Annotated in this window: 46 protein-coding genes, 1 tRNA gene and 1 rRNA gene (1 of these 48 running past the window's edge); 11 read left to right on the top strand and 37 right to left on the bottom strand. The window is 73.8% G+C overall.

Going from position 1 to position 57,671, the window contains the following annotated elements; all coding sequences use genetic code 11:
* From IF01_RS0126865 to IF01_RS0126845, 5 genes are all read right to left on the bottom strand, one after another.
* Positions 1-347, bottom strand: partial view of a DUF2399 domain-containing protein gene (locus IF01_RS0126865; protein WP_030396123.1) — the beginning only. Its footprint begins 1,012 nt before the window's first position; only the first 347 of its 1,359 coding nucleotides appear in the window; it begins with the start codon at positions 345-347; its stop codon lies off the left edge, out of view.
* Positions 341-3,454 (bottom strand): coiled-coil domain-containing protein, encoded by a 3,114-nt coding sequence (locus tag IF01_RS0126860; RefSeq protein WP_030396122.1) that lies wholly within the window; start codon positions 3,452-3,454, stop codon positions 341-343. The genes IF01_RS0126865 and IF01_RS0126860 overlap by 7 nt, the downstream gene beginning before the upstream one ends.
* Positions 3,451-4,107 (bottom strand): hypothetical protein, encoded by a 657-nt coding sequence (locus tag IF01_RS0126855; protein WP_051756247.1) that lies wholly within the window; start codon positions 4,105-4,107, stop codon positions 3,451-3,453. Before IF01_RS0126855 ends, IF01_RS0126860 begins: the two co-directional genes overlap by 4 nt.
* Positions 4,104-4,472 (bottom strand): hypothetical protein, encoded by a 369-nt coding sequence (locus tag IF01_RS0126850; protein ID WP_157855353.1) that lies wholly within the window; start codon positions 4,470-4,472, stop codon positions 4,104-4,106. Before IF01_RS0126850 ends, IF01_RS0126855 begins: the two co-directional genes overlap by 4 nt.
* A gap of 211 nt (positions 4,473-4,683) precedes the next feature.
* The gene (locus IF01_RS0126845) at positions 4,684-6,000 is read right to left on the bottom strand and encodes a hypothetical protein (protein WP_157855352.1); all 1,317 of its coding nucleotides are present in this window, start codon (positions 5,998-6,000) and stop codon (positions 4,684-4,686) included.
* Positions 6,001-6,248: 248 nt separating this feature from the next.
* Between IF01_RS0126845 and IF01_RS0126840 the strand changes: the two genes are divergently transcribed.
* Together IF01_RS0126840 and IF01_RS0126835 are read left to right on the top strand one after the other, a co-directional pair.
* On the top strand, positions 6,249-8,081 hold the full coding sequence (locus IF01_RS0126840; protein ID WP_030396118.1) for an ATP-binding protein: 1,833 nt from the start codon (positions 6,249-6,251) through the stop codon (positions 8,079-8,081).
* Positions 8,082-8,151: 70 nt separating this feature from the next.
* Positions 8,152-8,895, top strand: coding sequence for a hypothetical protein (locus IF01_RS0126835; RefSeq protein ID WP_030396117.1), 744 nt, complete (start codon positions 8,152-8,154; stop codon positions 8,893-8,895).
* A 475-nt stretch (positions 8,896-9,370) separates the two neighbouring features.
* Here the strand turns inward: IF01_RS0126835 and IF01_RS0126830 are convergent.
* The 7 genes from IF01_RS0126830 to IF01_RS0126800 all read right to left on the bottom strand — a co-directional run bounded on the left by IF01_RS0126830 (position 9,371) and on the right by IF01_RS0126800 (position 15,671).
* Positions 9,371-9,444, bottom strand: a tRNA-Pro gene (locus tag IF01_RS0126830).
* A gap of 145 nt (positions 9,445-9,589) precedes the next feature.
* Positions 9,590-10,951, bottom strand: coding sequence for an MFS transporter (locus IF01_RS0126825; RefSeq protein ID WP_078880326.1), 1,362 nt, complete (start codon positions 10,949-10,951; stop codon positions 9,590-9,592).
* A 72-nt stretch (positions 10,952-11,023) separates the two neighbouring features.
* On the bottom strand, positions 11,024-11,503 hold the full coding sequence (locus IF01_RS0126820) for a MarR family winged helix-turn-helix transcriptional regulator (RefSeq protein WP_157855350.1): 480 nt from the start codon (positions 11,501-11,503) through the stop codon (positions 11,024-11,026).
* A gap of 290 nt (positions 11,504-11,793) precedes the next feature.
* Positions 11,794-12,612, bottom strand: a complete 819-nt coding sequence (locus IF01_RS0126815) for a DUF1684 domain-containing protein (protein ID WP_030396114.1) — start codon at positions 12,610-12,612, stop codon at positions 11,794-11,796.
* Positions 12,613-12,838: 226 nt separating this feature from the next.
* Complete coding sequence (locus IF01_RS0126810) at positions 12,839-13,699, bottom strand: acyl-CoA thioesterase (RefSeq protein ID WP_030396113.1); 861 nt, start codon at positions 13,697-13,699, stop codon at positions 12,839-12,841.
* 250 nt (positions 13,700-13,949) lie between these two features.
* Positions 13,950-14,657 (bottom strand): alpha-ketoglutarate-dependent dioxygenase AlkB family protein, encoded by a 708-nt coding sequence (locus IF01_RS0126805; protein WP_244215638.1) that lies wholly within the window; start codon positions 14,655-14,657, stop codon positions 13,950-13,952.
* Between the two features lie 198 nt (positions 14,658-14,855).
* A complete protein-coding gene (locus tag IF01_RS0126800) occupies positions 14,856-15,671 on the bottom strand; it encodes a LysM peptidoglycan-binding domain-containing protein (protein ID WP_051740736.1) in 816 nt (271 codons plus the stop codon).
* Between the two features lie 681 nt (positions 15,672-16,352).
* Here IF01_RS0126800 and IF01_RS0126795 point away from each other — a divergent pair.
* Together IF01_RS0126795 and IF01_RS44280 are read left to right on the top strand one after the other, a co-directional pair.
* Complete coding sequence (locus IF01_RS0126795) at positions 16,353-17,219, top strand: DUF8842 C-terminal domain-containing protein (protein ID WP_037781241.1); 867 nt, start codon at positions 16,353-16,355, stop codon at positions 17,217-17,219.
* A 286-nt stretch (positions 17,220-17,505) separates the two neighbouring features.
* Positions 17,506-18,288 (top strand): hypothetical protein, encoded by a 783-nt coding sequence (locus IF01_RS44280; RefSeq protein ID WP_157855349.1) that lies wholly within the window; start codon positions 17,506-17,508, stop codon positions 18,286-18,288.
* Positions 18,289-18,450: 162 nt separating this feature from the next.
* Here IF01_RS44280 and der read toward each other — a convergent pair whose 3' ends face one another.
* The 3 genes from der to IF01_RS0126775 form a co-directional block, all read right to left on the bottom strand.
* Positions 18,451-19,908, bottom strand: coding sequence for a ribosome biogenesis GTPase Der (der, locus tag IF01_RS0126785; RefSeq protein ID WP_030396108.1), 1,458 nt, complete (start codon positions 19,906-19,908; stop codon positions 18,451-18,453).
* A 211-nt stretch (positions 19,909-20,119) separates the two neighbouring features.
* On the bottom strand, positions 20,120-20,839 hold the full coding sequence (gene cmk, locus IF01_RS0126780; RefSeq protein WP_030396107.1) for a (d)CMP kinase: 720 nt from the start codon (positions 20,837-20,839) through the stop codon (positions 20,120-20,122).
* A gap of 291 nt (positions 20,840-21,130) precedes the next feature.
* The gene (locus IF01_RS0126775; protein ID WP_030396106.1) at positions 21,131-22,216 is read right to left on the bottom strand and encodes a prephenate dehydrogenase; all 1,086 of its coding nucleotides are present in this window, start codon (positions 22,214-22,216) and stop codon (positions 21,131-21,133) included.
* A 387-nt stretch (positions 22,217-22,603) separates the two neighbouring features.
* Here IF01_RS0126775 and IF01_RS0126770 point away from each other — a divergent pair, with 387 nt between their 5' ends.
* The 3 genes from IF01_RS0126770 to IF01_RS0126760 are packed head-to-tail and all read left to right on the top strand — an operon-like array spanning position 22,604 to position 26,978.
* On the top strand, positions 22,604-24,928 hold the full coding sequence (locus IF01_RS0126770; protein WP_244215637.1) for a DUF4139 domain-containing protein: 2,325 nt from the start codon (positions 22,604-22,606) through the stop codon (positions 24,926-24,928).
* A 3-nt stretch (positions 24,929-24,931) separates the two neighbouring features.
* Positions 24,932-26,560 carry a DUF4139 domain-containing protein gene (locus IF01_RS0126765; RefSeq protein ID WP_030396104.1) on the top strand — a complete coding sequence of 543 codons (1,629 nt, stop codon included), beginning with the start codon at positions 24,932-24,934 and terminating at the stop codon, positions 26,558-26,560.
* A 55-nt stretch (positions 26,561-26,615) separates the two neighbouring features.
* On the top strand, positions 26,616-26,978 hold the full coding sequence (locus IF01_RS0126760; protein WP_030396103.1) for a DUF952 domain-containing protein: 363 nt from the start codon (positions 26,616-26,618) through the stop codon (positions 26,976-26,978).
* 32 nt (positions 26,979-27,010) lie between these two features.
* Here IF01_RS0126760 and IF01_RS0126755 read toward each other — a convergent pair whose 3' ends face one another.
* The 10 genes from IF01_RS0126755 to pyrG form a co-directional block, all read right to left on the bottom strand.
* The gene (locus tag IF01_RS0126755; protein ID WP_051740734.1) at positions 27,011-27,994 is read right to left on the bottom strand and encodes a helix-turn-helix domain-containing protein; all 984 of its coding nucleotides are present in this window, start codon (positions 27,992-27,994) and stop codon (positions 27,011-27,013) included.
* Between the two features lie 218 nt (positions 27,995-28,212).
* Positions 28,213-29,538: a pseudouridine synthase gene (locus tag IF01_RS0126750; RefSeq protein ID WP_030396101.1), complete on the bottom strand. Its 1,326-nt coding sequence runs from the start codon at positions 29,536-29,538 to the stop codon at positions 28,213-28,215.
* A 64-nt stretch (positions 29,539-29,602) separates the two neighbouring features.
* Entirely contained in the window at positions 29,603-30,196 is a 594-nt protein-coding gene (scpB, locus tag IF01_RS44275; RefSeq protein ID WP_233290122.1) for an SMC-Scp complex subunit ScpB, read from the bottom strand.
* Between the two features lie 356 nt (positions 30,197-30,552).
* On the bottom strand, positions 30,553-31,506 hold the full coding sequence (locus IF01_RS0126740) for a segregation and condensation protein A (RefSeq protein WP_078880324.1): 954 nt from the start codon (positions 31,504-31,506) through the stop codon (positions 30,553-30,555).
* Positions 31,507-31,740: 234 nt separating this feature from the next.
* The gene (locus IF01_RS0126735; RefSeq protein ID WP_078880338.1) at positions 31,741-32,334 is read right to left on the bottom strand and encodes a hypothetical protein; all 594 of its coding nucleotides are present in this window, start codon (positions 32,332-32,334) and stop codon (positions 31,741-31,743) included.
* 41 nt (positions 32,335-32,375) lie between these two features.
* Complete coding sequence (locus IF01_RS0126730) at positions 32,376-33,443, bottom strand: ParA family protein (protein ID WP_030396097.1); 1,068 nt, start codon at positions 33,441-33,443, stop codon at positions 32,376-32,378.
* Positions 33,444-33,914: 471 nt separating this feature from the next.
* Complete coding sequence (ald, locus tag IF01_RS0126725; protein ID WP_030396096.1) at positions 33,915-35,030, bottom strand: alanine dehydrogenase; 1,116 nt, start codon at positions 35,028-35,030, stop codon at positions 33,915-33,917.
* A gap of 261 nt (positions 35,031-35,291) precedes the next feature.
* On the bottom strand, positions 35,292-37,358 hold the full coding sequence (locus tag IF01_RS0126720; RefSeq protein ID WP_157855348.1) for a tetratricopeptide repeat protein: 2,067 nt from the start codon (positions 37,356-37,358) through the stop codon (positions 35,292-35,294).
* A gap of 432 nt (positions 37,359-37,790) precedes the next feature.
* Complete coding sequence (locus IF01_RS0126710) at positions 37,791-38,432, bottom strand: NUDIX domain-containing protein (protein WP_030396094.1); 642 nt, start codon at positions 38,430-38,432, stop codon at positions 37,791-37,793.
* Between the two features lie 94 nt (positions 38,433-38,526).
* Positions 38,527-40,170 carry a CTP synthase gene (pyrG, locus tag IF01_RS0126705; protein ID WP_030396093.1) on the bottom strand — a complete coding sequence of 548 codons (1,644 nt, stop codon included), beginning with the start codon at positions 40,168-40,170 and terminating at the stop codon, positions 38,527-38,529.
* An 817-nt stretch (positions 40,171-40,987) separates the two neighbouring features.
* On the opposite strand from pyrG, the gene IF01_RS0126700 reads away from it, so the two are divergent.
* The gene (locus IF01_RS0126700) at positions 40,988-43,003 is read left to right on the top strand and encodes a glycoside hydrolase family 15 protein (protein ID WP_051742905.1); all 2,016 of its coding nucleotides are present in this window, start codon (positions 40,988-40,990) and stop codon (positions 43,001-43,003) included.
* 19 nt (positions 43,004-43,022) lie between these two features.
* Here IF01_RS0126700 and IF01_RS0126695 read toward each other — a convergent pair whose 3' ends face one another.
* The 3 genes from IF01_RS0126695 to yczE form a co-directional block, all read right to left on the bottom strand.
* Positions 43,023-44,192, bottom strand: coding sequence for a glycosyltransferase family 4 protein (locus IF01_RS0126695; RefSeq protein WP_030396091.1), 1,170 nt, complete (start codon positions 44,190-44,192; stop codon positions 43,023-43,025).
* A gap of 178 nt (positions 44,193-44,370) precedes the next feature.
* Positions 44,371-46,104 carry a DNA repair protein RecN gene (recN, locus tag IF01_RS0126690; RefSeq protein ID WP_030396090.1) on the bottom strand — a complete coding sequence of 578 codons (1,734 nt, stop codon included), beginning with the start codon at positions 46,102-46,104 and terminating at the stop codon, positions 44,371-44,373.
* Positions 46,105-46,295: 191 nt separating this feature from the next.
* A complete protein-coding gene (gene yczE, locus IF01_RS0126685; protein WP_244215636.1) occupies positions 46,296-47,093 on the bottom strand; it encodes a membrane protein YczE in 798 nt (265 codons plus the stop codon).
* A 135-nt stretch (positions 47,094-47,228) separates the two neighbouring features.
* Between yczE and yczR the strand changes: the two genes are divergently transcribed.
* A complete protein-coding gene (yczR, locus tag IF01_RS0126680) occupies positions 47,229-48,752 on the top strand; it encodes a MocR-like transcription factor YczR (RefSeq protein WP_030396088.1) in 1,524 nt (507 codons plus the stop codon).
* Between the two features lie 105 nt (positions 48,753-48,857).
* Here the strand turns inward: yczR and IF01_RS0126675 are convergent, their stop codons facing one another.
* From IF01_RS0126675 to IF01_RS51140, 4 genes are all read right to left on the bottom strand, one after another.
* The gene (locus IF01_RS0126675) at positions 48,858-49,760 is read right to left on the bottom strand and encodes an NAD kinase (protein WP_030396087.1); all 903 of its coding nucleotides are present in this window, start codon (positions 49,758-49,760) and stop codon (positions 48,858-48,860) included.
* A 92-nt stretch (positions 49,761-49,852) separates the two neighbouring features.
* Complete coding sequence (locus IF01_RS0126670; RefSeq protein WP_030396086.1) at positions 49,853-50,659, bottom strand: TlyA family RNA methyltransferase; 807 nt, start codon at positions 50,657-50,659, stop codon at positions 49,853-49,855.
* A 45-nt stretch (positions 50,660-50,704) separates the two neighbouring features.
* A complete protein-coding gene (locus tag IF01_RS0126665; protein WP_030396085.1) occupies positions 50,705-50,920 on the bottom strand; it encodes a hypothetical protein in 216 nt (71 codons plus the stop codon).
* Positions 50,913-51,698, bottom strand: coding sequence for a hypothetical protein (locus IF01_RS51140; RefSeq protein WP_157855347.1), 786 nt, complete (start codon positions 51,696-51,698; stop codon positions 50,913-50,915). Before IF01_RS51140 ends, IF01_RS0126665 begins: the two co-directional genes overlap by 8 nt.
* A 185-nt stretch (positions 51,699-51,883) precedes the next feature.
* Here IF01_RS51140 and IF01_RS0126655 point away from each other — a divergent pair, with 185 nt between their 5' ends.
* Positions 51,884-52,231, top strand: a complete 348-nt coding sequence (locus IF01_RS0126655; protein WP_030396083.1) for an SCP2 sterol-binding domain-containing protein — start codon at positions 51,884-51,886, stop codon at positions 52,229-52,231.
* 26 nt (positions 52,232-52,257) lie between these two features.
* Here the strand turns inward: IF01_RS0126655 and IF01_RS0126650 are convergent, their stop codons facing one another.
* Positions 52,258-53,301 carry an HAD-IIA family hydrolase gene (locus IF01_RS0126650; protein WP_030396082.1) on the bottom strand — a complete coding sequence of 348 codons (1,044 nt, stop codon included), beginning with the start codon at positions 53,299-53,301 and terminating at the stop codon, positions 52,258-52,260.
* Positions 53,302-53,412: 111 nt separating this feature from the next.
* Entirely contained in the window at positions 53,413-54,033 is a 621-nt protein-coding gene (locus tag IF01_RS0126645; RefSeq protein ID WP_233290516.1) for a tetratricopeptide repeat protein, read from the bottom strand.
* Between the two features lie 93 nt (positions 54,034-54,126).
* On the opposite strand from IF01_RS0126645, the gene IF01_RS0126640 reads away from it, so the two are divergent.
* A complete protein-coding gene (locus IF01_RS0126640; RefSeq protein WP_030396080.1) occupies positions 54,127-55,497 on the top strand; it encodes a DUF1015 family protein in 1,371 nt (456 codons plus the stop codon).
* 120 nt (positions 55,498-55,617) lie between these two features.
* On the opposite strand, the gene IF01_RS49060 is transcribed toward IF01_RS0126640, so the two are convergent.
* The 3 genes from IF01_RS49060 to rrf form a co-directional block, all read right to left on the bottom strand.
* Positions 55,618-56,490, bottom strand: a complete 873-nt coding sequence (locus IF01_RS49060; RefSeq protein ID WP_208624358.1) for a tetratricopeptide repeat protein — start codon at positions 56,488-56,490, stop codon at positions 55,618-55,620.
* Complete coding sequence (locus tag IF01_RS0126630; RefSeq protein WP_167349775.1) at positions 56,382-57,452, bottom strand: hypothetical protein; 1,071 nt, start codon at positions 57,450-57,452, stop codon at positions 56,382-56,384. Before IF01_RS0126630 ends, IF01_RS49060 begins: the two co-directional genes overlap by 109 nt.
* A gap of 128 nt (positions 57,453-57,580) precedes the next feature.
* Positions 57,581-57,671: ribosomal RNA gene (gene rrf, locus IF01_RS44270) — 5S ribosomal RNA — on the bottom strand; the annotation flags it as partial.

The raw sequence follows: 57,671 nt of genomic DNA, 5'->3' as shown, positions 1-57,671 counted from the left end.
AGGGTGACAGTGCCGGCCAGGACGAGTTCGATCGCGAGCTCCCAGGCGTCTTCGCCAAAGCGGGCTTTGACCGTGGACCAGGAGCGGGGTGTCGCGCCGAGGATGAACCTGCGGTCCCCCTGCCGGCGTGTGGACAGGATGAGGTCCAGCGCGGCCGGGTCCGGCGCGGTGGCGGGTAGGAGGTCGGCGTGGGTATCCCGCAGCCGTTTGCCCTTGACCCGTACGGTGCGGTGGGTTCCGTCGTCCTGGCGGCGGGTGCGTTGGACGAAGCGTGCGTGCAGCCCGGCCGGTGTTCCGGACAGGTGGACGACGGGGCCGTGGTGGGGGTCGGGTGTGGCGGTCACCACCAGGTGCGTCCTTCCAGGAGGGCTTCGACGGTGATCTCGACGCGCTCGTTGTTGTCGTCGTAGCCGAACATCCGGGTGGCGGTGTTGAGCGCCTCAGTGTGGCTGGGGTAGTGGAAGTAGAGGATGCTGCCGCAGAAGTCCGCGGCGTCGTCCATCAGCGTTTCCTGGCAGGTCCCCAGGATGGTGAGGCCGTGCTGCTGGGCGGTGTCGGCTATGGCGGACAGGATCTCGCGGCGGTGGTGGTAGCCCAGCGCGTCGCCGAGTTCGTCGAGGATGAGCAGGCGCCCTCGGGGGTGGGGAGATGCGAGGAGCGCCGCGAGGACGAGGTGGATGGAGAACAGCTTCTCCTGCGCGGCGTTGGTGATGTTGTCGTAGGGGAGCATGGGGCCTGTGGGGGTGCGCCGCCAGCAGGGAGTGATCTCGCAGCGCCACAGGTCTGACAGGGAGGCGGGCGGTGTGAGCGTGCGGCGCAGTTCGGCACCGTAGAGGCCAGCTCCGCGGTTGAGGCGGTCGAGGGCGTTCTCGATGTCCTGCAGGGCCTGGTCGAGCCGCAGAGTGATGCTGTCCTGCATGGCGTGGACACTGTGCTGGAGGTCGGCCAGGGTCCGTTGGCCTGCGGTAAGGCCGAGTTCGCGTTCCTCGCGGTTGGTGACGACGCGGGTGCGGGTTCCGCGGTCGGTGTCGGCCCGGGTGTCGAGCCAGTCCTGAATCGCTTCGGCCGGCGCCTCGAATGCCTCGGCGCCTGGGAACTGCCGCGTGCCTTCATCACCGGCCTGGTTGGCGCGCAGGTGGACGGCGTTCGCGATGGCGGGGGTTGGAGCGTTGGCACCGGTGATGGAGTTGATGCCGAGGTCGGCCATGGCTTGCAGGAGGTAGCGCCCGGCCAGTTCTCGCAGGGAGATCTCGCTTCGGCGGTCGGGGGGCTGCGCGGCGGGGTCCGGCTCTTCGCCGTCCAGAGGCCAGCGAAGTGCGGTGAGGGCCTGTTCGCGGCTGCCTGCTCGGTCCTGCCAGTACGAGGTGTTCAGGGCGGCGAGCAGCCGGTCGGCTTCGTCGATGTCGGCCTGGATGGTCGCCAGATTTTGCTCTGCTTCGCGCAGCAGGTGTTCTGCATTGCGGCGTTGAAGGACGAGGGTCCGCTGTTTCACCAGAGCATCCTGCATGTGCCGCTCGGCCTTGTTCGCGGACTCCAGCAGTTCCTGCAGTCGTGGTTCGGCCTGGGCGAGCTCGCTTTCGAGGACCTGCCGCCTTGCGCGCAGTGCGGCAGCTCGCTCAGCGTGTTCGAGCCGGCTGACGAGCAGCTCGGCGTCGGCCTGTGTCACGTGGGCCCGCTCTGCGGTCCGTCCGGCTGTTAGAAGGGCTTCTGCGCTCTCGTCTGCCACGTGGCGCAGGCGTTCGAGGAGGGCGTCGCGGCCGGTGATGGGCTGCGGGAATCCGCCGAGGATCCGCAGGCCGAGCTCGTCGTCGAGGGCGGCGATCGGGTCCGTGGTTGTGTGGAGCCGTTCGGCCAGCGTGTGCAGGAAGGGCCGCAGGGCGGGTGGCGCGAATGCCGGGGAGCGTGATGAGTGGCCGTGCTGGCGTAGGACCAGGACTGCACCTGGCAGTTCGGCGAGTGCTTGAACGGCCTGGTCGGCCTGGTCGGCGTCGATGCAGACGGCGTCCCGGTAGAGCGCGAGGCGTGCCTCCCAGCGATCACGCTGGTTGGCCGGGATGTCGAGGCCGTCCAGGAGGCCGACCGCGTCGATGCGGGCGGCGGACAGGAGCTGTACGGCGCGGCCGGCCTGACCGTAGTGGCCTCGTTCGGCCTGTTCGACGTTGTGCTTGGCTTCGGCGTGGGCGGCGTCCGCAGCGGTACGGGCGACTTCGGCGGCCAGTGTGTCCTGGCGTGCCTCAGTGGCGAGGTGGCGGGCGTCGGTCAGGGTGCCGTGGGCGCCGGCTGCCAGGTGTTCCTCCTCCTGGATGCGCTCTTCGGTGCGGGTGATGTCGTTCTTCAGGCCCGCCGTCCGGTCGCGGCCCTTCTCCAGCAGGTTGGCGGCCAGCTGGCTCTTCTCCGAGGCTGCGCGGAACGCTTCGTCGGTCTGGCGGCTGTCGCGCACCGCGTCCAACTCGGTGGTCGTGTGGGCCACAGCCCGCTCCGCGTCATCGCGGGGTGTCTGGAGGCTGTTCTTGCCCTTGGTCAGCTGGTCCTTCCTGGCGAGGACGTCCAGCAGGCCGCGGGCGTAGTGCAGTTCCCAGAATGCGTTGGCCTGGGCCAGGTTGGAGCGTGCCTTGTCCCGTTGTTCGACCGCGGACAGGGCTCGGTCCTCTTCGATGGTGGCGTTCTCGTTCTCTGCTGCCAGGTCGGCGAGGCGGGTCATCTCGCGTGCGAGGTCTCGGCGGATGTTCTCGTCGGTTTCGAGCAGGTGGGCCCGGCCGGTCAGGTCGATCAGGGCTGCTCCGATGCCGGCGGGGGTGAACAGCCCAGTCTCCAGTTTCAGGAGTGAGGGGCCGCCTCGGCGCTTGCCGCGGGAGGTGAGGTAGGCGAGGCAGCGAGGGACGGGTCCGTAGAGCCGTTCGGCGTACTGGATAGCTCCCAGTGAGGGGCCTGGGAGTGACTTGAAGATCGCGGTGGCGGCTTGGTGGCGATCCTCGTCTTCGCGGGAGGTTGCGAGGTGGATCCCTGCGGCATGGCGGACTTGGACGTAGGGGGCGGTGGCGGAGATCCTCATCCACACGGTGTGGGCGCTCGCCAGGACGTCGTCCGGATCGACGAAGACGCCCACGATGAAGCCGAAGGTCGCTGCCGGGTACCGCTGGGCGGCGACGCCGGCGGTGTCGGGTTCGAAGAGAAGCTGGGCAACGGATGCCGGGCCTGCCCCGTACATGCGCCACTCCGGGTCGCCGAGCAGGAGTGCGACGGCCGCGAGCCAGCTGGTCTTGCCGGATTCGTTGGAGTCCTCCGGGCCTTTGCCGGTCACCGCGACGAAGCAGCCGGGCACGGTGACGATGGCGGCCGAGGGGTGTCGGGCGATGTCGAAGGTCTGGACGGCTACCAGTTGGCGGTCCCCGATGATGCCCAGGTCGATTTCCCGGGTGCTGGTGGGCTCTGCAGGACTCGTCTGGGTGGTCATGGTTCGAGCTCCTCGGCGGGGCGGGACGCTGGTGCCGGGTTCCGCCGCTCGCGTTGGCGCCGGATGACGTCGGCGAACGGGGAGTCGGGCAGGGTGACGAGGACCAGGTCCTCCCACAGGCGGGCCGACTGCGCGTCGGTGAGCCGTAGCAGGGCCGGGCCGGGCAGGATCTGCCCGAGGTACCCGGTGCGCAGCAGGCGCCGGGCCTTCAGCCGCCGCACGGCGGGGCGGATCAGCGTGTAGGTGAGGTCGTCGTCGGTGTTGCTGTGGATCTCTGTGATGGAGGTGCCGGGGCCGTCGCTGAGCCAGGAGGTGGACTGGTGCTTGCCGCCGGCGCGGGGTATCGCCACGGTGCGCAGCAGGACGATGGCCAGCACGACTCGGTCGGCCTCCGGGAGGAGGCCGATCCCGTCGGACGCGAGCGTGCGTGCCACGGTGTCGTCGTAGCCGCTGGTGTACCCGGCGACAGTGCGGTGCTCACGGGCGAGGAGAGTACGGCCGGCGGCTCTCAGGCGGCTGGCGACGACGGCGCGCAGTGCATCGTCGGCGAGCGCGGGAAACACCTCAGCCGGAACAAGGCCGTCGGCCGCCTCCAGGGCGGCGACGGCAGCGAGCACGAGGGTCTCTTCCCGGTCGGAGAGGATCTCGGTCATGGTGCACCCTCCTGCGGGGGGTGGTCGCCGCCCTCGGGCGGGCGGGGCAGGTGGTCGTGCATGCGGCGGACGGCCTCGGTGAAGGTGTCGGGCAGGGCCGCGACTGCGGGACCGAGATGGAGCTTGGCGCCCTCGCTGTAGACGAGCAGCAGGAGAGGCAGCTCGGTGTCGAGAGCGTCCTTGACCGTCTTGGAGTCGGCGCCGATTTCCACCAAGGCATCGATGATCAGCGCGCGGTCGAACGGCTTGCCGGGGTACACCGGCCGACGAACGTCCCGCCAGCCCGCCGCGAGACACATCGCGAAGGTGAGCGACTGCGTCGGGCTCAGCCGCCGCACCGGGTAGGCGGCCGTTTCCTCTGGCACCGGCGGAACGGACCACCCCAGGGTCCGCACCCGGCGGATCTCGCCCGGTCGGCCGGAAGTAAGAGCAGGCGGTGGGACAGGAGCGGAGCAGTCCACGAGCCGTCTACCGCAGGCGAGTGCCCGGTGCTGCGTGCTCTCGACAGCCTGTGCCGACAGGCCATGCATGTCGATCAGTCCCTGAGCACGGGCGGCGGCCAGGAGATAGGCGGGGTCAGAGGGTTCCATGGCGCTCCTCGTATCTGCGGCGATGCAGGTGTTCAGTTGCCTCGGCGTCCTGCCGGTGGAGGACGACGGGGTGAAGGTAGGTGACCCAGCCGATCCGGTCGATGATCAGGTTGATGCCGATCTCCAGGCGGTACGGCGCGTACGGGTCCGCGTCGAGCCCGATCAGGTCTGCGAGCAGGCGGGCGGCGGCCGGCCAGTGGGAGCGCTGGAGCTCACCGGTGAGATCTGCGCGGTCACCCTCCACGAGGACACGCTCGGCCAGGTGATCCTGTCGGCTGCGTTCGCGGACACGAGCCTCGCCCATCCGTTGCACCGGGTCGGGCTCCGGCGAGACCTGCGGCATGGCCGGGCGACGACGGACCCGAGTGTAGGGGGCGAACTCCTCGACCGCCCTCATCAGCATGCCCGCGTCGATCCACACGGTCGGCGGATCCACCACAAGATCGGCACCGAACTCGCCGAGTTGGGCCAGCGGGGCGTGCCGGGCAGCTTCGAGGTATTCCTCCGCGCTGAGCACAGCAAAGTCGAGAGTACGACCACCCTGCTCGACAATCCGCTGGAGAGCGGCAGTCAGCGCCCGCTGGTAGCGCTGCTCGACGTTCAGCAGCGCAACTGCCTGGAAGTCGAGGGCGTGGTCGTTCGGGAAGTGATCGGAGACCTCCTGGTTGAGGAACTTCACCTTCTCTGTCAGACCGGGATGGTTGTGCTCCCGCTGCTCCTCAGCCAGTTCCCGGATGCTGGCGTCGGCTACCAGGCGTTCGAGGTGGATCGCGTAGATGCTCAGCATGTGCCGGCAGTCCAAGAGGTTGGCTTCGATGGTGGCCCGGTCGCGGGTGCGCTGTCCGATCAGTGACCTGGTCTCGTCGAGCAGCGCCACAAGTTCGTCGATCCCGCGGTGCCGGCGCAACCGTCCGTGGACCAGGAGGGCCGGCCCGACGGCCGGGTGCAGCGCATAGCGCTGCTGGTACTTCTTCGCGAGGTAGGGCTGGATCGCACCGTAGTGCTCGAAGATCGCCCAGCGGGCCTCGAAGAACCCCTCGCCGTACTGCGGCGAGCGCCGCTCGCGGATCAGCGCCCAGACATCGCTCTTGGTCGGTCCTCCAGATGCCTCGCTGTCCGCGAAGGCGGCGACGATGTCGCGAGCAGCGGCCAGTGCCTCCGGTCCTTCCAGAAGCGCCTCTTTGAACTTGGCGACCACTGCGCTGAATGCACGCACGTTCAGGGCCTGCTGTCGTGGGCTGAGGCCGCTCGGCAGGTCGTCTGGGCCTTGAGGCAGGTCGCCTTCGGGAGGATCCGTAGTCATCCGGCACTTCCCCGTTTCGCAGCGCGAATTGTACCAATTGTCCGCCTATGAAACGCCTACAACAAGAGATGGTGTGGGATATTCGGCCGCCCGCCCCCTTCGTCGGCATTGCGTGCGCAGCAGCACGTGCAGGCGGCCGTCGAGCGCCGCCGGCCGAACGCGACTTCTCCCTTCCCCTCGGCCGCCCCAGCATCACCACCTGGGCCGAATCCGAGAATCCTCGCCGACACGCACGGGATACTGGTCTGGTGCCAGAGACCGGACTCGAACAGGCCCGAACCGCCCTGTACGCCTACAACCCTTCGGCCCTCCTCGGCTTCCTGGAATGCCGCTGGCTGGACGCCAAGGGCGCCCCGTACGAGCTGAAGAGCCCCTCGGCGGTGGAGGAGCTGGCCAAGGACATCGCCTCCTTCGCCAACTCCACCGAAGGAGGAGTCATCGTCCTCGGTATCGGCACCCGGCTGGAGAACGGGCAGGAGATCCTCGACCGGCTACTGCCGTTCGACCGGTCATCCGTGGACCTGGACCAGATGCGCAAGCTCCTCCGGGAACGCATCACCCCGGCGCCGCGCAACGTCTCGATCGAGTGGATCGAGCACGGCGGCCCCGGGCAGGGCATCGTGTTCATCGACGTACCGCCGCAGGCCGTAGGGAATCTCCCGCACGTCGTGGCCGCGCCCAACGGCAAGCCCGGGCAGGTGAACCCGGTCACCGTCGCGGTGCCGCTGCGCGAGTCCGACGGGACGCACTGGCTGCCGAGAACGGAGGTCCAGCGACTTCTCTCCCTGGGCCTGGCCGTGAGCGGCGCTCCCTCCCGTACCCTTCACGACCTGGTCGACAAGCTCACTGCCGGCGACAAGGCCGAACCCCGGTACCACGTCGGCCAGGGTGCCCCAGGGCGCGAGGTGGCGTTCCGTCGCGCGTACGACGGTCTGGGAGGTAGCGCGGTGCTCGGCGAACCGACCGCCGCGGCCTACGAGGATGGCCCGGGTCTCGTGCAGCACTTCGCCGCCCTGGGAGACAAAACGGGTTGGGTGCTGTGCGCGCTGCCGGGCCGGTCGGTGGTCGCCGTGGCCGAGCCGCTCTGGCAGCACCTGCTCGCGGGCGGCTCCGGTGCGCCGGGTGGTCAGGCGCTCGCGGCCGTCGGCTTTCCTGCTCCGCCAGCTGGCGGTACCCCCACGGCGCTGCTCGAGGATGCAGAGACGGTCGAGCTCGTCGGGGGCGCCTGGGGCCCGGGTCAGCTGACGGTCACCACCGACGGGGAGCCGATCTGGCGGCCGACTCCCGCAATCAGCTTCGACCTGCCGAGAGCGGCTGGCAACTGGACCGCGGACGCCCCCGCTCCAAAACTCCGCGTCCGGGCGCTGGCCACTCTCCCCTGGGCAGCGGCACGGGAGTTGGAGGTCATACCGGAACGCCGGCGCACCCTTCTGCAGGCGCTGCCATTCTGCCCTCTCGCTGCCGCGGCGAGGACCCTTTCCCTTCGGCACGGCGTCGACATGCCGATGGGAATGTGGGCACCGGGTCCGCACCGCAATGCCGCAGACGCCGTCAGCTATTCCAGCACCAGACACAGCGAGGACGGTCCGGCGCTCACCGCAGCGGTGATGCTCGCCCTTCCGAACGCCACGGACTCAGCGGTCGTCTCCTGCGCCGAGGTACGCCTCGAAGGCACTGCGGCACAACCTGCCGCCCCGGAGGCCCGTGCCTCCAGGCCCTATCGAATACTGTCGCTGGAGGAGGTCGAGGAGACCCTGCTCGCGGCCTGGCGTACCGCCACCGAGGTCCTGCCGAGCGCCGTCGGCGACACGAACGCACCTCGACCGTGGTCCCAGCCGCCGACGGTGCTGCTCCAGATCGCCACCGGTTCGCCCCACGGCACTGCGGCCCCCTCGCTGGACCGCTTCGTCGACCTCGCCCCGTTCGGCAGCAGCGACCGCGCGCCGCTGACGGAGATGAGCGTCACCATCACCGCCGATCCGCAGCTGACCGACGGGAAACGGCGGCTTCTGCTTCGCCGCGCGCTGGTTCGGATGGCTCAGGCGTTCGGATACATCGACGCGGCGGAGGACCGTTTCTAGCGAGCAGCCAGCGTCACGCCGCACAGTGACGCCAGCCACGACACCACCGCTGTACGGGAGGATGCCCGGCATGACTTCCACACGCCCCGTCATCGACGTGGACGCCCCAGCGACCTGGCCCACCCCGCTGGCCGACCTCGTCACCGGGTTCACCCAGCGGCATGCCGCCGCCGCACTTCCCCGGGATTGCTTCACTGACACCGACATCGGCGGCTACACCGACCTGGACGCGATAGCCCCGCTGCTCGCCGGGCACTTCGTCCGGGCACGGCACTGCACTCGCTTGCTGGACCACGAAGCGGACAGCATCCAGGAGCACGGACTACTACTCGCCGACGACCAGGGTATCGCCGACCGCCTCGCCCGCGCCGCCGATCTCGGCCACCTCACCACCCCGCAGTACACGGCATTGAAGGAAGCGAACCTCATCACCCGCAAGGCCGGCGGACGGAAAGGCTTCGTGTTCCTGACGCTGTCCGGCGACGCCCTCGCCCCCAACCAGACCCTCGGCTGGCGCCTGCAGCAGTTCTGGGGCGGGGAGGCGGTCTACCAGCCCTGGGAGAACGACCCGGAGATGACGGACCTACTGCGGTCGCTCGGCCGCCCGGCCGTCGTCACCTGCCTCCTGGACCTGACCGACGGCCAGCCTCACAGCACCGCCCCGTCGCTGGCGCACGTGCTCCTGGGCAAGGCGCTTGGCGAAGCCGCCGACGCCACCGTCCACTACACGTCCCCGATCCCGCCGGCGCGCATCGAGTCGGTCGCGTTCCCCGGCGATCCCGCCTTCGACCGGCTGGGCCTTCCCGGCACGTAACCGGACGAAAGGCTACTCGGGCCCGGGTCAAGTGTGCTCCCGGCGATGCAGTCCGACATGGAGTGCGGGCTGCGCGCGGAATGGTCGCCCCAGCGGCGGGCCGTCACGCATAGCAACGCCACCGACCGCCGGGACTGCCTGGCCGTCGGTGGCGCGACCCGGAACGCTTCCTCTTTGACGCAACACCGCCACCTGAGAGACTGTCAGCGGTGGCCAACTTCCGCCACGCAAGCGGGATTTCCGCCAAGAACATGGCCGAAAATCAATTGTTACAATCCAGCATCGCTCACTGAGCGTGATCAATAGAGCAGGCAAATCGGGCATCCCGAAAGGGGGTCGACCCCACAACCCGGCACCCTGGTCCCAAAGTGGTCCCAGACAGTGTGCGAACCAATTTCCCTGGTCCCTGACGGACCGTCACGCAAAAGGCCGCTGACCTGGGATTTCTCCCGGCCAACGGCCTTTCCGACTCACGTCGGGACGACAGGATTTGAACCTGCGACCCCTTGACCCCCAGTCAAGTGCGCTACCAAGCTGCGCCACGTCCCGTGGTCTCGTGGCCCGGGCTGAGCCTGGGGGGCTCGGCTTCGGGTTTCTCGACCTTGTCGGCCGGTTCACCCGGCGACGAGGAAAACAATACAGCACGTCGGGGGGTGCTCGCTGCAGGGTTGTCGGGGGGTGGGTGGGGTGGGGGTCAGGGGGTGGGGTGGCGGGCGTCGTAGCGGAGGAAGGCGGGGCAGCGGGCGGCGAGGAGGAGGATGGCGGCGACGCAGGCGAGGCCGCCGCTGACGACGGAGACGGTCGGGCTGGTGAGGGAGGCGACGGCGCCAGACTCGAAGTCGCCGAGGCGGGGGCCGCCGGCGACGATCACGATGAAGACGCCCTGGAGGCGGCCGCGCATCTCGTCGGGGGCGGCGACCTGCATCATCGTGTTGCGGAAGATCATGCTGATGGTGTCGGCGCAGCCGGCGGCGGCGAGCAGGAGGAGGCCGAGCCAGAGGTTGCGGGCCAGGCCGAAGGCGGCGATGGCGAGGCCCCAGGCGGCGACGGCGGTCATGACGGCGGCGCCCTGGCGGTGGATGCGGCCGACCCAGCCGGAGAAGAGGGCGCCGGCCAGGGCGCCGACGGCGGGGGCGGCGGCGAGCAGGCCGACGGTGCGGGCGTCGCCGCCGTAGAAGGTGATGGCGAGGGCCGGGAAGAGGGCGCGCGGCATGCCGAAGATCATCGCGGCGAGGTCGGCGAGGAAGCTGGTGCGAAGGTTGGGCTGCTCGCGCAGGAAGCGGAGGCCGTCGAGGACGGAGGCGCGGCCCTTGCGGTCGCCGAGCGGGCGCATGGCGGGCAGGCGCCACATCGCGTAGAGGGTGGCTCCGAAGGCGACGGTGTCGACCAGGTAGGCGGCCTGGACTCCGTAGGCGCCGATGAGGACGCCGCCGATCATGGGGCCGACGGTGAGGCCGAGGTTCATGCTGACGGTGTTCAGGGCGTTGGCGGCGGGGAGCCGCTCGGCGGGGACGAGACGCGGGATCATCGCCGAGCGGGCCGGCGAGGCGAGCGCGAAGAAGGCGGCCTGGAGGGCCACCGCGGCGTAGAGGACCGCGACGAGGCCGACGCCCGCGATCGCCTGCGCGGCGAGCACGGCGGAGACGACGGCGAGGCCGGCCGAGCCGATCAGGCCGAGGCGGCGGCGGTCGGCGGTGTCGGCGATGGCGCCGCCGTAGAGGCCGAAGGCGATCAGCGGGACCAGGGAGAAGAGGCCGACCAGGCCGGTGGCGAAGGTGGAGCCGGTCAGGTCGTAGACCTGCACGGAGACGGCGACGGCCGTCATCTGCTGGCCTATGGAGGAGATGGACTGGCCGAACCACACCCGCCGGTAGTCGGCGTGGTACCGGAGAGGGCTGAGGTCGGCGAAGGCTCCCCGGGCCAGCCGCCGGTAGCGGGACCGCGGCGGCGCGGAGGGCCGCGCGGACGGCAGCGCGGAGAGCGGCGCAGAGGGCGGGGCGGGGGTCGGCGGCGAGTCCCCGTCGGCCGGCGAATTGGCAGGATGATTGGTCGACACAGTGCCCCATCGTCGTCCCGCCCGCCCCGGCCCCGGACACCGGGGGGCGTTTGCGGCCGCTCGACGCGGGCGTCAGCGCGGCCCGACGTTCTCCAGGATCCGGTCCAGCAGTGTCGAGAGCTGCGCGATCTCACGGTCGCTGAGGCCCTTGAGCATGTCCTGCTGGCTGCTGATCGCGACGGAGGAGATCCGGTTGTACATCTCCTCGCCGTCGGGCGCGATCTCCACGGTCGCCGCCCGGCGGTCGAGGTCGGTGCGCCTGCGAACGACCAGGCCGCGCCGCTCCATCGACTCCAGGTGACGGGAGAGCGTCGGGCCCTCGATGCTCAGGTACTGGGCGAGTGCGCGCTGGATCATCGGGCCCTCCAGCTTGAGGGCGGCGAGCACGGTCCAGGCCGCGAAGGTCGCACCGGCCTCGGCGAGGCGCTCCTCGAAGAACGCGCGACAGGACTTCGCGGTCAGGTGCAGCTTGGGCGCGACGCTGCTCCGCAGCCAGGTCGGACCGGCATCCGCCTCGGCGGCCAACCGTTCTGCGCTCTGCCGGCCGGGCATCCGCGCCTCCCAATCGTCACGAGATCCTCCGTCCCACCGGTGCAGGCGCCCAGCCGAGGCGGAACAGGCGAACGGGCGGAACCGGCCGAACAGGATCCTGGTCCGCAACATAGATAGGTAGCTTGCTATCTATCTAGCCAGAGTGGCACGCCCCCAGGAGGCTGTCAACGGGAACCCCGGCCTTCAACTCCCCGACCGGACCGGGCAGATGGACTACGGAGCAAGTAGCGCAGAACCCGCCGGACCCCGGAACGCACCGAGGCCCGGCGGGTGCACCGCGGAGCCGGCCCCTACCGGGTGAGGACCTGCTTCTCGCCCGCCTCCACCGCGAAGTCCAGGCGGTTGCCGGGCGGCGGGAAGGGGCAGATGAAGTGGTCCGCGAAGGCGCAGGGCGGCAGGTAGGCGCGGTTGAGGTCGAGCACCGTGCGGCCGTCCTGGTCCGGGGCGGGCAGGGTGACGAAGCGGAAGCGGTAGGTGTCCCGGCCGCTGGTCGCGTCGGCGATCACCCCGCTCAGCCGGCCGTCGCCCGAGCGGCTGACCGTCAGGGTGCGGTGCTCGCCGGCGACGGTGAACGCGATCTGTCCGGTCACCGCGAGCGGACGCTCCTTGCCGTCGGCGTTCGGGACGAGCACCGTCCGCCCGGCGCCGTGCACACCGCCGCCCTCACCACCGTCCTCGAAGGGGGTGAAGACCGCCGGAACGGCCCACTCCGGCGCGTAGGGGTAGGCCGAGATCCCGGCGAACGACGCCCGCCCGGGCGAGTTCGGGTCGAAGACCCGCAGGGCCGGCTCGCCCTCGCGCTCGATCGGCACCAGCAACACCTCGCCGAGCGCGGCGGTGTCCGCCGCCGGGTCGGTGTCCGGGCGCAGCAGCACCTCGCCGTCGACGGGGGTGTCCGCTCCCGCGACAGTGACACCGTCGGCCGCCACCGCCCGCAGCCGCACGCCCTCCGCGTCCGCCCACCAGACTCCGGGCAGTCCGGCGATCGCCGCCGGCTCCGGCTCCAGCCAGTGCGTACCGGTGAGCGCCAGCTGGCCGTGCGGCGCGCTGACGGTCGCCGCCCGTCCGTCGCTCCAGTGCTGCCATTCCTCCGCGGCCGTCGCCGTCATCGGCTCGCCCTCCCAATCCGGTCCAGGGCCCGCAGGGCGGGCCGTCCGTTCTCCGTCACCCCATCGAACATCCGGTACCCGGGCCGGGCATTCCCAGTCCCGGACACCGTCGCACGGTCGTCGCACGCCCGTCACGCCCGCCACGTCGGTCACACCGCGGCCATGCCACCGTCATACCGGTCAACACGCCGTTCGCACCCGCGCCGACACCGCCACCACTCGCCCCTCAGGACTTGATCCGGCGGAACAGGCCCTCCTGCACCACCGACACCACCAGCTGGCCGCTCCGGTCGAAGATCTGCCCGCGCGCCAGGCCCCGGGCGCCGTGGGCGATCGGGGACTCCTGCTGGTAGAGCAGCCAGTCGTCGGTGCGGAACGGCCGGTGGAACCACATCGCGTGGTCCAGCGAGGCCATGTCGAAGTGCCGGGTGCCCCAGAGCGGCTCGACCGGGGCCCGGACGGCGTCCAGCAGCGTCATGTCCGACGCGTAGGTGAGCGCGCAGACGTGGATCAGCGGGTTGTCCGGCAGCGCCCCGTTGGTGCGCAGCCAGACGCCGCTGCGCGCCTCGACCCCGGCGAGCTCCTCGGTGGTCCAGCGCAGCCGGTCGACGTAGCGGATGTCGAAGGGCTGGCGCCGGCTGATGAACGGGGGCAGCTCGCCGAGCCGGGAGCCGACCTCGTCCAGTGCGCTCGGCAGCTTCTCCGGGCCGGGCACGTCGGGCATCGGGTACTGGTGCTCGATGCTGTCGGGCTCCGGGGCGTGGAAGTCGGCGGTCAGCGCGAAGATCGACCGACCGCCCTGGATCGCCAGCACCCGGCGGGTGGTGAACGAGCGGCCGTCCCGGAGCCGGTCCACCTGGTAGACGATCGGCACCCCGGGCACGCCGGGCCGCAGGAAGTACGCGTGCAGCGAGTGGACCGGGCGGTCGTCGTCCACGGTGCGCCCCGCCGCCACCAGCGCCTGGCCGGCCACCTGCCCGCCGAACGTGCGCTGGAGCGCCTCCTCGGGGCTTCGCCCGCGGAAGATGTTCAGCTCGATCTGCTCGAGGTCCAGCAGTGCGACGAGATCGTCGACGGGGGTAGCCATGGGACACGTCCTCTCCGGGCCGCCGCCCGGGCCGGAGGTCTTCCGCCCCGCCGCCGGCTGCCCGTTCTCTCGAATTCTCCAGCTCAATCGAATTCCTCAGCGAGCCGGGACATTCCCCGCACCCGGGCCGGCCGCACCAATTCACTCGAACGAGGTCGAACAGTAGTCCCTGCGCGGAACGTCGCCGCAGGTGGGAGCCGCAGCGGGGACCCGCAGCTGGGAGCCACAGGTGGGAGCGGGACGGCGCCGCTCACAGGCCCGACTGCCGGACGGTGATGTTCAGCCGCCCGGTCAGCCCCAGCGCCGGGTCCGCCGTCCCGGGCAGGGTCCGCACCACACCGTGGTACGCGAACCGGGCCGGGCCGCCGAACACCAGCAGGTCGCCGCCGCGCAGCTCCAGATCGGTCCACGGCCTGGTCCTGGTCTCCGTGTTGCCGAGCCGGAAGACGCAGGTGTCGCCGAGCGACAGCGAGACCACCGGGGCGTCGGCGCGCTCGTCGCGGTCCTGGTGCAGGCCCATCCGGGCGCCGTGCGGGTAGTGGTTGACGATCGCGACGTCCGGCTCGTAGTCGACGGCCCCGGCGATGCCACCGATGCCGCTGATACCGCCGCCGACCGTCGCCCCGTACGCCTCGGCCACCGCCCGCCGGGCGAGCGCGCCGAGCTCGGGCGGGAACGGTTTGACCGGGGTGCCGTCCTCGGCCACGCCCCGATAGCCGTACGGATACCAGTGCAGGCCCAGGCTGACCATCCGGACGGACATCGTCCCGCCGGTGGGCATCCGGACGGTGTGCATCCCCGCGGGCGGGCGCGCCCAGTCGCGGCAGGCGGCGCCCAGCCGCAGCTGCGCCGCCGCGTCGAGCCAGCCGGGGAGCAGCACCGCCCCCGGAGCCGGCTCGGACCGCCCGCGCTCGGGGGAGGCGTCGAAGAGTCCGCCGAACAACTCGCCCTGGGTCACATCCCCATCCTCGCGCACCCCTCCGACAACGGCCGGACCGGCAACAGCCACCGGGCCCGACAGCCATCGGCCCCGGCAACCGCCGGAAACCCCCGACGGCCGCCCTCCCGTGGTGCGGGAGGGCGGCCGTGGAGGCGTGGATCAACCGCCGGATCACCCGGCGTCGGATCGACCAGCGCCGGATCGACCGGCGTCGGATCAGACGGTGAGGGTCTGGCCCGGGAGGATCAGGTCCGGGTTCGCACCGATGACCTTGGCGTTGTTGTCGTACAGGGCGTGCCAGTCGACGCCCTGGGCGGCGGCGATGCTGCTCAGGGTGTCGCCGGCCTTGACGGTGTAGGTGCCGTTGACCTGCTTGGCGTCGTTCGAGGTCCAGGACTTGCCGGACTTCGCGGCCTTGTCGGCCTTCGGCGCGGCGTCGGTCTTCGGCGCGGCCTTGGGGGCCTCGACAGCCTTCGGGGCGTCAACAGCCTTCGGCGCGGCCTTGGGGGCCTCGACAGCCTTGGGGGCCTCGACGGCCTTCGGCGCGGCGGCCTTCGGAGCCTCGGTCGCCTTGGGGGCGGCCGGCTTCGGGGCCTCGGTGGCCTTCGGGGCGGAGGTGTCGACCACGGGGGCGGCGCCGCCCTTGGTCAGACCGGCCTTGACGGAGCAGACGGGCCAGGCGCCCGGGCCCTGCGAGGCGAGGACCTTCTCGGCGACGGCGATCTGCTGCGCCTTGGTGGCCAGGTTGGCCTGCGAGGCGTAGGCGGTGCCGCCGAAGGCGGCCCAGGTGCTGGAGGTGAACTGCAGACCGCCGTAGAAACCGTTGCCGGTGTTGATGGCCCAGTTGCCGCCGCTCTCGCACTGGGCGACAGCGTCCCAGGTGGAGACGGAGGCGGCCGAGGCCGAGGTGGCCGTGACGAGGCCGGCCACCGGCAGGGCCGCGACAGCGGCGCCCGCCACGACAGCCATCCGGACGCGGTTGCGCTTGGTGGCGGTGGTGGTGGCAGCGGCGGTCTCGTTACGGAAGGTCATGAGGTTCCTCTCGACAGCCCCGGGAGGGCATGCGGAACCAAGCCCTGGAGGGTCTGGAAATCGCGCGCCGCGTCCGTCGGGCGGCCGGAGACGTGTCGGACGTTCCGTGCCGCCCCGGCCACCTCCACACACCGGCGACCTGTTCGAGCGGTCGCTTCGGCGGGCACTGCCGGCGCCGGTGCGAAACCGGCGGGCTGTGCGTCGGGGGTGAACCCGGGTGGTGCTCGTTGCACCGCCAATGAAGCTACGAGGCGGGCGGCCGGGGTTCAAACAGCCGGAGGTCTCCCCAGCTCAGCACGGCGTTACCGGCGGTAACGACCATGTAAATGTGTCCAATTTGTCCGTTTTAACCGTCATTTCCTAGATCAAACATCGACGAGCCGTGACTCACCTCACCGCTTCATTCCGGCAGTCCCGCCATCGAGATCGACAGATTGCGACGCGGAGAACACCCTCCGCGATCGGATCAGAGGCAATTCCCGTCACCCCTACCCCCCACCCGTGACCCCTGCCACAAGGGCCCGTTGGTAAGGGCGGCCGGGCCGCCGCCGCCTCCCGGCTCGAACAGACCCGACCTTCCGGCTCCACCGCGTTCGACCCCGGGGGCCGGGCCCCGAGACCCCGGGCGCCCGCCCCGACAGCCCCCAACCGGTATTTCCGACCCCGCACCGAGGAGACCCAGTGCCGCGCATGCTCGACGTCAGCGACGAGGTCCGATCCGAGATCGGCGACGACGAGGCCGACCGCCTGCTCGGCGGCGCCCACGCACCCGACAACTACGAATGCACCTCCTGCCGCACCCCCGGCGACGCCCTTCTGGAGCCGACCAGCACCGTGCTGTTCGTCGGCGACGAGACGGCCGTGCTCGCCTTCGCCCACGCCCGCTGCATCCCGTCCCAGGTCGTCCCGGTCGCCGAGGAGCAGCTGGCCGGCGCCGTCCGCAGCATCAGCCAGGCCCGGAGCGACGTGTCCGCCGACGCCGCCCGGCTGCAGCCGTCCCTGCCCGCCCAGGCCCTTCCCACCCCTGCCGCTCCCGCCCCGACGTCCGACCCGGCCGGACGGACGGGCGCACCCGGCCAGGCCGCGATCCTCGGCATCACCTGCGGACTGGTGCTGCACGGCGACACCGGACACGCCTCGCTGGTCGTCGAGCCGACCGGGCCGGTCGGCCGTCCCGGCAACACCACCGGCGAGGACGAGTTCCTCGACCTGCTCCAGGACGCGGGCTTCCAGCCGGTCACCGACCTCGACAAGACGCCGGACCAGCTGCCCGGCTGGTCGGTGCTGGTCGCGATGGGCAAGCTGCACGCGATCCTCCAGCCGGCCGCAGCCGGGGGCAGCACCGGCTGGTGGCAGGCCCACCAGCCGCTCCAGGTGACCGACGCCTGGCGGTTCGCCGCCAACCAGCTCGGCGAGGTGACCATGTACGCCGTCCCGGCCGGGACGGTCGGCCGGCAGCCGCGCGAGGACCTGCTGCGCCAGGCGCTGGAGCGCGCGGTGGCGCTGGGCCAGGTGGTGTCCGCCTCCCTCCCGCTCGCCGGGACCTGAGCCGCGCCCGGGACGCCGGCCGGAGCTCCCGCCGGTGGAGGTCGCTGCCCGAACGCGGCCTCCACCGGCGGGAGCCCGGGTCCGGCCGCACCCCCCGGGCCACCACCCCGGCTGCCCGGCCCGACAGGCCCGACAGACAGGCCCGACAGACAGGCCCAGCAGGCAGCCGCCGCCCCGCCGCCGCACCCCGCATCCCCCGGCGTCCTCACTCGTTGGGCCCTGCGTGTACAGCTACGACGTCCCCGCAGCCCCCCGGCGGTCCGCCGCCTCCCGCGCGATCCCGGGCATGCGCCCGTCGTACGACGCCGAGCACCCGCACTCGGCCACGCCGATCTACGACGAGCTGTACTCCGAGTACCGGCGCCTCTTCCGCGCCCTGCCCGGCGACCGCTCCGGCGAGGAGGACCTCGCCTTCGCGGGCTTCGCCGTCCGCGACACCGGCCCGGGACGCGCCGACCACCGGACCGACCACCGCGCCGATCACCGGACCGACCACCGCGGCTACCCGCCCCAGCACCAGGCGTTCCAGACGTACGCGGGCCAGGCGATCGGCCTCCCCCAGTTCATGCCGAGCCAGCCGGGCAACCCCGACCCCACCGGCCCGGCCGAGCACCACGGGCACACCGGCCACCACACCAGCACCGGCCACCAGGGCCCGCACACCCAGCACGGCCAGCACAACCAGCACGGCCACAGCAACCTCCCCGCCCTCCCGGCCCAGATCCACGCGCACGACCAGGGCCACACCCACGGAGGCCACCCCGGCCACGCGCCGAGCCCGTACGCGACCGGCTTCCACCCCGTCGCCGCCCCGGCCCACCCCCAGGGACCGGCCCAGGCCCAGTTCGGCACCGGCCAGGGCTGGGTGGCGGCGGGCTACCTCGGCGCCGTCCCGCACCCGATGGCCACGCACCTGCCCGCGCCCGCCCCGGTGACGGTCCCGGTCCCGGCCCCCGTGCCGACCGTGGGCACCTCCTACGGCCCCGGTGGCGGCCCCGGCACGACCAGCGGCGGCCGCCACCGCAGCCTGCTCTCCCTCCCCCCGGGCCGCAGCGGCGACCACCACTGAACCCGCGCCCCCACCGCACCCCGAACTCCGCACCCCACACCCCACACCCGGCCGGACACGACGAAGGACCCCGCCACCCGGTCCGAAGACCGGCCGACAGGGCCCTTCCCCACAGCTCCCGCCCGGATCACCGCCTCAGCGGCTCCACCCGAGCGTCAGCCGTCACTTCTTCCGGTTGCGCTTCTCCCGCACCCGCACCGAGATCGAGATCGGCGTCCCGACGAAGCCGAACTCCTCGCGCAGCCGGCGCTCGATGAAGCGCCGGTAGCCCGCCTCCAGGAAGCCCGAGGCGAACAGCACGAACCGCGGCGGCCGGGTGCCCGCCTGGGTGCCGAACAGGACGCGCGGCTGCTTGCCACCGCGGATCGGGTGCGGGTGGGCCGCCACCAGCTCACCGAGGAAGGCGTTCAGCCGGGCGGTCGGGATCCGGGTCTCCCAGCCCTGCAGCGCGGTCTCGATCGCCGGGACGAGCTTCTCCATGTGCCGGCCGGTCTTCGCCGAGACGTTGACCCGCGGCGCCCACTGCACCTGGACGAGGTCGCGCTCGATCTCGCGCTCCAGGTAGTAGCGGCGCTCCTCGTCGAGCTGGTCCCACTTGTTGTAGGCGATGACGACGGCACGACCGGCCTCGACGGCCATCGTGATGATCCGGGTGTCCTGCTCGGCGAGGGTCTCGCTGCAGTCGATCAGGACGACGGCGACCTCGGCCTTCTCCAGCGCGGCGGAGGTGCGCAGCGAGGCGTAGAAGTCGGCGCCGGCGGTCATGTGGACCCGGCGGCGGATGCCGGCGGTGTCGACGAACTTCCAGGTCTTGCCGCCGAGCTCGATCATCTCGTCGACCGGGTCACGGGTGGTGCCGGCCATCTCGTTGACGACGACGCGGTCCTCGCCGGCGACCCGGTTCAGCAGGCTGGACTTGCCGACGTTCGGGCGGCCGATCAGCGCGACCCGGCGCGGGCCGCCGGGGGCGGCGTCGCCGAAGGTCTGCGGCGGGGCCTCGGGCAGGGCGGCCATCACGGCGTCCAGCAGGTCGCCGGAGCCGCGGCCGTGCAGGGCGGAGACCGGGTAGGGCTCGCCCAGGCCGAGCGACCAGAGGTAGGCGGCCTCGGCCTCGGTGGACTGGCCGTCGACCTTGTTGGCGCAGAGCACGGTCGGCTTGCCGGCCCGGCGGATGATCTTGATCAGGGCCTCGTCGGTGTCGGTGGCACCGACGGTGGCGTCGACCACGAACAGCACCGCGTCGGCCTGCTCGATACCCAGCTCGGCCTGGGCGGCGACCATGGCGTCGATGCCGAGGACGTCGATCTCCCAGCCGCCGGTGTCGACGACCTTGAAGCGGCGGCCGTTCCAGGCGGCCTCGTAGCTGACGCGGTCGCGGGTGACGCCGGGCTTGTCCTCGACGACGGCCTCGCGACGGCCGATGATGCGGTTGACCAGGGTCGACTTGCCGACGTTCGGGCGGCCGACGATGGCCAGCACCGGAAGCGGGGCGTGGGCGCCGTCGCCGAAGCCGTCGACGTCGTCGAGGTCGAAGCCCTCCTCGGCGGCGAGCGCCATGAACTCGGCGTAGTCGGCGGCGTCCAGCTCGCCGGGGCCGGTGGAGGTGTGCTCTGCGGTCATGTTCGTACTGTCCGTTTCCCGGTACGGCCCTTCCCAGGGACGCACCGTGCGTACCTGCCCCGCCGGGGCAGCGCGAATGGGTTCGGGTGCCACCGTGGCGCCCCGTTGTTGTCAGAAAGTTCTTGCCGGAAGTTCCGGTCGATCATTCGAGAAGCCGAAGAGTCGAGAAGTCGACGAGTCGGAGGAGCCGGACCGAGCGGTCCGGCCGGTCTCAGACCGTCGACAGCGCGGCTCCGGCCCGCTGCTCGACCAGCGTGGTGATCCGGTCGATCACCTGCTCCAGGGTGAGCTCGCTGGTGTCCACCAGCACGGCGTCCGCGGCCTGGGTCAGCGGCGCGGTCGCCCGGGAGGAGTCGGCCGCGTCCCGGCGGGCCAGGTCGGCGGCCATCGCGGTGATGGTCGCCTCGTCCAGGCCCTTGGCCCGCAGCTCGGTCGCCCGACGCTCGGCCCGGGCCGCCTCCGACGCGGTCAGGAAGACCTTGACGGTGGCGGTCGGGAAGACCACGCTCCCCATGTCCCGGCCCTCGGCGACGATGCCGCGCTCGGCGACGCCGGCGCAGCCGCGCTGCAGCTCGACCAGCCGGGCCCGCACCGCCGGCACCGCGGAGACTGCGCTGACCTGCGCGGTCACCTCGGGGCCGCGGATCGGGCCGGAGACGTCGCGGCCGTCGACCGTGATGGTCGGGCCGTCCGCGTCCGTGCCGGACACGATCACCGGCTTGCCGCAGGCGACCGCCACCGCCTCCGGGTCGGCCACGTCGATGTCGTTGGCCAGCATCCACCAGGTCATCGCCCGGTACATGGCACCGGTGTCCAGGAAGCTCAGGCCCAGCCGGGCGGCGACCGCCCGGGAGACGGTCGACTTGCCGGAGCCGGAGGGTCCGTCGATGGCGACGACGACCGGGGCGTGCGCTCGGTCGGCAGTGTCCACGGCGCGAACCTCTCTCTGGAACTCGGATCTCTGATCCCTGAGCATGGCGACCCGGATCTACGGGGCAGCCGGGGGATTGTCTCCCTCAAGGTTAATGGACCGGCGCCCGACCCGGCCCCGCCGGTGCCGAGCCTCCCGCCCCACCCCGCGTCCGGCCCCCGCCGCACCCACCCCTGCCGGGCCCGGCAACCGGCCCGGCAAGGAGCGAGAACAGGGACCGAGAACAAGGACAAGGACAAGGACAGAAGGGCCAAAGCCAAGGACCAAGGACCAGGGACCAGGGCAGGGAACTCAGTCCCGGACGCTCCACCCGCTCGCCCGCAGCGCCGCCGTCAGCGCCCGGACCGCCCCCGGCGCCACCGCGAGCTGGACGAAGCCCACCTGCTGGCCGGTCGAGTGCTCGATCACGACGTCCTCGATGTTGACGCCGGCCGCGCCGACCTCGCCGAACAGCCGGCCCAGCTCACCGGGCTGGTCACCGAGCACGACGGCGACGGTCTCGTACCGGGTGGGCGGTGCGCCGTGCTTGCCCGGGATCCGGGCCTGGCCGGTGTTGCCGCGCCGCATGACCGCCTCGATGCCCGCCGTGCCGCCCCGCCGCTCGGCCTCCTCGGCGGCCTGCAGGGCACGCAGCGCGGTGACGGTCTCCTCGAGGTCGGTGGCGAACTCCGCCAGCACGTCCGCCACCGCGCCCGCGTTGGCGGACAGGATGTCCACCCACATCGCGGGGTTGGAGGCAGCGATACGGGTGACGTCCCGGACGCCCTGGCCGGAGAGCCTTATGGCCGTCTCGTCGGCGTGCTCCAACCGGGCGGCGACCAGCGAGGAGAGCAGCTGGGGGGCGTGCGAGACCAGGGCGACCGCGCGGTCGTGGGCCGCGGCGTCCATGACGATCGGCATGGCCCCGCAGAGCGCGACCAGTTCGAGGACGGCGTTCAGCGTCCCGGTGTCGGTGTCGGGGGTCGGGGTGAGCACCCACGGCCGTCCCTCGAACAGGTCGGCCCGGGCGGCCAGCGGGCCGGAGCGCTCCCGCCCGGCCATCGGGTGGCTGCCGAGGTAGTGGACGGTGTCGCAGCCGAGCGCGGCGATCTCGGCCCGCGGACCGTCCTTCACGCTGGCGACGTCGGTGTAGTACTCCGCCAGGCCGCGGCGCTGGCAGTCGGCGAGCACCTTGCCGACCAGCGCGGGCGGGACGGCGATGATCGCCAGGTCCACCGGGCCGTCGGCCGGCTCGGTGGTGCCGGCGCCCAGCGAGGCGGCGGTGCGGGCGGCGTCCGGGTCGGCGTCCTCCAGATGGACGGTCAGACCCCGTCCGGTGAGGGCGAGCGCGGCGGAGGTGCCGATGAGTCCGGTACCGACGACGACAGCTGTGCGCATGGCGGGGTGGCTCTCCTCACAGAACGGAACGGAACGGAACAGCACGGGGCATCAAGGACCGGCACGGAGCGGCGCGGAACGGACTGCGGACCGGGTCCGCCTTATCCTCCCCCATCGCCACCGCCCACGCGGCCGCCACCCGCAACCGCACCGGGCCCCGCGGCCGTCCCCACTCACACGGACCCGCACCACCCGCCCCCGGCACCGCCCCCACACGGACCGGCCGAACGACACGGGCCGGACGCCACCGCTCGAGCGCGGCCGACCGCACGCCACGCACGACGTAAAACCGGGGACGCGGGAACGGGCACACGGCAGGATGGGCCGCCCGGGAGAAGGCTCGGCGCGCGCTCGGCGCCGAAGGTACGCGACGAAGGGGTTGGCCGGGTGAACGATCAGCACAGCAGCGACCAGCATCAACCGCAGGACCACAGCACCACCACCGGTTCCGACATCGGTTCGGACATCGGGAACACCGCAGAAGGAACCGGCAGGGGAACCGGCGGAGGAACCGCAGGAGGAAGCACCGTCCCGACCGTCCCCTCGGTCCTGGACTCCGTCGTCGTCCACGCCTCCGGCGCGGTCTGCCGCCGCCGGGCCCGGGTGGCCCTGCCCCCGGACGGCCGGGTCCGGCTGACCGGCCTGCCCGGAAGACTCGACGAACGCTCGCTGCGTGCCCGGGTCCTCGCCGGCCCGGCCGGCACCGCCGTCACCGGGGCCCGGCTGGAGGCGGTCGCCGAACTCCGCGACCCCTCCGAGCTGCCCGAACTGCGCCTGCGGCTGGACGCGGCCAGGGAGCACGAGAGCACGCTGCGGGAACGCCTCCGGCTGGTGCTCGCCGCCGTCGCCGAGACCACCGCGCTGCGCGCCGTCCCGCCGGCCCGGCGCCGCGACGAGCCGCTGCGCCGTACGCCGGCCGACGCCTGGCTCGAACTGGCCGACTTCGTCGACGAACGCCTCGAACGGCTCCACGGGCGCGCCGAGCTGCTCACCCGGGACATCGAACTCGCCGAGCACGAGACCGAGTTGCTCGCCGACCGGATCGCCCGGGCGACCACCGCCGACCCGCAGGAGGCGATCACGACCGCCACCACCGCCCTGCTCACCCTCACCACCAGCGCCCCCACCGACGCCACCGACACCACCGACGCCATCACCCCCGAGCTGGACATCGAGCTGGAGTACACCGTCCAGGCCGCCCGCTGGGTGCCCTCCTACCGGCTGTCCTACCGCCAGGGCGACGACAGCGGCCGCCTGCTCCTGCGCGCCTCCGTCGCCCAGCAGACCGACGAGGACTGGACCGGCGTCCGCCTCGCGCTCTCCACCGCCGACCTGGAACGCCGCACCGACCTGCCCAAGCTGCGCTCACTGCGGATCGGCCGCAGCCAGCCGGCCCCGCCGCCCTCCGGCTGGCGCGAGCCCCCGGCCGGACTGTCCGACCTGTTCTCGGCGTACGACGCGGTCGGCCCGCGCCCGGTCCCGGACCGTCCGCTGCTCTCCCCCGGGGCGCCGCTCGCGGTGTCGGCCCCGGTCAGCCCGACCGTCGCCGTGCCGCCCCCGCCCCCGGCCCCCGCGGCCTCGTTCCCCGCCCCGGGCTCCTTCCCGCCCCCGGCCCCCCAGGCCCCGGGCGGCTTCGGCTCCCGCCCCCGCGGCCCCGGGGCCCGCGGCGGCACCCAGGGCGGCATGCGCGCGGCCGACGAGCCGTCCGGGTTCGGCGGCTACGGCGGGGGACCGATGCCGCCCGAGGCCCGCCGCGTCCGCGCCGCCTTCACCTCGGAAGCCGTCGGAGCCGCCGGAGCGGCCGGCCCCGCCGGATTCGCCGAGGAGGCCGACTTCCTCCTCGCCGGCGCGCCCGCCCCGTCCGGTCCCCCGCCCGGTCCGCCGGTCCCGGACGAACGGCTGCTCGACTACCCCTTGCTCGAACTGCTCGGCCCGGACGGGGACGCCGACCGGCGCGGCACCCTGCAGCGGGCGTTCCGTCCGGGCGCCGGGATCCGGACGGCGGTCGGCCCGTACGGCGCCCGGCTGCAGCGCCTCCCGATGCCGCAGCACGCGGTGCCGCCGAGAGTCTCGGCCGGCTCCTTCGACCACCGCTTCGACGCCGCCGCGCCCGCCGACATCCCGTCCGACGGCACCTGGCACACCGTCACGATCGACGACATCGCGGTGAGCGTCCGGCCCGAGTACGTCGCCGTGCCGGCGGTCGAGGAGCAGGTCTACGCGACCCTGGTGCTCACCAACGCCACCGCCCGCGCCGTGCTCGCCGGCCCGGTCGAGGTGACCGTCGACGACGAGTTCCTGCTCACCGGGGCCCTGCCCACCCTCGCCCCCGGCGGTGTGCGCCGACTGGGCATCGGTGTCGCCGAGTCGGTCGAGGTGACGCGCCGTACCGAGCTGCACGAGTCCACCGCGGGCATGCTGAACAGCAGCACCGTGCTCGACCACCGGGTGCGCGTCGAACTGGCCAACCGGCTCGGCCGCCCGGTCACCGTCGAGGTCCGCGAACGGGTACCGGTCAGCTCCGACGCCGATGTCCGGATCGAGGAACGGCCCGGCTGGCACGCACCGGACGAACCGTCCCCCGAGTGCCCGCCCGGCACCCGGCTCCGGCGGGTCGACCTGCCGCCGGGCGGCCGGGCCGAGCTGGACGGCGGCTACCAGATCAGAATCCCGGCCGGAAAGGCCATCGTCGGCGGAAACCGGAGGAACTGAACGATGACCGTCACCCCCCTCCCCGGCGCCGCGAGCGCGGGCGCCCCGGGGCCAGGCACCCCAGGAACCACCGCCCCCACGACCCCGCAGCACCCCGTCACGACCCTTCCCGTCACCACCGTCACCTGCCTGGAGGACCGCGCCCGGATCGGCCGCACCGCCACCCCGGACCTCGCCGCCGGCGTCCAGCGGCTGCGGCTCGGCCCGCTCACCGCCCTCGCCGTCGACCGCACCCTGCGCGCCGAGTCGGACACCCCGGGCGTCCGCGTCCTGGACGCCCGGATCACCCGCGCCTGGACGCCCCGCGCACCCCTGCCGCCCGGCCCGGAGGACTCCGAGCTGCGCCACCGGCTGCACGCGCTGGAGGTCCGGATCCGCGAGGAGGAGCGGCTGGCCGACCGGCTGGAGGCCCGGCTGGCCCTGCTCGCCCAGCTCAGCGCCGACCTGCTGCGGGAGGTCGGCGAGGGCGCCGGCGCCGGCGAGGTCGAACGCACCCGCTGGCACCGCGAGCTGGACCGGGTCGACACCGGCCGCGAGCAGCACGGCGAGGAGCTGCGCGCCGCCCGGGTCCGGCTGCGCCGGCTGGAGGTGGACCGCGCCGCGGCGCTCGGCGCCCTGGAGGAGTCCGAGGAGCGGCCCGCCGAACTCGTCGCCCACCTCGAACTCACCGTCGAGGCCGCCGCGGCCGGCCCGGCCCGGCTCACCGTGCACCACCTGGTGCCGTGCGCCCTGTGGCGGCCGTCCTACCGCGCCACGCTGGCCGACGGCGTGCTGCGGCTGGAGTCCGAGGCGGTGGTCTGGCAGCGCACCGGCGAGTCCTGGGACGGGGCCCGGCTGACCTTCTCCACCGCCCGGTCGGCATTTGCCACCGAACCGCCGGCGCTCGCCGAGGACGTACTGGTCCTGCGCGAGCGCACCACCGAGGAGAAGCGCGCCGTCGAGGTCGAGCTGCGCGAGGAGGCGATCTCCGAACTGGGCCCGGACGGCGTGGTGCCGGGCGTGGACGACGGCGGCGAGGTGCGGGTGCTGCACGCCCCGGCCCCGGCCACCGTGCCGTCCGACGGCAAGGCGCACCGGGTGCCGCTGGCCTCCTTCGACGGTCCGGCGCACAGCGAGTTCACCTGCTCGCCGGAGCTGTCTCCGCTGGTGACCCAGGTGGTCCGGTTCCGCAACACGGCCGGGCACCCGCTGCTCGCCGGGCCGGTCGAGCTGGTCCGCGGCAGCGGGTTCACCGGGCGCGGGCAGCTGCCGTTCACCGCGGCGGGCGCCGACACCGAGCTGTCCTTCGGCAGCTCGGACGGCTACCGGGTGGTGCGGGAGACCGAGGAGCGCCGGTCCACCGCGGGCCTGAGCCAGCGTTCGGTGACCACCCGCACGGTGCGGCTGCACCTGTCCCGGTTCTCCGGCCCGGAGGAGCGGGACGAGCAGCTGGTAGCGGTGCGCGAACGGGTGCCGGTCTCCGAGGTGGCGGCGGTGGAGGTGCGGCTGCGCAAGGAGGAGTGCTCACCCGTGCCGGACGCCTTCGACGCCGAGGGCATCGTGCGCTGGGACGTCCCGCTCGGCCCGGGCGCCCGCCGCACGCTGACCCTGGTGTACGAGATCTCCGCCTCCTCGAAGGTGGCGGGCCTGTGAGCGGCGGCGGCCCGGGCGCCCGCCCGGGTCCGGCCGGAACAGGTACAACAGGAGCATGATCCTGCACCTCACTCCCCTGGACGACTGGCTGGCCGACCCCGGGCGGCCGTACGCGACCGCCTCGCTGCTCACCGACGGGTTCATCCACTGCTCGGCGGACGAGCCGACCGCGCTGGCCGTGGCCAACGCCTTCTTCGCCGACACCCGCGGACCCCTGATGGCGCTGCTGATCGAGGAGTCGCTGGTGGAACCGATGGTCAAGTGGGAGGCCCCGAACGGCGCACCGCCGCCCGGGGCCGCTCCCGGGGTGCTGTTCCCGCACATCTACGGGCGGCTGAACCGCACGGCCGTGGTCGGCCTGGAGAAGGTCGAGCGGGGCCCGGACGGCCGCTGGGTGTCCCTCTCCCCCTGGAGCTGACGCCCCGCCCGGCGGGCTCCGACGGTCACGCCCTACAGCCAGCCCCGCTCCCGGGCCGCCATCCCGGCCTGGAAACGGGTGGTGGCGCCCAGCTCGCGCATCAGCGACTGGAGCCGGCGCTGGGTGGTCCGGGCGCTCCAGCCCAGCGAGCGGGCGATCGACTCGTCGGTGAGGCCGGCCGCCAGCAGGCCGAGCAGCTTGCGGTGGTCGGCCTCCGGCTCCAGCGCCCCGTCCCCGGAGCCGATCGCGGCCTGCAGCTGAACGGCCCGCTCCCACTCCGCCTCGAAGAGCGTGTCCAGGGCCTGGAGCAGGGCCGAGGGGTGGATCACGTAGGCGGCGTCGAGGACGCTGTCGCCGACGCTGATCGGGATGATCGCCATCCGGTCGTCCGACATGACCATCTTCATCGGGAGCACCGGCCTGACCCTGGCCTCCTCCCCGTCGGCGACCCCGGCCAGGATGTTCTTCTCCAGCCGGCCCGGCCAGGCCACCGCCTCCCGGTCGTAGATCGTCCGGAACCGCACGCCCTCGCCCAGCCGCTGCCGCTGCAGCGGGATGTTGGCGACCGGGTCCTGGATGTAGGGCGGGCAGTCGAAGCCGCGGATCTGGTACTGGCTGGTCCCGGTGATGTGCTCCAGGCGCTGGGCTATCGCCTCGCCGCCGGTCAGCACCTCGACCGAGTGCGCCGGGTCGGTGTACCGGGACGCCTCCCGGAAGGCGTCCATCAGCCGGTGCATCTCGGCCCGGGCGTGCCGCAGTTCGGACTCCCGGTGGCCGATCAGGGTGCCGATCGCCACGTCCGGGGCGACCGGCAGGAAGCGCTGGCGGTCCACCGGGGCCCGGGTGGCCATGCCCTGCTGGGCGAGCCGGTCCAGGGCCCGCAGGCTCTGCTGGGGCGTCAGTTCGCAGAGCCCGGCGAGGTCCTCGGCCGTGGACTGCGGGTTGGCCACCAGCGCCGCGTAGACCCGCCCGTCGGGCCCGGCCAGTCCCAGAGCGCTGAGTGGTGCATCGGACACGGCGTCGCTCCCCCGTTCGCCTCTCGCCCCCCGCCCCGGGTGGCGCACTCCCGCCACCCGGCGGGTCGCGGTCAGGTGGCAATCCTCGGCCACGGATCACCGGGCTGACAAGGTGATCACCCCACGATGCGGCCCGCTTCACAGCAGATCCGCCGAACGACGGAGGGCCTCCCCGCCGAGTGGCGGGGAGGCCCTCCGGGGACCCGGGGGTCGGGGTGTTACAGCCCGACCTCGCGCATCAGCTGACCGACCTCGGGGTTGGTCAGCCGGCGCAGCCAGCCGGACTTCTGGTCACCGAGCGCGATCGGCCCGAAGTGGGTGCGGACCAGCTTCTCGACCGGGAAGCCCGCCTCGGACAGCATCCGGCGGACGATGTGCTTGCGACCCTCGTGCAGGGTCACCTCGACCAGGTAGTTCTTGCCGACGTTCGAGACCACCTTGAAGCTGTCGGCGCGGGCGTAGCCGTCCTCCAGCTCGATGCCCTTGGCGAGCTGCTTGCCCAGGTCGCGCGGGATCGGGCCCTGGATGGCGGCCAGGTAGGTCTTGGTCACGCCGTACCGGGGGTGGGTGAGGCGGTGGGCCAGCTCACCGTGGTTGGTGAGCAGGATGATGCCCTCGGTCTCGGTGTCCAGGCGGCCGACGTGGAACAGCCGGGTCTCCCGGTTGGTCACGTAGTCGCCGAGGCACTGGCGGCCGTCCGGGTCCTCCATGGTGGAGACCACGCCGGCCGGCTTGTTCAGCGCGAAGAACAGGTACGACTGGGTGGCGACGGTCAGGCCGTCGACCTTGATCTCGTCGTTCTGCGGGTCGACCCGCTTGCCCTGCTCGGTGACGCGCTTGCCGTTGACCTCGACCCGGCCCTGGTCGATCAGCTCCTCGCAGGCGCGGCGGCTGCCGATGCCGGCCCGGGCCAGCACCTTCTGCAGTCGCTCGCCCTCGGGCTCGCCGAAGGTCTTCGGCAGCTTCACGGCCGGCTTGTCGTGGCGGGCCAGGACGGCGTCCTCGATCCGGGCCTGGAGCTCGCGCGAGCGCTGCGGCTGGCGGCGCGGGTCGCCCGGGGCGGGCGCGCCCTCGCGGCGCGGCCGGGGGGCCGGGCCGGGCCGACGCCCGGTGTAGCTGCCGCGGGCCGGGGTGGCGTTGGGGCCGCCGCCGAACTCGGGACGGTCGTACCTGCGCTCCTCGGGCCGCAGCGGGCGGTCCGGGAAGCGACGGTCGTCACGGCGGTCGTCGCGCCGGTCGTCACGGCGATCGTCGCGCCGGTCGTCACGGCGACCGTACGAGCCGGAGCCGGAGCCGGCGCCCGGACGACCCGCACCGGAACCGGGACGGCCCGAGCCGGTGCCCGGACGGCCCGCACCGGAGCCACCGCGGGGCGCGCCGGAGCCACCGCGGCCGGAGCCGGAGCCACCGCCGTACGAACCCCCGCGCTCTCCCGAGCCGCCGCGGCCCGAGCCGCCCCCGTAGGAGCCGCCCCGGTCCCCGCCCTGTCCGCCGCGACCGCTGCCGCCGCCGCTGCTGTTCCTGCCGTTGCCACTGCTACGCATCAAAGTGTCCGTACGTCGTTACCGTCTTGGGCTGTGCGGTCGTTTCGGCCGACCTCACCGCCCCCTACCGATCAGGCGCAGCCCGACCGGCCTCGCCACTGCCGTCCGCAGCCTTCGCGGCAGCGGCGGCGACCGCCTCCGCGATCATCGTGCCCTCCAGGGACTCCGCTTCCACGTCGTCGACCTCGGGCAGGAACGGGGCGAGCTCCGGCAGCTCGTCCAGGCCGCGGAGCCCCATCCGTTCCAGGAAGTAGTTCGTCGTCCGATACAGGATCGCACCTGTTTCGGGCTCGGATCCGGCCTCTTCCACCAGTCCTCGCTGTACCAGGGTACGCATCACACCGTCACAGTTCACACCGCGGACGGCGGAGACCCGCGATCTGGACACCGGTTGCCGGTAGGCGACCACCGCCAGGGTCTCCAGCGCCGCCTGGGTCAGACGGGCCTGCTGGCCGTCCAGGACGAAGCGGTCGACGGCAGGAGCGCAGGTGGCGCGGCTGTGGAAACGCCAGCCCCCGGCCACCTGCCGCAGGTCGAAGCCGCGGCCCTGGGCGGTGTACTCGGCGGACAGCCCGCGCAGGGCCGAGGCCACCTCCGCGCACGGGCGCTCCAGCACGGCGGCCAGGTGGGCCTCGGTGGCCGGCTCGTCGACGATCATCAGGATCGCCTCCAGCTCCGCCCGCAGCCCAGGCCCGTCCGCCGCCGGGAGGCCGGGAAGATCCACGGAAAGGTCTTCGGGAAGCCGCTCCGGAGAAGTCGACGGAGCCGACTTCTGGTGCACCACCTCCACCGGCACCGCCGCGGCCACCTCCACCGCCGCCACTACCTCCACCGCCTCGGCCGTGACGGCCGCCACGGCGGCCATGACCGCGGGGACGGCCCCGGGAGCCGCCACCGGACCGTCCTCCAGGACGCTCGGAGCCGGTTCCTGCCACTCCTCGGCCCTCGGCTGCCCCGGTACCCCCAGCGCCCGCCTGGCCGGCCGTCCACCGCCCGCCTCGCCGTTCCCGACCGTCATCGCCCGTCCTCCTCGCCCTTCACCGCCGCCTCGCCCGCCGCCTCGCCCGCCGGCCGGTCGAACTCGTCGGTCACCTCGATCGCGCCCCGGTCCGCCTCGGCCACCCAGCGCACCACCAGCTCGCCGAGCGCGTCCGGCTGCTCGAAGGCGAGCACCCGCTCCCGGTACAGCTCCAGCAGGGCCAGGAAGCGGGCGACCACCACCATGGTGTCCGGGGCGTCCGCCACCAGCCGCTGGAAGGTGGCCTCGCCCAGCTCGGCCAGCAGGTCGACCACCAGGCCGGCCTGCTCGCGCACGCTCACCGGCGGGCTGTGGATGTGGTCGACGTAGACGGCCGGCGGGGGCTTGGGCGTCATCGCCCGGGCGGCGAGCTGCGCGAAGCGCTCGGTGCCGATGCTGATCACGACCTCGGGCAGCAGCGCGGCGTGCCGGGGCTCCAGGCCGACGCTGCGAGGGCGCCGGAGCAGCTCGGCGGCCCAGCGCTCGCCGAACAGGGCCGCCGCGCGCTTGTAGGCCCGGTACTGGAGCAGCCGGGCGAAGAGCAGGTCGCGCGCCTCCAGCAGGGCGAGGTCCTCCTCGTCCTCGACCTCGGCGGCGGGCAGCAGCCGGGCCGCCTTGAGGTCGAGGAGGGTGGCGGCGACCACCAGGAACTCGGTCGCCGCGTCCAGGTCCCAGTCCGGCCCCATGGCGCGGATGTGGGCGAGGAACTCGTCGGTGACCGTCGCCAGCGCCACCTCGGTGACGTCCATCCGATGCTTGGCGATCAGGCTCAGCAGCAGGTCGAACGGGCCTTCGAAGTTGTCCAGCCGGACCCGGAAGCCGCCCTGCGGCCCGTCGGTACCCGCTCCGCCCGCCCCGCCCCCGGCGCCCACGGCGGCCGACGCGCCGGGCTCCGCCGCAGCGACGACGGCGGCCTGGGCGACGACGGGGCTCTCGGACGTGCTCGGCATGACGGTCCATCTTCGCCCGGCGGCACCGGCCGCCCGGCACCGGGGCCGCCGACACGCCGGTCCTCTCCGGCCCCGCAGCCGCCCGCGCGGCCACGCAAGGCCCTGGGACCCGCCCGAACCCCCCGCGGCCCCGGGACAGGCGCCCAGCGCCCGCACAGCCGCCGTTCCGGGCCCCACCGGCCCCCGCGCGAACCTCGACCCGCCCCGGACCCCCCGCGGCCCCGAGGCACGGGCTCAGCGCCCGCGCAGCCGCCGCACCAGGATGCTGGCCTCGCCGCGCTGCTCCAGGTCCGCCAGGACGACCGCGATGGCCTCCCGCACGATCCGGCCCCGGTCCACCGCCAGGCCGTGCTCACCGCGGAGCACCAGCCGGGTGTGTTCGAGGTCCATCAGCTCCTCGGCGGACACGTACACGGTGATCTTCTCGTCGTGCCGCTCGCGCCCGCTGGGGCGGCGGGGGGCACGGCCACGCGGACGGGGCCGTCCGGCGGCACCCGTCTGGTCCTCGACCGCACCGGCGTGCTGGCGCGGCGCCGGGGCCGAGGTCCGGCCGCCCGGCTGTGCGGGGGCGGGCACGGACGCGCCCGCCGCACCGGTCTCGCGGCGCGCGCTCCGGCGGCCGCCCTCCTGGTCCCCGGCCCGGTCCGCGCCGCTCCCGGCGCGCTCCGGCCCCTCGCCGCCGTCGGCCGGGCCGACGCCACCGGCCGCGGTGACCTCGTCGGCGCCCTCGGCGCCGTCCGGGTCACCGGCGCCGTTGACCGCCCGGGCGGTCTCCGGTCTGGGGGCCTCGACGGCCGAACGCGACGCGAGGGACGGCGAGAGCGCCATCCCGCCGGTGGTTCGGAACAGCTCGTCGGCCCCCGGGAGACTCACTCGGCGGGGCGGCACCGGTCGAGCACCTCCCTGGCGAGCTGACGGTAGGCGGCGGCACCGACCGAATTGGTCGCGTACGTCGTGATCGGTTCGCCGGCGACGGTGGTCTCCGGGAAGCGCACGGTCCGCCCGATGACGGTGTGGAAGACGTGCTCGCCGAACGCCTCGACGACGCGCGCCAGCACCTCGCGGCTGTGCACGGTGCGCGAGTCGTACATGGTGGCGAGGATGCCGTCCAGCCGCAGCTCCGGGTTGAGCCGCTCGCAGACCTTCTCGATGGTCTCGGTGAGCAGCGCGACACCGCGCAGCGCGAAGAACTCGCACTCCAGCGGCACGATCACGCTGTGAGCGGCCGTCAGCGCATTGACCGTCAGCAGGCCCAGCGAGGGCTGGCAGTCGATGATGACGTAGTCGTAGTCGGGCAGCAGCGGCCGCAGGGCGCGCGCCAGCGCGGACTCCCGGGCCACCTCGCTGACCAGCTGCACCTCGGCGGCGGAGAGGTCGATGTTGGACGGCAGCAGGTCCATGCCCGGCACGGCCGTCTTCAGCAGCACCTCATCGGCCGTCAGTCCGCGCTCCATGAGCAGGTTGTAGACGGTGACGTCGAGTTCCATCGGGTTGACGCCGAGTCCGACGGAGAGGGCGCCCTGCGGGTCGAAGTCGACGAGCAGCACCCGGCGGCCGTACTCGGCGAGCGCGGCACCCAGGTTGATGGTCGACGTGGTCTTGCCGACGCCGCCCTTCTGGTTGCACATCGCGATGATCTGGGCGGGGCCGTGCTCGGCCACCGGCGCCGGGATCGGGAAGTACGGCTGCGGACGTCCGGTCGGGCCGATCCGCTCGCGGCGCTGTCGCGCGGCGTCGGGGGCGAGCGTGGCCGCGTACTCCGGGTCCGGCTCGTACTCGGCGTCGGGGTCGTCGTAGGCGCCGTAGGCGAACTCGCCGTAGGCCAGGCCGTGGGCCGGCAGTTCGGCGTCGTAGTCGGTCACCGTGGTCACCTGTGCTGTGTTCTGGCGTGCTTCGAAAGTACGGAGAGCGACCGAGCCGACCTCGGCCGAGCCCACGGAGGCCTGCCTGGCCCCGGACTCCCCACTCGGCTGGCCGGCGGTGTGCTCCGCCAGCCCTGGCTGACCACCCCCGGGAGCAAATGTCGACTCATTCACAAGTCGTCTTACCTCCTTGGGCATCCAGGACTCTATGTCGATTCGTCAGCGTGGCAGCATGCCGACGGTTTGCGACTCTAGGCCGTTCAAGGCGTTCGCAGCAACACAATCCACGGTAGTGGGCAGGATGTGTCGACTATCGGGCAACCCTCTGTCAAGGGATGCGAGGGCCCTTGACCCTAACGTTTCTGCGGTGGGGTGACACGACCCACAGAAATTGACGACAGAGCGACCCACCCGTTCCGCCCCCGAAGTCGCCACGGGGTTCACCCCTCGTTCACACCCTCCGCGGGGACTCAGCGTGACCCCGCGGACGGGCACGGCGAAGCCCCCGACCCGAGGACATCGGGTCGGGGGCGACACGGGGTCGTACTAGGCGAGCACGGACTCCAGGGAGACCGACTCCAGGCCGAACGCCTCGGCGACGGCGGCGAAGGTGATCTGGCCCTCGTGGACGTTCAGACCCTTGGCGAGCGCGGCGTCGCGGCGCAGCGCCTCCTTCCAGCCCCGGTTGGCCAGCTCGACGACGTACGGCAGCGTCGCGTTGGTCAGCGCGTAGGTGGAGGTGTTCGGGACGGCACCCGGCATGTTGGCCACGCAGTAGAAGACCGAGTTGTGGACCTGGAAGGTCGGCTCGGCGTGCGTGGTGGCGTGCGAGTCCTCGAAGCAGCCGCCCTGGTCGATGGCGATGTCGACGAGCACGGAGCCCGGCTTCATGCGGGAGACCAGCTCGTTGGTGACGAGCTTCGGGGCCTTGGCGCCCGGGATCAGCACCGCGCCGATGACCAGGTCGGCCTCGATGACGGCCTTCTCCAGCTCGAAGGAGTTGGACATGATGGCCTTGATCTTCGTGCCGAAGATCTTGTCGGCCTCGCGCAGCTTGTTGATGTCGCGGTCCAGCAGGGTCACGTCGTAGCCCATGCCGATGGCGATGGTGGCCGCGTGCCAGCCGGAGACGCCGCCACCGATGACGACGGCCTTGGCCGGGTGGGTGCCGGGAACGCCGCCCGGGAGGGTGCCGCGGCCGCCGGCCGGGCGCATCAGGTGGTACGAGCCGACCTGCGGGGCCAGCCGGCCCGCGACCTCGGACATCGGGGCGAGCAGCGGCAGGGCGCCGTTGGCGGTCTGCACGGTCTCGTACGCGATGGCGGTGGTGCCGGAGGCGACCAGCGCGTCGGTGCCGGCGCGGTCGGCCGCCAGGTGGAGGTACGTGAAGACCGTCTGGCCCTTGCGCAGGCGGTGGTACTCCTGCGCGATGGGCTCCTTGACCTTCAGCAGCAGGTCGGCGGTGGCCCACACCTCGTCGGCGGTGGGGAGGATGGTGGCGCCGGCGGCCACGTACTCCTCGTTCGGGATCGAGGAGCCGACACCGGCGTTGTCCTCGATGTAGACCTCGTGTCCGTTGCGGACGAGCTCATGCACGCCGGCGGGCGTGATGGCCACGCGGTACTCGTGGTTCTTGACCTCGCGGGGGATGCCGACCTTCACGGCTAAACACGTCCTCTTGCCATGGGGGTCCCTACCGGAGAAGACCGGCGGGCGACGCGCACGGGGGGAAGCCTCCGGATGGCACCGGGGCACGGCTCGCTGCGCGACTGAGTACGAGTGTAATGAAGCCCAGGCGGCCTGTCAGCCTTCCAAAGTGAATAAATCTGCCGAGCTCATTGGCAGGTTCGTAGGCTTCCATCGCGATCTTCCTGTCAAAGCCGCGCTGACCGGGCATATTCGACAATACTCCCGAACCGGGACCTACCACCCGGTGGAGACCCGTTCCCGCAGCTCGGCGAGGGCAACGGCGACGGCCTCCCGGCCCCGTTCGTCGCCGATCCGGCGCAGGACCGAGAGCGATGCCCGGTACTCCCGCTCCGCCTCGTCGAACCGGCGCTGGGCCGCGTGCGCCTCGGCCACCCGGGCCAGCAGCCGGGCCTCGGCGGCCTGGTCCCCCATCGACTGCCGGACACCCAGCGCCCGGCCGTACCAATCGGCGGCGCGCACGGCATCGCCGAGCGCCCGGTGGCAGCCCGCCGCGCCCTCCAGCGCGCGGGCACAGAGCGCCTCGTCGTCGGCGGTCCTGGCGTGCTCCAGGGCCGCCCGGTAGTGCCCGGAGGCCTGTTCCCAGCGTCCGGCGGCGGCCTGGAGGTCGCCCAGGTTGAGCAGCGCGGCCGAGGCCCGGCGCGGCCGGCCGTGGCGCTCGGCCACCGTCAGCACCAGCTCGTGCAGCTGGTGCAGGTCGGCCGGGGCGGCGGCGCCGGTCAAGGGCAGCGACCGGAGCAGCGCGGTGACCAGCCGGCCCGCCGAACCGTCGAGATCGCCCTGGCCGATCGCGTCGGCGACCGCGCCGAGCAGCGGGTCCCGCTCGCCGAGCAGCCACTCCCTGGCGTGGGCGGCGGACTTCAGCCGCAGCGGGCCGGGCAGCGGATCGGGCCCGGCGCCCTCGGACGGGTCGAGCAGCGAGCGGGCCGACTCGGTGAGCCGGACCAGCCGCTCCAGCAGCCTGGCCCGGGCCAGCTCGATCTCGGCGGGCCGGTCCTCCCGCTCCCGCAGCCGGACCAGCCGGGGGTGGAGCCGGCCGGGGACGCGGTAGCGGGCGGTGCCGTCGGCGGCCGGCGGCTCCTCGGCCAGCAGCTCCCGCTCGGCGAGCGCGGCCAGGGTCGTCGCGGCCTCCGGGGCCGGACAGCCGACCAGCGCGGAGGCGGTGCGCGGGTCCGCGGACTGGGCGGGGGCCAGGGTGAGCGCGCGCAGCATCCGGGCCTGCGCGGCGGTCAGACCGGCGTAGGCCAGGGTGAAGGCGCCGACCAGCGGGTCGTTGTCGGGCACCGGGACGGGTTCCGCGGGTTCCGGCCCGGGCCGGACCCAGGCGGCCGGGTCGCGTGGCGGCTCCGCCGGCGGGGCCACCGCGGCGGCCGGCTCCGAAGCGGTCACGACCGCCCCGCGCTTCCCCTTGCCCTTCCCGGCCGGCGGGTCCGCAGGCTCCGCCGACTCCTTCGCGCCCTCCGGGTCGTTCGCCGGGGCCCGGTCCGGCTCCGCCTTCCCGGCCTCGGCGACGGCCCGCAGCAGCTCCTTGGCCGCCTCCGTCACCGCCAGCTCCGGCTTGCCGCGCAGCCGCCCGGCCATCAGCCGCAGCGCCGCCGGCTGGGAGCCGCAGGCCTCCGCCAGGTCCGCCGCGCCGACCGGGTCGCAGCCGATCCTGGTGCCGCCGACCAGGTCGCCGAGCAGCTCGGCCGCGGCCGTCCGGTCGAGCCCGCCGAGGATGACGGGGTCGATGTCCTCGATCCCGGTGAGCGGCCCGGCCGTGGTGGCGAGCACCAGGCAGCCGGGCTCGTCCGCGAGCAGCGGCCACAGCTGCCCGGCGTCCCGGACGTCGTCCAGCACCAGCAGCACCCGCCGCCCGGCCAGCGCGGCGCGCAGCGCGACGCACGCCGGGTCGTCCCGGCCGTCCCCGGCGCCGCCGGGCAGCGGGACGTCGGCGGTGTCCGCGCCGAGCTGCTCCAGCAGCCGACGGGCGGCCCTGGCGGGCGGCACCCGGCCGCCGTCGGGGGCGGACAGCCGGGCGAACAGCACACCGTCGGGGTACTGGCCGGCGACGGTGACGGCGAACCGCACGGCCAGCGCGGTACGGCCCGAACCGGGCCGCCCGGCCAGCACCAGCACCGGACTGCGGCCCTCGGCCGGACGCGCGGCGGCGGCCCGGAGCGCGGCCAGCTCGGTGCGCCGGCCGACGAACAGGGCGGGGCCGGCGGGCAGCCGCTCCAGCCCGGGAACGCGCTCGACGGGCGCGCCGGTCCCGGCCTCCATGGTCGCCGTCTTCCTCGCCACCCGTGCCACTCCCGACGTCACCCAGCACCGACCGGCGGCCGCCCGCAACGGACGCCCCGTCTGCGAAGCGTAGTTCGGCCGCCCGCCCCGACCGAGGTGACATCCGGTCGTACGAACCGGTAAATCACCCCCCCGGCCCCATCCCGCCCGACAACCCGACAGAACTCACCCGCCCCGACCCCGGACCACCACGAGGAGTCCCCACCCACTCCGCCAGGACCGCGAGCGAGCCGAAGGGGCACGCCGACCGGTCACCGAACCCCGCGCCCCAAGCCCCCACCCACCCGCCGTGACCCCCGCCAGGCACTACCGCGAGCGAGCCGAAGGGGCGCGCCGGTGCCGAAAGGGAGAGCGCGAGGGAGCGACGAAGGAGCGAGGGAGCGCCGACCGTCGGCACCGGACGGAAGCGCCCCGGAGGCGAGCCGAGCCCAATTAAAAGGGCCTGGCGGGCCACGGCGAGTCCGCCGCCCGCAGCGCGTCCAGCCCTCCGGGCCCGTGCAGCGCCGCGTACAGCGCCAGGGTCCCGGTGATCAGGGTCGGGTTGTGCAGCTCGCCGGCGTGGATCAGCCGGACGAGCTCCTCGACCGGCACCCGGGCGGACTCCAGCTCCAGTTCCTCCCCGTGCGCCTCGTACCGCTCCCCCTCGGCCTCGGACAGGTCGGTGGCGAGGAAGAGCCGCAGGGCCTCGTCGGTGCCGCCGGGCGAGGTGTAGAAGTCGACCAGCACCCGCCATTCGCCGGCCTTGCAGTGCGCCTCCTCGTACAGCTCGCGCTGGGCGGCGTGCAGCGGGTTCTCGCCGGGCACGTCGAGCAGTCCGGCGGGCAGCTCCCAGAGGCGCTGGCGGACGGGGTGGCGGTACTGGCGCAGGATCAGCACCCGCTGCCGCTCGTCCAGGGCGAGGACGGAGACCGACCCGGGGTGGGTCTGGTAGTCGCGGCGGGCCCAGCTGCCGTCGGGCATCAGGACCTCCTCGGTGCGCACCCCGGTGACCCGGCCCTGGAAGGGGGTGGTGCTCCCCCGGATCTCCCACTCCTCCGCCACGTCGGCGACTTCGGCCGTGCTGCGGTCGTCCATCACGCTCTCCCCTTTTCGTCAGTACGACACAATCTAACGCCGAACGGCGGCCCCGCAGGAATCGCGGGACCGCCGTCCGGGGAACGGACCGGGACTACTGGGCGTCGGCCGGCGCCGTCTTGATCTCGATCGCGGCCTTGACCAGACCCGCGAACAGCGGGTGCGGGCGGGTCGGCCGGGACTTCAGCTCCGGGTGGGCCTGGGTGGCCACCAGGTAGGGGTGCACCTCGCGCGGGTACTCGACGTACTCGACCAGGTCGCCCTTCGGGGAGAGGCCGGAGAACTGCAGGCCGGTCTTCTCCAGGTCCGCGCGGTAGGCGTTGTTGACCTCGTAGCGGTGGCGGTGGCGCTCCTCGACGTACTGCTCGCCCGCGTAGACCTCGCGGACGATCGAGCCCTCGGCGAGCTTGGCCGGGTAGAGGCCCAGACGCATGGTGCCGCCCAGGTCGCCCTTGCCGTCGACGATGGCCAGCTGCTCGGCCATGGTGGAGACGACCGGGTGCTTGGCGGCGGCGTCGAACTCGGTCGAGTTGGCCTCGGGCAGGCCGGCCAGGTTGCGGGCGGCCTCGATGACCACGCACTGCAGGCCCAGGCACAGGCCGAGCAGCGGGACCTTGTTCTCGCGGGCGAAGGTGATCGCGCCGACCTTGCCGTTGACGCCGCGGTCGCCGAAGCCGCCGGGGATGCAGATCGCGTCCACGTCGCCGAGCTGCTCGCGGGCGCCCTCGGGGGTCTCGCAGTCGTCCGAGGTGACCCACTTGATCTCGACCCGGGCGTTGTTGGCGAAGCCGCCGGCGCGCAGCGCCTCGGTCACCGACAGGTAGGCGTCCGGGAGGTCGATGTACTTGCCGACCAGGGCGACCTTGACGATGTGCTGCGGCTCGTGGACGCGGCGCAGCAGGTCGTCCCAGGTGGTCCAGTCCACGTCGCGGAACGGCAGGTCCAGGCGGCGGACGACGTAGGCGTCCAGGCCCTCGCCGTGCAGCACCTTGGGGATGTCGTAGATCGACTTGGCGTCGATGGCCGCGACCACGGCCTCCTCGTCGACGTCGCACATCAGCGAGATCTTGCGCTTGATGGCCTGCGGGACCTCGCGGTCGGCGCGCAGCACGATGGCGTCGGGCTGGATGCCGATGTTGCGCAGCGCGGCGACGGAGTGCTGGGTCGGCTTGGTCTTCAGCTCGCCCGAGGGGCCGATGTAGGGGAGCAGGGAGACGTGCACGAAGAAGACGTTGTCCCGGCCGACCTCGTGGCGGACCTGGCGGACGGCCTCCAGGAACGGCAGCGACTCGATGTCGCCGACGGTGCCGCCGACCTCGGTGATCACCACGTCCACGTCCTCGGTCGCCATCCGGCGGATCCGGGACTTGATCTCGTTGGTGATGTGCGGGATGACCTGGACGGTGTCGCCCAGGTACTCGCCGCGGCGCTCCTTGGCGATGACGGTCGAGTACACCTGGCCGGTGGTGACGTTGGCCGAGCCGTGCAGGTTCGTGTCGAGGAACCGCTCGTAGTGGCCGATGTCGAGGTCGGTCTCGGCGCCGTCGTCGGTGACGAAGACCTCACCGTGCTGGAACGGGTTCATGGTGCCCGGGTCCACGTTGAGGTACGGGTCGAGCTTCTGCATCGTCACGCGCAGGCCGCGGGCCTTGAGCAGGGCACCGAGGCTGGAGGCGGTGAGGCCCTTGCCGAGCGACGAGGCGACACCCCCGGTGACGAAGAGGTGCTTGGTCGTCACGGCGCGGCCGTTCGATGCCTTGCCGGAATGGGGCTGTGCCAAGAGGGGGCTCCCGTGGGTCGCGTGTCGAAGGTGACGTGGTGGGAGGCTCGCGGCTCGCCGTCGCGACGGGGGAGGGCGGTGCTGCGCACGGGGCCCTGAGGGTCGTCGGTTCGGCCGGTCCGGGGCGTTTGATCCCACCGGTCCACGGGATACCAGGGTATCAGTGACCCGGCCCGGACGCGTTCCGGCCCGCCGTCGGAGGGCCTCGGGGCCCCGGTTTCCGGTCGGGGAACCGCGGGGGCGCTCCCGGGGCGCACGCCAGGCGCACCACCGGCGCACCATCCGGCGCAACCGTCACATCCGTTGCACCACCCGCCCGACCGGGCCACCCGGCGGCGGTCCGGAGCCCTCGGCCGGGCCATCACCGGATCCCCACTTCGTGCCATCCGGAGCTGATCCTTCCGAGCCATCCTGACGGCCGCTCTCGCAATGCGCGGTATTTCCGCCGAAATGCGGCGCCACATCGCGCTGCGCCCGCGTGCTTCGCCCCTTTCGTCCGTCGTAAGCTGCTCGGACGCATCGCCGACAACATGAGCACGCGGAGGGCGTGGGAGGGTCAGGAACCTCTCGGTCCCCGATGCGCGACCGGACCTCCCCGTAGTGCCGCTCCTCCCACCCACCCAGAGGCTCGACCGAGCCCTCGCGGATGCTCCGGCAAGGCCCGCCACCACCCCACGGAGGGCCGGACGTCCCGGGGTGGCCCCCGGTCCGCGGTCCCGCTGGCTCTCCCTCGGATCGCCGATGCGTCGTGACCACATTGCGAACTGGAGATCACGTGGCCGGCCGTATCGAGGACTACGCACTCATCGGGGACATGCAGACCGCCGCCCTCGTCAGCAGGGACGGAGCGGTGGACTGGCTCTGCCTGCCCCGGTTCGACTCGCCGGCGGTGTTCGCCGGCCTGCTCGGCACCGACGAACACGGCTTCTGGCGGATCGGCCCCGCCGAGGCGGTGGCCACCGCACTGCCGCACCCGGCCACCGCGCCCGCCGCCGAACCGGCCGGCCCCCCGGCCGCACGGCTGCGGCTCGCCGACACCGCCGACCTGAGGGTCCCGCCGCCCACCGCGGCCGCCCCCGCCGTGCCCGCCGACCGCCGCCGCTACCGGGGCGACTCGCTGATCCTGGAACAGGAGTGGGACTCCCAGGGCGGCACCGTCCGGGTGATCGACTTCATGCCGCCCCGCCCGCTGGCCGGGAAGGACGCCGTGCCGCAGGTGATCCGGATCGTCGAGGGCGTGGCCGGCACCGTGCGGATGCGCTCCGCCCTGCGGATGCGCTTCAGCTACGGCCGGGTCGTCCCCTGGGTGCACCGGGTGGAGCAGCCCGACGGCGGCCACCGCACCGTCGCCGTGGCCGGGCCGGACTCGGTCTGGCTGGACGGCGAGGCCGACACCTACGGGCGCAACCTCACCACCTACGCGGACTTCACCGTCCGGGCCGGTGAGCGGATCGCCTTCGCGCTCACCTGGCAGGCCTCCCACCTGGAGCAGCCGACCCCGCCGGACGCCGAGGGCCTGCTCGAGGCCACCGCCGACTTCTGGCACGAGTGGGTCGGCCAGTGCACCTACCAGGGGCCCTACCGGGAGGCCGTGGTCCGCTCGCTGATCACCCTCAAGGGCCTCACCTACGCCCCCACCGGCGGGATCGTGGCCGCCCCCACCACCTCGCTGCCCGAGGACATCGGCGGCGAGCGCAACTGGGACTACCGCTACACCTGGCTCAGGGACGCCGCGATCACCCTCTCCTCCCTGCTCCGCACCGGCTACCGCGACGAGGCCAAGGCCTGGCGCGAGTGGCTGCTGCGCGCGGTCGCGGGCGACCCGGAGAACCTCCAGATCATGTACGGCATCGCGGGCGAGCGCGAGCTCACCGAGTCCGCGCTCGACTGGCTGCCCGGCTACGAGGGCTCACAGCCGGTCCGGGTCGGCAACGGCGCGGCCGGCCAGCTCCAGCTGGACGTCTACGGCGAGGTCGTCGAGGCGCTGCACCTGGCCCACATGACCGGCCTGGTCCGCAACGACCACGCCCACCACCTCCAGCTGCGGCTGATCGAGTACCTGGAGGACCACTGGACCGAGCCGGACGAGGGCATCTGGGAGGTGCGCGGGCCGCGCCGGCACTTCGTCCACTCCAAGGTGATGGCCTGGGTGGCGGTGGACCGCACCATCAAGCTGCTGGAGCAGACCCCCGAGGACGCCCCGGCCGGCGGCCAGCTGGAGCGCTGGCGCGAGCTGCGCGACACCATCCACCGGGACGTCTGCGAGCGGGGCTACGACCCCGGCCGCAACACCTTCACCCAGTACTACGGCGGCAAGGAGCTGGACGCCTCGCTGCTGCTCATCCCGCAGGTCGGCTTCCTGCCGCCGGACGACAAGCGGGTGATCGGCACCATCGAGGCGATCCAGCGCGAGCTGTCCACCGAGGACGGCTTCGTGCTGCGCTACCCGACCCACGACGAGAGCGGCAACAACGTCGACGGCCTGTCCGGCCACGAGGGCGCCTTCCTGGCCTGCTCGTTCTGGCTGGCCGACGACCTCGCCATGATCGGCCGGGTGCAGGAGGCACGGGAGCTGTTCGACCGGCTGCTGTCGCTGCGCAACGACCTCGGACTGCTCGCCGAGGAGTGGGACCCGCGGCTCAAGCGCCAGGTCGGCAACTTCCCGCAGGCCTTCAGCCACGTCCCGCTGATCGACACCGCGCTGCGGCTCACCGCCTGCGGCGGCGCCTACCTGTCGGCCCAGCCGGACGGCCCGGCCGCCGACCGGGCCGGCGAGCAGGCCACCGTCTGACCCGCCGCCACCGTCGCGCTCACCCGTTGCGCTGCACCAGCTCGTCGTAGGTGCTGAGCACCTGGGCGACGGTGGCGGCCTCGTCCGGCCAGGTCTCCGCCTGCTGCCGGCCGGCCGCCACCAGGCGGCGGCGGCGCTCCGGGTCGGCCAGCAGCTCCCGCACCGCCCGGCCGAGGGCCGCCGCGTCGCCGGGCGGGACCAGTACGGCGGCGTCGCCGACCAGCTCGGGGATGCCGCCGACGGCGGTGGCGACCACCGGCACGCCGGCCCGCATCGCCTCCTGCACCACCAGCGACCGGGCCTCCCAGCGGCTGGGGAGCACCAGCACGTCGGCGGCGGCCAGCAGGTCGGACACATCGGTGCGGTAGCCGAGCAGCCGCACCGGCAGCTTCTCGGCGGCCACCCGCTCGCGCAGTCCGGCGGCCTCCGGGCCGTCCCCGGCCAGCAGCAGCAGCGGTTCGGGCGTCAGCGCGGCCAGGTCGCGGGCCGCGTCCAGCAGCAGTCCGAAGGCCTTCTGCGGGACGAGCCGGCCCACCGCGAGGACCAGCGGGCGGTCCGGGCCGCCGTCGAGCAGCGCCGCCCTGGCGCCGTCCCGGGGCAGCCGGGCCTCGGGCATCGGCGGGGCCGCGACCGGGCCCAGCCGGGCGTCGGTGGCGCCGAGTTCGCGGGCCCGGGCGACCAGGTCGGAGGAGGCGCCGAGGACGAGGTCGGCGGCGCGCGCCACCCGGCGCTCCATCAGCCGCTGGAGGCGGCGCTCCATGCCGGTGGCGTCCAGCGCGTGGTGCGAGGTGACCACCAGCGGCGTCTCCGGGCGCAGGCCCGGGAAGCGGCCGGCGGTGCGCAGCGCGAGGTCGGACAGCAGCCCCGCGCGCAGGCCGTGGGCGTGCACCACGTCGGCGCCGGTGAAGGCACGGCGCAGCTCGCCGATCGCGGTGGCGTCGCTGCGGGCGCCCGCGGTCGGGGTGATGTCGACCAGGTGGAACCGCGCACCGGTGCGGGAGAAGCCGTACAGCGCGTCCGCGCCGGCGGGGGCGCACACCGTGACGGTCACTCCGTGCGCGACCAGACCCTGTGCCAGGGAGCGCACATGCGCACCGATGCCGCCGCTACTGGCGGCCAGGACGAGCACCACCTGCAGCTGCCCCGGTTCGGGGGTGGCCGCGGCTGCCCGGGCGGCGGAATGGTCCACGTCGTCTCGCATCCGACTCGATCAGCTACGCGCGCCCCGGGCGGGGGTTGCCCGCCGGCGGCGCTCGGGACAGGAAGGGCCAGTGTCCAGCCGCCACCATGCCAGGTCGGCGGCCCTCTTGGACAGTCGGCGCCCCCGGCGGGGCGCGTCGTGGCCGGTCCGTGAGGGCCGCCCGGGTTCAGCGGTGGCGGGGGGTCCGGGCCGCGGCGAGCAACTCCTCCGCGTGCGCCCGGCCGAGCTCGGAGTCCTCCAGGCCGGCCAGCATCCGGGAGAGCTCGCGGACCCGCTCCTCGTCGGTCAGCACCTTGACGCCACTGCGGGTCACGGTGCCGTCGTTGGTCTTCTCGACCACCAGGTGGCGGTCGGCGAAGGCCGCCACCTGCGGCAGGTGGGTGACCACCACGACCTGGGCGCTCTCGGCGAGCTTGGCGAGCCGGCGGCCGATCTCGACCGCCGCCTTGCCGCCGACGCCCGCGTCCACCTCGTCGAACAGGTAGGTGGGGACGGGGTCGGCGCCGGCGAAGACCACCTCGACGGCGAGCATCACCCGGGACAGCTCGCCGCCGGAGGCGCCCTTGGCGATCGGCCGGGGCTGGGCGCCGGGGTGCGGGGCCAGCAGCACCTCGACCTCGTCCACGCCGTGCGGCCCGTAGGCGACCGTCCGGCCCTCGATCTCGATCCCGGACAGGTCGTCGACCTGGCTGATCGCGAAGGTGACCCGGGCGTGCGGCATGGCCAGTTCGGCGAGCTCGGCGGAGACGGCCGCCGCGAAGCGCCCGGCGGCTGCCTGCCGGGCGGCCGAGACCTCGGCCGCGAGCTCGGCCAGCTCGCCGCGCAGCGCGGTCTCGCGGGCGCCGAGCTCGTCGATCCGCTCGTCGTCGCCGTCGAGCTCGGAGAGCCGGGCGGAGCCGGCCTCGGCCCAGGCGATCACCTCGGCCAGCGAGTTCTCCGGGCCGCCGTACTTGCGCAGCAGCTGGGAGAGCACGGCCCGGCGGTCCTCGACGGCGGCCAGGCGGACCGGGTCGGCGTCCAGGTCGTCGGCGTAGCCGGCCAGGTCGCCGGCCACGTCGGCGAGCAGGTAGCCGACCTCGTTGAGCCGGTCGGCGAGGGCGGCGAGCCGCTCGTCGTGGTGGCGGACGGCGTCCAGCGCGCGGCGGGACTGGGCGAGCAGGGTGCCCGCGTCCAGCGCCTCCGGGTCGGCCGGGTCGCCGGCCAGGGCGGCGTGGGCGAGGGTCGCGGCGGAGGAGAGCGCGTCGGCGTGGCCGAGCCGCTCGGCCTCGGCGGACAGCCCCTCGTCCTCGCCGGCCACCGGTTCGGCGGCGGCGACCTCGTCGAGGCCGAACCGCAGCAGGTCCGCCTCCTGGGCCCGCTCGCGGGCCCGGGTGGTCAGCTCCTCCAGCGTCGAGGAGACCTCGCGCAGCCGGCGGTAGACCTCGCGGTAGCGGGCCAGCGGCTCGGCGACCGACCCGCCCGCGTAGCGGTCCAGGGCGCCGCGCTGGCGGGCCGGGCGCAGCAGCCGCTGCTGGTCGGTCTGGCCGTGCACGGCGACGAGGTCCTCGCCGAGCTCGGCGAGCAGGCCGACCGGGACGGACCGGCCGCCGACGTGGGCGCGGGAGCGGCCCTCGGCGGAGACGGTCCGGCTGATCAGCAGCGCGCCGTCGTCGAGCTCGGCACCGGCCTCGACCGCGCGGGCGGCCACCGGCGAGCCGGGTGGAAGTTGGAGGCGGCCCTCGACGACCGCGCGCTCGCTGCCGTTGCGCACCAGGCCCGGGTCGGCCCGGCCGCCGAGCAGCAGGCCGAGGCTGGTCACCACCATGGTCTTGCCGGCTCCGGTCTCCCCGGTCACCGCTGTGAAGCCGGGGGCCAGTTCGACGACCGCGTCGTCGATGACCCCGAGATCCCGTATCCGCATCTCGTCCAACACGGAGACGACCTTACGAGGTTCCGCACCCGCCGCGCGACGAGCGGCAACGCCGCGCGGCAACTCCGTGCCCCCAAGTTCATCCGTTCCGGGCGTTTCCGGACCCGCCGCGCCGGGATCCGGACCGTTCCTCCGTGCCCGCCCCACTCGCGGACCCGCCCCGGGACGGTCCGGGCGACCCGTTACGCGCCGGGACCGCGCTTTCCGGCCTTTCCGGCCCTTCCGGCCTGCTCGGCGGTGGGCACGGTGAACCAGGGCAGGAAGAACTGCGCGAGCGGGCCGATCGCCAGCGCGTACGCGACGGTGCCGACCCCGGCCGTGCCGCCGAGCAGGACGCCCACCGCCAGCACGACCAGCTCGATGCCCGTGCGGATCAGCCGCAGCGAGCCCCCGGTGCGCCGGTGCAGCCCGGTCATCAGCCCGTCGCGCGGCCCCGGGCCCAGCCGGGCGCCGATGTAGAGCCCGGTGGCCACGCCGTTGAGCACGATCGCGGTGACCATCAGCGCGATCCGGACCGGGAGCGCCCCCGGGGTGCCGACGAAGCGCAGGGTGAGGTCCATCGCGGCGCCGATCAGCAGCACGTTGGCGACCGTGCCGACCCCGGGCAGCTGACGCAGCGGGATCCACAGCAGCAGCACCAGGGCGCCGCAGATGGTGACCCAGGCACCCACCGAGAGGCCGAAGCTGCCCTGGAGGCCCTGGTGGAACACGTCCCAGGGGTCGAGCCCGAGGCCGGAGCGGAGCATCAGGCCCATGCTGCCGCCGTAGAGGGCCAGGCCGACCACCAGCTGCGGCAGGCGGCGGCCGAGGGCGTGGGTGTCGCCCAGCACCCGCAGCAGCGGACCGGGCCGGGCGACGGTCGCACCGGCGACGGGGGGCACACCGGCGACGGGGGCCGCACCGGCGGCGGGGGACGGCGAGGCGGGCCCGGACGGGCACTCGGACGGCGACGGGGACGGGAGGGCGCTCGTGGTGGCCATGGATTCTCCGGACAGGTGGTGCTGCACCGCCGGCGGACCGGCCCGACGGTGGCGGTCTCGACGGCCGCCCTGCCATGATGGCCAAGCCAATACGGCCCACGACAGGGCCAATCACGAGCAAGTGGACTGATTACCTTGGCCGACTGGCAGACCACCGTCGCTCCCCCGGCGCTCGCCCGGCTGCTCGCCACCGCCCGACTGCCCGAACCGCCCGGCGCCGCCCGCCGCCCCGCCTACCGCGCGCTGGCCGCCCGGATCCGGCTGCTGGTCTCCGAGGGCCGGCTGCCGGTCGGCGCCCGGCTGCCCGCCGAACGCGAACTCGCCCTGGCCCTCGGACTCAGCCGCACCACCGTCGCCACCGCCTACGAGGCCCTGCGGGCCGAGGGCTACCTGCACAGCCGCCGCGGCGCCGGCAGCTGGACCGCCCTGCCCGAGGGCTCCGCCCCGCCCAGCGACGCCCTGCACCCCGTCCCGCCGGACGAGCAGGGCAACATCCTGGACCTCGGCGTCGCCGCGCTCCCCGCCCCGCAGCCCTTCCTCTCCGCGGCCGCCGCCCGCGCCGTCGACCAGCTGCCCGCCTACGCCGCCGGGCACGGCCACTACCCGACCGGCGTCCCGGTGCTGCGCGAGGCCGTGGCCCGCCGCTTCACCGAGCGCGGACTGCCGACCACCCCGGACCAGATCCTGATCACCATCGGCGCGATGGGCGCCCTGCACCTGGTCCGGCAGGCCCTGCTCGGCCGGGGCGACCGGGTCGCCGTCGAGGCCCCCAGCTACGCCCACACCCTCCAGGCGCTGCGGCTCAGCGAGGCCCGGCCGGTCCCCGTCCCGCTGCTCGACGCATCCCCCGCGCCGGGCCGCGGGGGCGGGCCGCGCTGGGACCTCGCCGAGTGGCGACGGGTGCTGGGCGGGGCCGCGCCGAAGGCCGTCTATGTGATCCCCGACTTCCACAACCCCACCGGCGCGCTGATCGACGAGGAGCAGCGGCGCGCACTGCTCGCCGCCGCCCGGTCCGCCGGCGCCGTGGTGCTGGTCGACGAGACCACCGCCGAACTCGGCTGGGGCGTGCCCGCGGACGTACCGCTCCCCCGCCCGACCGCCGCGCTGGACCGCGCCGCCCAGGTGGTCACCGTCGGCTCGGCCGGGAAGCTGCTCTGGGGCGGCCTGCGGATCGGCTGGGTGCGCGCCGCCCCCGCGCTGGTCCGCCGGCTGGCCACCACCCGGGTCTACAGCGACGTCGGCGCCCCCGTGCTGGACCAGCTGATCGCCGCCGAACTGCTGGCCGAGGACCTCCCGGCCGTCCGCGCCCACCAACTGACCCGGCTGCGGGACACCGCCGAGGCGCTCACCACCGCCCTGCGCGAGCAGCTGCCGCACTGGCGCTTCGCCGTGCCGCCGGGCGGCCTGTCGTTCTGGGTCGCCACCGGCGGGGTGTCGGGCACCGCACTGGCCCGGGCCGGCGAGCGCTCCGGGGTCCGACTCGCGGCCGGCAACCGGTTCGGCTCCGACGGCGCGTTCGAGCACCACATCCGGATCCCGCTCACCGTGCCCGCCCCGGCCGTGCCGGCCGCGGTCCGCCGGCTGGCGGAGGCCGCCGCCCGCGCCGAGGACGACGGCGGGTGGCGGGGCACCGACGACAACCAGCCGCTCGCGGTCTGACGGAGCGGGAGCGGACGGACCGCACGAACCGGTGGACCGGGCGGACCGGGCGGACCGGGCGACGCCGAGTCACCCGGTCCGCCCGGTCCGCCGGGACCGCGAGACTCAGGCGGTGTCCGCCCGGCCGCGCCAACCGGTCACCGGCAGCGCGAACTTGGCCACCAGCCGGTCGGTGAACGGCGCCCGGTGCAGCCTGGCCAGCCGCACCGGCGTCTGCCCCCGGCGCACCTCCACCCGCGCCCCGGCGGGCAGTTCGACCGAGCGCCGGCCGTCGCACCACAGCACCCCGTGCGGGGTCTTCGGCTGCACCTCCACCGCCAGCACCGAGTCCGGCGAGGCCACCAGCGGCCGGGCGAACAGCGCGTGCGCGCTGATCGGCACCATCAGCAGGGCCTCCACCTCGGGCCAGACCACCGGCCCGCCGCCGGAGAACGCGTACGCCGTCGAACCGGTCGGCGTCGCGCACACCACGCCGTCGCAGCCGAAGTTGGAGACCGGACGGCCGTCCACCTCGGTCACCACCTCGAGCATCCGCTCCCTGGAGGCCTTCTCGATCGAGGCCTCGTTCAGCGCCCAGTCGTGGTGCACCTCGTCGCCGTTGGTGCGGACGATCACATCGAGGGTCATCCGCTCCTCGACCTCGTAGTCGGCGTCGACCACCCGCTCGACCACCACCGCCAGATCGTCCCGCTCCGCCTCGGCCAGGAAACCGACCCGGCCCAGGTTGATGCCGAGCATCGGCAGCCCGTGCTCGCGCGCCAACTCCGCCCCGCGCAGCAGGGTCCCGTCCCCGCCGGCGACCAGGATCAGCTCGCAGCCGTCGGCCGCGCCCGGCCCCCCGGCCACCGTCTCCACGCCGTCCGGCAGGTCCAGGTCGACCGCCTCGGCAGCCAGCAGTCTGATCCGGATCCCCGCCTTCAGCAGGCCGTGCACCAGTCCCTCGACACTGCGCAGCGCCGCCTCGCGGCCCGTGTGCGCGATCAGGAAGACCGTACGTTCATCACTCATGCCCGCTGCCCTCTCCCTACGCCGGCCGGGTCGTCGTCGGCCCGGTACGGCCGCGCCACCCAGCATGACGGACCGGACGTCCGCAGAGCACCCTATCGGGGGCCTTCGGCGACAGCCCGGTCCGCCTCCGCGGGGTCCAGCTGCGGTGCGTCCCGGCGCATCCAGAGGAAGTACTCGACATTGCCCGACGGCCCCGGCAGCGGGCTCGCGGTGACCGCCCGCACGCCCAGCCCGAGCTGCCACGCCTGGTCGGCCACCTGGCGCACCATCTCGGCGCGCAGCTGCGGGCTGCGCACCACCCCGCCGCTGCCGAGGCGCTCCTTGCCGATCTCGAACTGCGGCTTGACCATCAGCACCAGGTCCGCGTCCGGGGCGGCGCAGCCGGCCAGCGCGGGCAGCACCAGGCCCAGCGAGATGAAGGACAGGTCGCCCACCACCAGGTCGACCGGGGTGCCGCCGATCATCTCCGGGGTCAGCTCCCGGACGTTGGTGCGGTCCATCACGGTCACCCGGTCGTCGCTCTGCAGCGACCAGGCCAGCTGCCCGTAGCCGACGTCCACCGCCAGCACGCCGGCGGCGCCCGCCCGCAGCAGCACATCGGTGAACCCGCCGGTGGACGCGCCCGCGTCCAGCGCCCGGCGGCCCTCGACGACCAGTCCCTGCGGTACGAACGCCGCGAACGCCCCGGCGAGCTTGTGGCCGCCGCGCGACACGTAGTCGGGATCGTTGTCGTCCTTGGCCACCACCACCGCCGCCGAGGTCTCCACCTGGGTGGCCGGCTTGGTCGCGGTGGCCCCGCCGACGGTCACCCGGCCGGCCGCGATCAGCTCCGAGGCGTGCTCCCGCGACCGGGCCAGCTTGCGGCGGACCAGCTCCGCGTCGAGTCGGCGTCGTGCCACTGCCACTGGTGTTTCAGCTCCTACGGTGGTTCCCGCTCGCCCGGGTCAGTCCCGGTCGAGCGCGGCCAGCGTGTCGGCGAGCCGCTGATGGACATCTTCGTACACCGCGACGTGTGCGTCGGTCGGCACCCCGTCCAGCGCCGCCAGCCGGGCCAGCCCGGCGTCCACCGCCGGGTGCCCGGTGGGCGTGAGCTCGACCCCGAGCGGCAGCGGCTCACCGGGGGCCGGGACGGGGGCGGTCCGGCTCTCCGGTTCAGGCATCGGGCTTCTTCGTGGTGGCGGTCCGGCGGACGGTGGTCTTGCGGGTGGCGGTGCGCTTGGCGGGCGGCTGCTCGGCCCCGGCCTCGGTCGGCTTCTTCGCGGTCGAGGTCTTCTTGACGGCGGTCTTCTTCACCGCCGTCTTCTTGGCCGCCGCCTTCTTCGCGACCGGCGCGGCCTTCTTCGCGGCGGCGGGCTTCCGCGCCGCCGCCTTCTTCGCGGGGGTCTTCTCCGCTGCCTTCTCCGCCGCGGCCGCCGCCACGACCGCCGTCCCGTTCGGCGGCACCGGCGGGTCGACCTCCACCGGCTCGTCCACCACTATCCGCTCGGCCCCCGCCGAAGCCCGCGTCTCCTGCTCCCAGCCGTCCTCGAACAGCCCGCCGGCCCGGGGCGCGGGCGGCGGCCCGGCCTGCTCCGGCCGCGCCCCCTCCTCGTCGTCCTCGTCCTCGACCTCGCGCAGCTTGCTCTCCAGGTAGGCCAGCACCACGCCCACCTTGGTCACCTGGTCGCCGACCTTCTCGAAGACCTTCTCGACCTCGCCGCGCGCCACCCCGACGGCCAGGTCCACCCCGGCCCGCCCGGCGGTCACCGCCTCCTCGGCGAGCGTCTGCAGCGACTGCGCCGACGGAGGGAACTGCCCGCCGAAGCGGCGCTCCACCTCCGTGACGTCGATCCCGCCCTTCTCCAGCAGACCGGCCGCCGTCCCGACGACCCGCTTGCCGACCTCCTCCACCAGTACGGCCGCGGCCGCCACCGCTCCTCGTACCGTCTTCGGCAGCATCCGGGTGCCTCCCATTCGCCTGCGCGCATCGCTCCGTCGCCACGGTGCCCGGACGGATCCGGGCATCCCACCGACGACGCTACCGCCAAAACCCTCCTGCGGTACCGTGGCCCGGCAGTCGGCCGCCGACCGGCCCCGCCACCCGCCGGGGCGCGACGGCCCGTTCGAGGAGGGGATCCACCGCCATGGCCAACGCCGAGGAGTGCCGCGAGGCGCTGGAGCAGCTCAGCCGCAACCTCGCCAAGGCCACCGGCGACGTCCGCACGGCCGCCGGCCTCGACCGCTCGCTCAGCTGCCGGATCACCGACCTCGACCTGACCTTCACCGGGCAGCTGCGGGCCGGGAGCATCCAGGACGTCGAGCAGCACCCCGGCAGCCCCACCGCGAAGGCGGACATCCGGCTCACCATGAGCAGCGACGACCTGCTCGCCCTGGTCGGCGGCCGGCTCAACTTCGCCTCGGCCTGGGTCGGCGGCCGGGTCAAGCTGGAGGCGGGCTTCCGCGACCTGCTGCGGCTGCGCACCCTGCTCTGACCCGGCCGCCGACACCGGCACCGGGCTCAGAAGCCCAGCTCGGCCAGCGCCTTCCGCCCGTCCACCGGCTCGCCGTCCGCGTCCAGCGCCGTCCAGGCCGCCGCGCACAGCGCCCGCAGACCGTCCCAGCGGTCCGCCCCGACACCCTCCAGCCGCAGCACGCCGTCCTGCGCCACCGCGACGAAGCCGCCGCAGCCGAACCCGCCGCCCGCCGCGGCCGTGACCGGCGCGTGCGCGGTCAGCAGACCCCGCAGGTCCGCCGCCAGGTACGTCGGCCGGTGTTCCGCCGGGGCCGCCAGCAGCTGCGCCGCCGTCGTCACCCCGGTGAACACGAGCAGGCTGTCCACGCCGCCGTTGAACGCGCCCTCGATGTCGGTGTCCAGCCGGTCACCGACCACCAGCGGCCGCTTCGCCCCGGTCCGCAGCACCGTCTCCCGGTGCATCGGCGGCAGCGGCTTCCCCGCCACCTCCGGCTCCACCCCGGTCGCCGCCCGCACCGCCGCCACCAGCATCCCGTTGCCCGGCGCGATCCCGCGCGCGGTCGGCACCGTCACATCGGTGTTGGACGCCACCCACGGCAGCCCGGACTGCACCGCGTAGGAGGCCTCCGCCAGGTGCGTCCACCCCACCGAGGCGTCGAAGCCCTGGACCACCGCCAGCGGCTCCTCGGCCAGGGTCCGGACGGCCACCAGGCCGCGCTCGGCCAGCGCCTCCTCCAGCCCGAGCCCGCCGACCACCAGCACCTTCGCGCCGGCCGGCAGCTTCTCCGCGAGCACCCGGGCGGCGGCCTGGGCGGAGTTGATCACGTCCGCCGGCTCGGCCGGCACCCCCAGCTCGGTCAGGTGCTCGGCGACCACCCGGGGCGGCCGGGAGGCGTTGTTGGTCACGTACGCCAGCCGCATCCCGGCGACGCGGGCCGCGTCCAGCGACTCCACGGCGTACTCGATCGCGTTCGGGCCGGCGTACACCACGCCGTCGAGGTCCAGCAGTGCCGTGTCGTACGCCTCGGTCAGCGGCTGCTCGCTGCCGCCCGGGGCGGTCCGTCGCACGGTGGTGGCCGTTTCGGTCATGCCTGCTCTACCTCACTCATCGCGTCAGTCCTGCTCGTGCGTACTCGTCCGTACTCGTCCGTCGGGAGTCCGGGCGGGGCCGGAACCGCGGCTGTCGGACGCCGCACCGGCTCAGCCGTCGTGCCGGTCCCGCTCACCGGTCGGCTCAGGCCCCGCCGTGGTTCCCGGGCCCGCCGTGCTTCCCGGAGCCGGGCCCTCCGCCCCGGCCGGCGGCTCCAGGTAACCCGGCGCCCCCGGCAGCAGCGGACCGAACGCCCCGGCCCGGGCCGCCAGCGTCGCGCGGGTCTGCCGCAGCGCGGCCCGGTAGTGGTCGTTCTCCGGCCGCATCGCCACGGCCAGCGCCAGATGCTCGGCGGAGGTCTCGAAATCGCCCAGCCGGGCCGCCGCCACACCCCACCCGAACTGAGCGTAGTCGTCCGACGGATCGGCCAGCGCCACGGTCCGGAAGTTCTCCAGCGCCGCCGCGAAGGACCCCGCGTCGAACTGCGCCCGGGCCAGCGCCTCCCGGATGCTGCGCGAGTCCGGCTCGGCCGCGGCCGCCCGGGCCAGCAGCTGCTCGGCCGCCGCCGGGTTCCCCTGCGCGAGCAGCCGCGCACCCCGGCGGAACCAGTCGTAGACGTCCCCCTCCGGCTCACCGGACCGCTGCTGCTGACCGGACGGAGCCATCCCGCCGCCGCCGGCGTCCGCACCCCCACCAGCGCCGTCGTCCACCCGCTCGTCGCGCTCGTCCACCCCGAACCTCGCCCTCGGTCACGACACCCGGCCACCGGACCGGCACGGGTGTTCCGATCTCTGAACAACGCGTACCCGGTTACGATGCCCAGAATGAGCACACCCAGTGCAGAAAGCGGAGTGGAGTCTCCGCAGGGCGGCCCCGGCAATCCCGGCCACGTCGCCACCGCAGGCCTGTCCCTGTCCCCGTTCCGCGGCCTCCGCTACGACCCCGACCGGGTCGGCGCGCTGGCCGCCGTCACCTCACCGCCGTACGACGTCGTCGACCCCGGCCGAAGGCTCGACCTGGAGACCGCCGACCCGCACAACGTGGTCCGGCTGATCCTGCCGCGCCCCGAACCCGAGGACACCGGCGACCGCCCCGACCGCGACACCCGCTACCGGCACGCCGCCAGGCTGCTGCGCGAGTGGCAGCGCGAAGGCGTCCTGGCCGCCGACCCCGAGCCGGCCCTCTACGTGTACGAGCAGCGCGTCCCCGCCGCCAACGGCAGCGCGGAGGTCCTCCAGCGCGGACTCATCGGCGCCCTCGCCGTCAGCGGCACCGAGGCCGGCGTGGTCCTCCCGCACGAGGACGTGATGCCCCGGCCGGTCGCCGACCGGGTCGGCCTGATGCGCACCACCCGGGCCAACCTCGAACCGCTGCTGCTCACCTACCGGGGCAGCGGCGGGGCGTCCGCCGTGATCGAACGCGCCGTCCGCGCCGAGCCGCTGCTCACCACGACCACCACCGACGGCACCCACCACCGGCTGTGGGCGGTCACCGACCCGGCCGAGATCGCCGAGATCGGCCGCGACCTGGCCACCTGCCGCGCCCTCATCGCCGACGGCCACCACCGCTGGGAGATGTACCTGCGTCTCCAGCGCGAACACCGGCACCTGCCCCGCAGCCCCTGGGACCGCGGCCTGGTGCTGCTGGTCGACACCGCCCGCTACCCGCTGCGGGTGCGGGCCATCCACCGGGTGCTCTACCGGCTGCCGGTCGAGGAGGCCCTGGCCCGGCTCGGCGGCCAGTGGCAGGTCAAGGAGGTCCCCGGCCCGCTGGACGGCGCGCTGCAGGCACTCGCCGAGCAGAAGCGGCACGGCGGCAGCGGCTTCCTGCTCACCGGCGGGGACGGCGTCTTCCACCTCGTCACCGACCCCGACGAGGCCCTGCTCGACGCCACCGTGCCGCAGGACAAGCCCGAGGAGTGGCGCCACCTGGACGCCACCGTCCTGCACGCCACGCTGCTCGACCACACCTGGCGGGTCCCCGACGGCCCCGACGACATCGGCTACCTGCACACCGCCGCCTCCGCCGAGCGCGAGGCCGCCCGCAGCGGCGGCACGGCCGTCCTGCTGCACCCGGTGCGGGAGAGCGTGGTCCGCCGGCTCGCCGAGCAGGGCGTCACCATGCCCCGCAAGTCCACCTCCTTCGGCCCGAAGCCGGCCACCGGACTGGTGCTGCGCAACCTGGAGCTGGGCTGACGCCGTAGCGGCGCCGAACGCAGTGAGGCCCTGCCGCACTCCGGATCTCCCGGGGTGCGGCAGGGCCTCACTCATGACGCGCCCCGGCTGCCGGCGGGTGCCGGCGGCCGGGGTCGTCGACTACTTGTCGTCGCGACCGGCGGAACGCTCCGGCACCACGCCGTCGAACTCCTCGTCGATCTCGAGGTCGTCCTCGTCGTAGAACTCCTCGACGTCCTCCTCGTCCTCGAAGATGACCCGCTCGTCCGAGGCCTCGCCACCCTTGCGGGCGGTCGGCTCGGCGGCCTGCTCGGCCTCCTCCTCGGCGAGCTCCGGGTCGAGGGCGTCGATGAACTCCACACCGTCGATCTCGGCGAGGCGCTCGGCGGCGTTGGTGGTGCCGTCCGTGTCCGCCTCGACGGCCTTGGCGAACCAGTCACGGGCCTCGTCGCCGCGGCCGGCCGCGATCAGCGCCTCGGCGTAGGCGTAGCGCAGGCGCGCGGTCCACGGGTGCACCGCGGACGAGGCCAGCTCGGAGCTCTGCAGGGTGACGACGGCGGCGTCGAACTGCTCCATGTCGCCGCGCGCACCGGCCGCGACGAGACGCATCTCGACCTGGCCGGCCTTGTCCAGCTGCTTCACCTCGGGCTCGCCGGCCATCGCCAGCGCCTTCTCCGGGCGGCCCAGGCCACGCTCGCAGTCGGCCATCACGGGCCACAGGTCGGCGCGACCGGTCATCCGGCGGGCGGCGCGGAACTCGGTCAGCGCCTCCGAGTAGCGCTGGGTCACGTACGAGGCGAAACCGGCCGCCTCACGGACGGCGGCGACGCGGGAGGCCAGCCGCAGCGCGACGCGCGAGTACTGGTAGGCCTCCTCCGGCTCGTCGTCGAGCAGCCGGGCGACCATCACCAGGTTGCGGGCGACATCGTCCGCGAGCGTCTTGGGCAGGCTCTTGAGCTCCTGGCGCACATCCGCGTCGATCTCGAAGCCGGTGACGTCCTCGGGGATCGGCAGGCGCTTGACCGGCTCGTAGTTGCCCCGGCGGTCGTCCTGGTAGTCCCGGCCGCCGCCGCGCTCGTCGCGGCCGCCGCGGTAGCCGCCGCGGTCGTCACGGTCACGGCCGAAGCCGCCGCCCGAGGGACGGTCGCCACGGTCGTCACGACGGAAGCTGCCGCCGCCACCGCCGCTGTAGGGGCGGTCGCCACCGCGGTCGTCACGACGGAAACCGCCGCCACCACCGGTCGGACGGTCACCACGGTCATCGCGACGGAACCCACCGCGGTCGTCACGGTCACGGCCGAAGCCGCCGCCCGAGGGACGGTCGCCACGGTCGTCACGGCGGAAGCCGCTCGGGCGGTCGTCGCGGCGGAAGCCACCGCCCGACGGACGGTCGCCGCCACGGTCGTCACGACGGAAACCGCCGCCACCACCGGTCGGACGGTCACCACGGTCGTCACGACGGAACCCACCGCGGTCGCCACCACGGTCGTCACGCCCGCCACCGAAACCACCCGGGCGGTCGTCCCGACGGAAGCCACCACCCGACGGACGGTCACCACCGCGGTCGTCACGACGGAAACCGCCGCCACCACCGGTCGGACGGTCACCACGGTCATCACGGCGGAAGCTGCCGCCGCCACCGCCGCTGTAGGGGCGGTCGCCACCGCGGTCGTCGCGACGGAAACCGCCACGGTCGCCACCGCGGTCGTCACGGCCACCGCCGTAGCCGCCGCCGGCGGGACGGCCGCCACGGTCGTCGCGGCGGTCGTCGCGTCGCGGAGCACGGTCGTTGGACCAGCTCCCGCGGGACCGGGGCTCGTAGCCGCGGCCGTCGTCCGATCGACGCTCGGGACGGTCCTGGGGCTCGTTCGCCATCGTGGTGACTCCTTCTGCTTCTTCATCTCCACCGCGCACCGGGCAGCACCACTGCCCGCTCGCGGTTCGGCGCCGACCTCCTGGCCGTGCACCTTCTCCATTGTCCGACATCCAGGGACACCCCGCGTCCGGGCGGAAGTCCCTGATCTGCCGGTCGTACACACATGCGCACAACGCAAAAAAGCCGCGGCCCCCAGCGAATCGCTGGGGGCCGCGGCTTTGAATGATTGTTCGGCGGCGTCCTACTCTCCCACAGGGTCCCCCCTGCAGTACCATCGGCGCTGTGAGGCTTAGCTTCCGGGTTCGGAATGTAACCGGGC

The organism is Kitasatospora purpeofusca (assembly GCF_000718025.1).
GTDB lineage: Bacteria > Actinomycetota > Actinomycetes > Streptomycetales > Streptomycetaceae > Kitasatospora > Kitasatospora purpeofusca.
The sequence above is the reverse complement of the archived record's forward strand: the minus strand, read 5'-3'. Positions and strand labels throughout refer to the sequence as shown.

Excerpts from the sequence above, each read along its gene's own strand:
- IF01_RS0126860 (WP_030396122.1), bottom strand. The coding sequence starts at position 3,454 with ATGACCACCCAGACGAGTCCTGCAGAGCCCACCAGCACCCGGGAAATC.
- IF01_RS0126855 (WP_051756247.1), bottom strand. The coding sequence starts at position 4,107 with ATGACCGAGATCCTCTCCGACCGGGAAGAGACCCTCGTGCTCGCTGCC.
- IF01_RS0126845 (WP_157855352.1), bottom strand. The coding sequence starts at position 6,000 with ATGACTACGGATCCTCCCGAAGGCGACCTGCCTCAAGGCCCAGACGAC.
- IF01_RS0126835 (WP_030396117.1), top strand. The coding sequence starts at position 8,152 with ATGACTTCCACACGCCCCGTCATCGACGTGGACGCCCCAGCGACCTGG.
- IF01_RS0126820 (WP_157855350.1), bottom strand. The coding sequence starts at position 11,503 with ATGCCCGGCCGGCAGAGCGCAGAACGGTTGGCCGCCGAGGCGGATGCC.
- IF01_RS0126815 (WP_030396114.1), bottom strand. The coding sequence starts at position 12,612 with ATGACGGCGACGGCCGCGGAGGAATGGCAGCACTGGAGCGACGGACGG.
- IF01_RS0126810 (WP_030396113.1), bottom strand. The coding sequence starts at position 13,699 with ATGGCTACCCCCGTCGACGATCTCGTCGCACTGCTGGACCTCGAGCAG.
- IF01_RS0126800 (WP_051740736.1), bottom strand. The coding sequence starts at position 15,671 with ATGACCTTCCGTAACGAGACCGCCGCTGCCACCACCACCGCCACCAAG.
- IF01_RS44280 (WP_157855349.1), top strand. The coding sequence starts at position 17,506 with ATGCGCCCGTCGTACGACGCCGAGCACCCGCACTCGGCCACGCCGATC.
- der (WP_030396108.1), bottom strand. The coding sequence starts at position 19,908 with ATGACCGCAGAGCACACCTCCACCGGCCCCGGCGAGCTGGACGCCGCC.
- IF01_RS0126775 (WP_030396106.1), bottom strand. The coding sequence starts at position 22,216 with ATGCGCACAGCTGTCGTCGTCGGTACCGGACTCATCGGCACCTCCGCC.
- IF01_RS0126765 (WP_030396104.1), top strand. The coding sequence starts at position 24,932 with ATGACCGTCACCCCCCTCCCCGGCGCCGCGAGCGCGGGCGCCCCGGGG.
- IF01_RS0126760 (WP_030396103.1), top strand. The coding sequence starts at position 26,616 with ATGATCCTGCACCTCACTCCCCTGGACGACTGGCTGGCCGACCCCGGG.
- IF01_RS0126750 (WP_030396101.1), bottom strand. The coding sequence starts at position 29,538 with ATGCGTAGCAGTGGCAACGGCAGGAACAGCAGCGGCGGCGGCAGCGGT.
- scpB (WP_233290122.1), bottom strand. The coding sequence starts at position 30,196 with ATGATCGTCGACGAGCCGGCCACCGAGGCCCACCTGGCCGCCGTGCTG.
- IF01_RS0126740 (WP_078880324.1), bottom strand. The coding sequence starts at position 31,506 with ATGCCGAGCACGTCCGAGAGCCCCGTCGTCGCCCAGGCCGCCGTCGTC.
- IF01_RS0126735 (WP_078880338.1), bottom strand. The coding sequence starts at position 32,334 with ATGGCGCTCTCGCCGTCCCTCGCGTCGCGTTCGGCCGTCGAGGCCCCC.
- IF01_RS0126710 (WP_030396094.1), bottom strand. The coding sequence starts at position 38,432 with ATGGACGACCGCAGCACGGCCGAAGTCGCCGACGTGGCGGAGGAGTGG.
- recN (WP_030396090.1), bottom strand. The coding sequence starts at position 46,104 with ATGCGGATACGGGATCTCGGGGTCATCGACGACGCGGTCGTCGAACTG.
- yczE (WP_244215636.1), bottom strand. The coding sequence starts at position 47,093 with ATGGCCACCACGAGCGCCCTCCCGTCCCCGTCGCCGTCCGAGTGCCCG.
- IF01_RS0126675 (WP_030396087.1), bottom strand. The coding sequence starts at position 49,760 with ATGAGTGATGAACGTACGGTCTTCCTGATCGCGCACACGGGCCGCGAG.
- IF01_RS0126665 (WP_030396085.1), bottom strand. The coding sequence starts at position 50,920 with ATGCCTGAACCGGAGAGCCGGACCGCCCCCGTCCCGGCCCCCGGTGAG.
- IF01_RS51140 (WP_157855347.1), bottom strand. The coding sequence starts at position 51,698 with ATGCTGCCGAAGACGGTACGAGGAGCGGTGGCGGCCGCGGCCGTACTG.
- IF01_RS0126655 (WP_030396083.1), top strand. The coding sequence starts at position 51,884 with ATGGCCAACGCCGAGGAGTGCCGCGAGGCGCTGGAGCAGCTCAGCCGC.
- IF01_RS0126650 (WP_030396082.1), bottom strand. The coding sequence starts at position 53,301 with ATGACCGAAACGGCCACCACCGTGCGACGGACCGCCCCGGGCGGCAGC.
- IF01_RS0126640 (WP_030396080.1), top strand. The coding sequence starts at position 54,127 with ATGAGCACACCCAGTGCAGAAAGCGGAGTGGAGTCTCCGCAGGGCGGC.
- IF01_RS0126630 (WP_167349775.1), bottom strand. The coding sequence starts at position 57,452 with ATGGAGAAGGTGCACGGCCAGGAGGTCGGCGCCGAACCGCGAGCGGGC.